We start from the raw sequence: 56,876 nt of genomic DNA on the forward strand, positions 1-56,876 counted from the left end.
TGGTATTGCGGTCATGGCGGACCTCAGGTTTGCCGTGTGCGTCGGTGCTCGGCCGTGCCATCGTGCGCGCCGTGAGGTCTTCGCTGGCTCGTCTCGGTACCGTGACCGAGTGGCTGCCGACGAATCGACTTCTGGCCCCGCGGCACCGGCGGCGGACGCGCTGCCCCCCAGCTGGTCGGTCCCCCGACCGCCGCGCTGGTTGCCGCGCGCACTGCTGTACGCGGTGCTCGCGGTGGCCGGGCTGATCGCGGCGTTCTGGATCCTGGGCAAACTGCAGGGGCTGCTGACCGTGCTCATGGTCTCGCTGTTCCTGGCCTTCGCGATCGAACCCGCGGTGAATTGGCTTGCCGCGCGCGGGGTCCGGCGCGGGGCCGGGACCGGCGCGGTCTTCGTGCTGTTGCTCGTGGTGATCGTGGCCTTCGTCTGGACGCTGGGCGCGCTGCTGGTCAACCAGGTGACCATGCTGGTGCAGAACGCGCCGGAGTACGTGCAGGACATCGTCGACTGGATCAATGCCACCTTCAACCAGGATCTCTCCGGCGACGATCTGACCAACTACGCCTCGGAGTGGAGTTCCACGATCGAGAAGTATCTGGTCGGGATCGCCGGAAACGTCTGGGGCATCGGCACGGTCGCGATCGGCGCGCTGTTCCAGCTGCTCGGCGTGCTGCTGTTCACCTTCTACTTCGCCGCCGACGGACCCCGCTTCCGCACCTGGGTGTGCTCGCTGCTGCCGCCCCGCCAGCAGAAGCACGTGCTGCGCGCCTGGGATATCGCGGTCGACAAGACCGGCGGCTACATCTACTCCCGCGCGCTGCTGGCCCTGTGCTCGGCGGTCGCCCACTACCTCGCGCTGCGGATCTTCGACGTGCCTTCGGCTTTCGCGCTGGCGCTGTGGGTGGGTGTGGTCTCCCAGTTCATCCCGACCGTCGGTACCTACCTGGCCGGTGCGCTGCCGGTGCTGGTCGCCTTGGTGCACAACCCGATCACCGCGGTGTGGATCCTGCTGTTCATCATCGCCTACCAGCAGTTCGAGAACTACGTCCTGCAACCGAGAATCACCGCGACCACCTTGGATATGCATCCGGCGGTCGCCTTCGGCGCGGTGATCGCCGGTGCCGCCCTACTCGGGCCCACCGGCGCGCTGCTGGCCATCCCGGTCACCGCCACCCTGCAGGGCTTCGCGGGCGCGTACGTGCGGCGCTACGAGGTCACCGAGGCACCCCCGGTCCGGAAGAAGAAGCGCAAGACACCGCCACCCACCGACACGGCGGACGAGTAACCCCATGGCCATCCTGCTCGGGCTGGTCTCGATGCTGTCGACCCTGTTCGGCGGTTTCGTCGCCATCCGCATCGGCGACCGCAAACACCTGGTGCTCGGCCTGGCCGCGGGCGTGATGCTCGGCCTGGTCGCCTTCGACCTGATCCCCGAGGCCCTCGAACAATCCACCGGCGAACTGGGCGGCGTACCGGTGGTACTCATCGCCGCCGTGGTCGGCTTCCTCAGCCTGCACATTCTCGAACGCGCCGTCGCCATCCATCGCGGCCACGAGGACGAATTCGGTGCGCACCACCACGGATTCGAGTCGGTCGGCCTGCTCGCCGCGGCGGGCCTGATCTTCCACAGCACCCTCGACGGTTTCGGTATCGGCATCGGCTACCAGGCCGGGGCCACCGTGGGCCTGTCGGTCGCCATCGCCGTCATCTGCCACGATTTCGCCGACGGCTTCAACACCTTCACCATCCCCACCCTCTACGGCAGCGCCCGCCGCCGCGCCCTCACCCTGCTCGGCCTGGACGCCATCGCCCCCGTCGTCGGCGCGATCCTGGGCACCCTCATCCCCGTCCCCGACCAGTTCATCGGCCTCTACCTCGGCTATTTCGCAGGCTTCCTGCTCTACCTGGCCACCTCCGATATCCTCCCCGAGGCCCACGCCCACCACCCCTCCCGCCTCACCCTCTTCCTCACCGTGCTCGGCGTCGTCGCCATGTTCGCCGTCGCCGCCTTCAGCCACACCCACTGACACGAAAGGGACGCACCGAACCCGGTGCGTCCCTTCGTGATCGGCGAATCTACTCCGCGGCGGCCTCGGCCTCGGCGGCCAGCGCCCGGCGACGCACCCGCCGCGCGGCCGCGACCATATTGCGCAGCGACGGCTCCAGCTGCCAGTAGTGCCTCGTCTTCAACCCACCGTCCGGGTTGGCCCAGAGACGTTGCGGCGTCACCGCTTTCGCGGCCTGGGTGAGCAGCTCGTCCAGCTCGTCGATATCCGGGATGCGCGCGGACCGGCTCTCGTAGACACCGGGACCCACACCGTGGCTGAGGCCGTGACCGGTGGCCAGGTCCTCGGTGAGGGCCTGCATGACCCACTCGATCGAGCGGGTCGCCACGATCGCGGTGACGTCGGCGTCGAGCTGTTCGATGGCGTCGACCACCTCGGTGCGCCCGGAATAGCCGATGTGGGTGTGGATCTGGGTGTCGGCGCGCACGCCGGAGGTGGCCAGCTTGAACGCGCCGACCGCCCAGCGCAGGTACTCCTCGCGGCCCTGCGGACGCGCGGGCAGCAGCTCGCGGATGGCGGGCTCGTCGACCTGGATGATGGCGATGCCCGCCCGCTCCAGATCCACCACCTCGTCGCGCACGGCCAGCGCCACCTGGTCGGCGGTCTCGTAGAGCGGCTGGTCCTGGCGCACGAACGAGCGCGCCAGCATGGTGACCGGCCCGGTGACCATGCCCTTGACCGGCTTGTCGGTCAGCGACTGCGCGTAGGTGGTCCAGTCCACCGACATCGGCGCGGGCCGCGCGACATCGCCGTAGATGATCGGCGGGCGCACACAGCGCGAGCCGTACACCTGCACCCAGCCGAAGCGGGTGGTGGCGAAGCCGTCGAGCTGCTCGGCGAAGTACTGGATCATGTCGTTGCGCTCGTGCTCACCGTGCACGAACACATCCAGGCCGATGTCCTCCTGCAGGCGGATGGTCGCCTCGATCTCGGCCTCGACCTGCTTGCGGTAGTCCTGCTCGGACAGCCGCCCCGAGGCCACCTCGTGCCGGGCCTGGCGCAGCTTGCCGCTCTGCGGGAACGAGCCCAGCGTGGTGGCCGGGACCACCGGCAGGTTCAGCCGCTCCTGCTGGGCGGCTCGGCGCACCGCGTAGGGCTCGCGTTCGCGCATCTGCGGCGTGATCGCGTACACCCGCTGGCGCACCGCGTGCTTCTGCTTGAAGTGCACCTCGGTGGGCCGCTTGCGCCACTTCTCCGATGGCCCCTCGGTGAGCGCCTTGGCCAGCGAGACCACCTCGCCCACCTTCTGCTTGGCGAAGGCGAGCCGGTCGGCCACATTGCCCTCGATGTCGTACTCGGCGAGCACGTCGTAGGGCACGTGCAGCAGCGTGGTGCCGGTGGACACCACCAGATCCGGGCAGACCTCGGCGATCGAGTTCAGGTAGTTCAGCGTCACGTAACGATCCGCGCGCCAGACATTGGTGCCACTGATGACACCCGCGTAGATCCGCTTGCGCTTGATCCCGGGGATCGCGGCCAGCTCCTCCGGCGTCATCCGGTAGGCGGCCAGATCCAGCCCGATCGCCTCGACATTGCTGGCGGCCAGAATGCGCAGCGCCTCCCCGAAGTCGCCGTACTGGCCGGTGACCAGGATGCGCGGGCGCAGCGGCGCCTTGGCCAGCCGCTGGTAGGCGCGCTCGAAGGCGGCCAGCTCGGCGGGCGAACGCTCACCGGTGAAGCACGGCTCGTCGAGCTGCACACAGGTCGACCCGCGCTTGGCGAGCAGCTCGAACAGCTCCTCGTAGAACGGCAGCAGCTTGTCCAGCAGGCTCAGCGTGTCGAACTCGGCCTCGCCGGGCACATGCCCCGCCTTCGACAGCAGCAGCAGCGACACCGGGCCCAGCACCACCGGGCGCAGCTCGATCCCGCGCGCGATCGCCCGGTCCCACTCGTCGAGCAGCGCCTCGGGGTGCAGCGAGAAGGTGGTGTCGGCGTCCAGCTCGGGCTGGCGGTAGTGGTAGTTGGTGCCGAAGAAACGCACCAGCTCCAGCGGCGGCAGATCCGGATTGCCGCGCGCCATCAGGAAGTAGAAGTCCAGGGGGTGCATACCCTCCCGGTGCTGCTCGAAGCGCGAGGGCACCGCGCCGAAGAGCAGCGCGTTGTCGAGGATGTGGTCGTAGAAGGAGAAGGTGTTGCCCGGCACCTGGGTCAGCCCGGTCGCGGCCAGCTCATCGAACTGCCGTTCCTGGATGTCGCGGCCGACCGCGAGCAGTTCCTCGCGCTCGAGCGATCCGCGCCAGTACTCCTCGAGGGCGCGCTTGAGCTCGCGGTGCGGACCGATCCTCGGGTATCCGAGAACGCTCGACCCGAATCCATCGGTGACGTTGACCATGAACGGGACATCCCTTCCATCACCTGCCAGCGACCCACCGATGCCAGGGGCCCACTGAGCAACACTGCGCTCGCGATATTTCGGCCGGTCACTTCACGGACCGGCAACATGCAGCTTATGCGCTGACGCCGAAGAACCGCCACGACCGCACCCCGGCAGCCACACCACACCCACTAGGTCCGCCATGACCGCACTACCAGCCCCGCACCCGCGACCCCGAGGAGCGGCGGCCGCGCAGCGGCCGGTCGCGGCCGGGTCGCCGGTCAGGCGCCGTTTCGTAGGCGACGAAGGAGCAAGAAACGGTGCCTGACCGGCGGCCCTTAGGGGCCGCGACTCGAGCGCGCCAGCGCTCCAATAAACACAGCGTGCACTACCTGGGCGGTAACCTACGGGCCCCCTCCGACCCAGACGGACAACCCGCTAGTACTGGTAGAAACCGGCACCCGTCTTCTTGCCCAGCAGACCCGCCTCCACCATTCGCATCAGCAACGGCGGCGCCGAGTACAGCGGCTCCTTGAACTCGGCGTACATCGAGTCCGCGATCGACTTCACGGTGTCCAGGCCGACGAGGTCGGTCAGCGCCAGCGGGCCCATCGGGTGGGCACAGCCGAGCACCATGGCCTTGTCGACGTCTTCCTTGGTGGCGAAGCCCGACTCGACCATCCGGATGGCCGAGAGCAGGTACGGCACCAGCAGCGCGTTGACCACGAAGCCGGAGCGGTCGGCCGAACGCACGACCTGCTTGCCCAGGATGTCGGCGGCGAACGCCTCGGCGCGCTTGGCGACCGGCTCGCTGGTCTTGAGCGTGGTGACCAGCTCGACCAGCGGCAGCACCGGCACCGGGTTGAAGAAGTGCAGGCCGACCACGCGCTCGGGGTTCGCCGTGGCGACCGCGATCTTCATGATCGGGATGGAGGAGGTGTTGGAGGCGAGCACGGCGTCGGGGTCGGTGACCACCTTGTCCAGCTCGGCGAAGATGGCCGTCTTGACCTCTTCGTTCTCGACAACGGCCTCGACCACCAGCTGCCGGTCGGCGAAATCGCCCAGGTCGGAGGTGAAGCGCAGCCGCCAGGCCGCCTGCTCCCGCTCGCGCTCGGTGATCTTGCCGCTGCTCACGCCACGGTCCAGCGAGCGCAGGATCCGCGCGCGGCCCGCCGCGGCGAGTTCACGACTGGTCTCGTAGACGAGGACGTCGACGTGCGCCCGTGCGCACACTTCCGCGATGCCCGCGCCCATTTGTCCGGCGCCGATGATTCCGACGCGCTGAATCTTCTCGCTCACGTCCCGCTCCTGTACTTTTGGCGGCTGGCGCCGCGGGTCTCGGCCCTGTAACCCCACCTCTTCCCTCCCTACGGGCACTCCTTCGTCGCACCCTTCGGTCAGTCCAGAGGTGGGGGCGGGCCGAGACCGTTGGGGGTCTGCGGCCCAGAGTATAGGGATGCCCTCCCACGCCGGGGCTGTTCGGCGTGGGAGGGCGTACACCCCTACCGGAGTAGAGGATTGGTGTTGCTACTCAAAGCAACCCCGAGGGGATCAGTGGAACTGGCCCTCTTCGGTGGAGCCCTTCAGGGCGGCCGTCGAGGTGTTGGGGTCGACGGTGGTGGCGATGGTGTCGAAGTAACCGGCACCGACCTCACGCTGGTGCTTGATGGCGGTGAAGCCACGCTCGGCGGCGGCCTTGAACTCGCGCTCCTGCAGGTCGACGAACGCGGTCATGCCCTCGCGAGCGTAGCCGTGCGCCAGGTCGAACATGCCGTAGTTCAGCGAGTGGAAGCCAGCCAGGGTGATGAACTGGAACTTGAAGCCCATGGCACCCAGCTCACGCTGGAACTTCGCGATGGTCGCGTCGTCCAGGTGCGCCTTCCAGTTGAACGAAGGCGAGCAGTTGTAGGCCAGCAGCTGGTCCGGGAACTCGCTGCGGACGGCCTCGGCGAACTTGCGCGCGACCTCGAGGTCCGGCACACCGGTCTCCATCCAGATGAGGTCGGAGTACGGGGCGTAGGCCTTGGCACGCGCGATGCAGGGCTCGATGCCGTTCTTCACACCGAAGAAGCCCTCGGCGGTACGGGTGCCGTCCAGGAACTCACGGTCGCGCTCGTCCACGTCGGTGGTGAGCAGGGTGGCGGCCTCGGCGTCGGTGCGGGCGATGATCACCGACGGCACACCGGCGACGTCAGCGGCCAGACGCGCGGAGGTCAGGGTGCGGATGTGCTGCTGGGTCGGGATCAGCACCTTGCCACCGAGGTGGCCGCACTTCTTCTCCGAGGCCAGCTGGTCCTCCCAGTGAACACCGGCGGCACCAGCGGCGATCATCGCCTTCTGCAGCTCGTAGGCGTTCAGCGCGCCACCGAAGCCGGCCTCGGCGTCGGCCACGATCGGGGCCAGCCAGTTCTTGACGGAGTCGTCGCCCTCGACCTTGGAGATCTCGTCGGCGCGCAGCAGCGCGTTGTTGATGCGACGGACCACCGACGGGACCGAGTTCGCCGGGTACAGCGACTGGTCGGGGTAGGTGTGGCCGGACAGGTTGGCGTCACCGGCGACCTGCCAGCCCGACAGGTAGATGGCCTTCAGACCGGCGCGGACCTGCTGCACGGCCTGGTTGCCGGTGAGGGCACCGAGGGAGTTGATGTAGTCCTCGTTGTTGACGAGGTCCCAGAGGATCTCGGCACCACGACGGGCGAGGGTGTGCTCCTCGACGACGTTGCCCTGCAGGGCGACGACCTGCTCGGCGGTGTAGTTGCGGGTGATGCCCTTCCAACGGGGGTTGGTGTCCCAGTCGTTCTGGATCTCCGCAGCGGTCTTCGGGGTGCCGACAGTCGACATCTCTGACTCCACTTCCTCGGTGTGGTCGGTGCTCCGGCAGCGCGTCCCGGTGAATCAACCGGCGGCGGAAGGCTTTCGGTTGCACGGGTCGTACTGCTGTCGCAATTTGCAGGCTTGCTAGGGCTACCTAGGGCCTGAGGGGTGTACTTCCACACGATGGCACACCGAGAAATAGCCGTCTACCTGTTGCTTATGTGAATCTCAGCTAGGTTTGCCGTCGCGTTTGCTAACTTTGCGAAATTTGCAGGCTGATTGCAAGCATCGAGGCTACCGACGGGTAGTGCTGACCTGGAGTTTTAGCATAACGCTCGTACTGTTAGCGATCTTCCGCCGGGCGGCCATCGACACGCCCAAGCCTCGCACCCTGTGAGCTGATTCACACACCACGCCGGGCATCAGGGCTGTGCGTGTCGTCACTGGATCGCCGGTTCGGGCAAGATCGTGCTGCCGGTACGAGGGAATGAGGATCATGCGCAAGTCGGGAATCGTGGCGTTGACAGCACTGGCGGCGCTGAGCGTGCTGCCCCAGACGACGGCGGGCGCGCAGCCAGGTCCCGGGGCGGGCGGCGTCGTCGGCACCGAGACGCTCACCGCCGCGGCGACGCTGCCCGGCTCGGTCGCGGGCGAGCGCCTGCTGTACCGCTCCACCACCGCGGGCGATGCCCCGGTCACCACCAGCGCGGCGGTCTACTTCCCGCCCGGTCCCGCGCCCGAGGGCGGCTGGCCGGTCATCGCGTGGGCGCACGGCACCGTCGGCCTCGGCGACGACTGCGCCTACAGCGTGGCAGGCCCGGCGGCGGTCGAGCGCGACTGGGCCTACCTGGGCACCTGGCTGGCGCAGGGCTACGCGATCGTGGCCGCCGACTACGCGGGCCTCGGCGGCCCCGGCGAGCACCCGTACCTCAACGGCGTGGTCGAGGCCCACAATGTCGTCGACGCCGTGCGCGCGGCCACCACCCACTACCCCACCCTGTCGAACCGCTGGGCCGTGGTCGGCCAGTCCCAGGGCGGCGGCGCGGCGGTGTTCACGGCCCGCTACGCCACCGAGTTCGGCGGCCCCGAGCTCGACTACCGCGGCGCGGTCGGCACCGGCGTGCCCGCCTACATCGAGGACATCGTCCAGCTCGTCGGCCCCGGTATGCCCCCGATCGCGCTGAGCTCGCACCTGAGCGCCTACGTCCTCTACATCCTCAACGGCCTGCGCACCACCTACCCCGACCTCGGCATCGACGCCCTGCTCACCGACGCGGGCCGCGGCTGGGTGGACCGCGCGCAGACCGCCTGCATCGGTCCTCTCGGCGACGAGCTCGCCGCCGCGAAGCCCGCTCTCGGTGACTTCTTCGCCCGCCCCCTCTCGAGCATCCCCGACATCCACGGCGTGCTGGCCCGCTACCTGGGCCTGCCCGAATCCGGCTTCGACCGTCCGCTGTTCCTCGGCCAGGGCCTGCGCGACACCGATGTGGTCACCCCGGAGACCCTGCGCTACGCCGCGGTCCTCCAGGCCAACCGCCAGCCGGTCACCGTGCGCGTCTACCCCACCGACCACAGCGAGACCGTCAACGCCTCACTGCCCGATTCGCTGCCCTTCGTCCGCGACCTGTTCAGCTGAGCGCGGCGGGTGCGTAAGGTCGAGACAGTGAGAATCGTTCGCTCCGTTGCCCTTGCCTCGTTCGCGCTGCTGCTGACCCCTGCCTTCGCGCAGGCTGATCCGCCCCCGATCTTCACCCAGGAAGAGCAGTGCGACACCACCCGCGCGCTGGTCGACAATGTCCGCGCCACCAACCCCGACGCGACGCCGGAGGAGATCGCCGACGCGTTCGTGAACTACATGGACTCGATGGGCGCCTACAACCGCGTCCCGCAGGCCAAGGAGAACGACCGCCAGATCACCCTGAGCAATATCGAACGCTGCGGCCTGGCCTAGTCACCGCGCCTCGGCCGGGTGTGTCACGAGCCAGTGTTCGGCGATGTCGATCCGGCGGGTGATCCACACCTGGTCGTGGGCCTGCACGTGGTCGAGGAAGCGTTCCAGCGCGGCGGTCCGTGCCGGGCGGCCCGCCAGTCGGCAGTGCAGGCCGACCGAGAGCATCTTGGGATGTCCTTCCGCGCCTTCGCGATACAGCACGTCGAAGGCATCACGCAGGTGGGTGAAGAACTGCTCGCCGCTGGGGAATCCGGCCGGGGAGGCGTAGCGCATGTCGTTGGTGTCGAGGGTGTACGGCACCACCAGGTGCGACCGGCCCGCGACCTCGGTCCAGTACGGCAGGTCGTCGGCGTAGGAATCGGCGTCGTAGACGAATCCGCCGTGCTCGACGACGAGTTCGCGGGTGTTCGGCGAATCCCGGCCGGTGTACCAGCCTTTCGGCGCGGCGCCGGTGAGTTCGGTGAGAATCCGGACCGCCTCGGCCAGCTCGGCCCGCTCGGTCTCCCGATCGACCAGCTGATACGAGGTCCAGCGCAGTCCGTGGCAGGCGATCTCGTGCCCGAGTTCCCGAAACGCCGCCACCGCTTCGGGATTGCGCCGCATCGCCCGGGCGACCGCGAACACGGTGAGCGGCAGCCCGCGCCGTTCGAAGACCCGCAGCACCCGCCACAGCCCGGCCCGCGACCCGTATTCGTAGAGCGATTCCATGCTCATGTGCCGGTTGGGGAACGCCTCGGCGGGGGTGATCTCGGACAGGAACGTCTCCGAGTGCGGTGACCCGTCGAGAACGTTGTTCTCCCCGCCCTCTTCGTAATTCAGCACGAACTGCACCGCGAGGCGCGCGTCGCCGGGCCAGTGCGGGTCGGGCGGGGTCGGGCCGTAGCCGACGAAATCGCGCACCGCGCTCATCCGCCCAGCTCCCCGTAGAGCCGCAGCCGGGCCAGCCCGCCGTCGGGGTAGATGTCGAGGCGGACCTCCTCGACGGAGGCGGCGGCGGGGGCCAGCGGGAACCGGTGCCGGGTGTCGGGCAGCAATTCGGTGCGCGGTAGCAGCTCGACTTCGGTTCCGTCGGTGGTGAATCCGGTGAGCGAAGCGGCAGCGGGGCTGTTACCGAGGAAGCACGAAGTGTCGATCTCGGCCAGCCGGATCGCGCCCGGTCCCGCCAATCGGATGCGCACCCAGTCGTTGCCATCGTCACGTCGGCGCGCTGTTTCCCAGCCCTCGCCCATCACCCGCGCGAGACCGGGGTAGAGCAGCTGGTTGGGTGAGCTGTAGAAGCGGTTCGAGCAGTCCAGTACCAGGGCGCCGTTCTCGAGCGCGGCCAGGTCGAACGGGCCGAGCCCGAGCAGCTCGGGGTCCGGCCTGCCCTCGCCGTGCACCCGCAGGCGCGCGACGCCACCGTCGGGGTGCAGGGTGAGCTGCACGTGGGTCCAGCGGTTCTCGTTCCGGACGGGGAATGTATTGCGGCTGTCCCCACCGACTTTCACCCGCTCCAGCAGCGGTACCCAGTCCGTCCGGGCGGCGATCCCGGCGGCGGGCGGGTACCCGTCGACCACGAGCCCCGAGACCGAGACCTCGGGCGGATAGTTGCCCGTGAACCACGCGGTGTCCACCACGACACCCCGGATCACCCCGGGAATCCCGAGCCGGACGACGGCGGAGTCGTCGCCGGGCCTGCCCCGGTGCCGCTGGGTCTCCCACCCGTCGTAGACCTGCCCCCGGTGCCCGAAGGTCGAGGGCCGGTACTCGGCCGGGCCGGGGTTGATCAGGTTCTCCTTCTCCGCGAAGAACTCGTCGTTCGCCCAGATCACCGAGCCGCCGATGGCCCGCTCCGCGAGATCCGGCAGCAGGGTGAAATCCTCGTCATGGGTTGTGCGCACCGTGTCTCCTCCGCGTCGAGTGCCTACCACCTGGTCGAGCGCCGCCACCGCGGTACTGCCCTGTCCGGGGCGGGTCCGCCGGTCGCCAGTGCGTCATGACCTCACCGGCCCCGCGATGTGGCCGTCCGATGCACCAACCCGTCGAGCACGGCGAGTGTGAGTTCCGGTGCCCGGGCGGGTAATTCCTCCTCGGTGACCGCACCGCACCGCACCGCGCGCAGCACGGTGGCCGCCAGCGCCTCGGCCGTGGCCGGTTCGTCGACGATGCCCTCGCCGCGACGGTCCAGATATGCCCGCAGCCGGGGCACGGCCACGTCGGTGGCCGCGCGGAAGAAGTCGTAGGTGGCCAGCCAGCGGGTGATCAGGTGCCCGGGATGCATGTCCCAGCCCTGGTAGTAGCCCCGGCGCAGGGCGCGCGCCACCAGGCGGTGGTGCGTGCGCAGGGCAGCCTCGGTGTCCGCGCCGGGGACGATCTGGGTGGAGCCGTCGCAGATCCACACGCCGGTCTGCGCGGCAGCGACCTGCATGACGGTCTTGGCGTGGTCGGCGGCCGGATGGTCCAGGGCCTGGTCGGTGGCGGCGATCCCGCAGGCGGCGGTGTAGTCGTAGGTACCGAAATGCAGGGCGCTGCACCGTTTGTCGGCGAGTCTGATCATCCGGGCGATCGGCGCGGTGCCGTCCGGGGCGATGATCGCCTGCGGGCTCTCGATCTGGAGTTCGAAGCGCAGGGTGTGGTCGGGCAGGGCGTAGCCGCGCTCGAGTCCGGCGCACAGGTCGACCAGCGCCGAGACCTGTTCGGCCGCGCGGATCTTGGGCACTGTGAACACGAAGCCGGGCAGGACCCCGCCCGCGCCCTCGAGCACGAGCTCCAGCGTTCGCAGGGACCGGCGGCGCTCACCGCCCGCGAGTCCCTTGATCCGCACGCCGAAAGACGTGGGCGCGCTGGTCTTTCCGGCCCAGCTCGCGAGCGCCTCACCCGCGGCCGTGGCGGCGGCGTCCTCCACGTCGTCGGCGCGGAAGCCGTAGCCGTCCTCGAAGTCGATGCGCAGGTCCTGGATCGGCTGCTCGGCCAGCCTGCGCCGCACGGCGGGTAGCGCGCCGGTGGTATCGAGGTCGGTGAGGGTCGCGGTGTGCGCGTCGAGCAGGGTCAGCGCCTCGACGCCCCATTCGGCCGGGGTGGCGGTGCTCGCCCGGTCGGCGGCGACGTAGGCGGTGTGCACGGGCTGTACCTGCTCGCCCGCGCCCGGATAGCGGGCCCGCAGGTCGGCGTCGACGCTGTCGAGCACGGCGTCGACGCGGGCGCGGATGTGCTCGGGAAGATGGGTGCTCACCCGGCGGTTCCTTCCTGGATGCGGCGCCACACCCGGTCGGCGGTCATCGGCAGTCGGTACGGTCGCACGCCGGTGGCGTCGCGGACGGCGTTCGCCAGGGCGGGCGCGACCGGGTTGTAGGGGGACTCACTCATCGATTTGGCACCCAGCGGGCCGTGCTCGTCACTGGTTTCGGCGAAATACACCTCGGTGCGGGGCAGATCCGCGAACTGCGGAATGTGATAGTGCCGCAGCGTCCGGGTGGTGACGACGCCCCGCTCGACGCGCAGGTCCTCGTACAGCGCGGTGCCCAGCGCCTGCGCGATGCCGCCCTCCACCTGGCCGCGCAGCTGCACCGGGTTGACCACCGTGCCCGCGTCGGCCACCTGGATCGAGTGCAGAATCCGCACCAGCCCGGTGCCCGGCTGCACGGCCACACGGAAGGCGTGCACATTGAAGCTCACCGAGCGCGGGGTGCCCGCGTGGGTGCCGTGCGCGATCAGTTCGCCGTCGGCGAGCAGGTCGGCGGTGGTGACCAGCTCGGTACCGCAGCGCACGCCGTCGGCGCCGAGCACGCAGTCCCGCTCCGGATGCCCGGTCACCTTGGCGGCCCTGGCCAGCAGCATGGCGTGCAGTTCCAGCGCCGCCGCGTAGCTGGCCTTGCCCGCGACGACGGTGCCGGTGGAGCCGAAGGCGCCGGTGTCGTGGCCGACCAGGTCGGTGTCGGAGCGGCGGACGACGATACGTTCGGCGCTGGTGCTCAGGGCGGTGGCGGCCAGTTGGGCGTGCACGGTGGTGGTGCCGTTGCCGAATTCGGCGGTGCCGACGGCGATCTCGTAGTGGTCGTCGGCGCACAGGCGGGCGGTGGCGTCGGCGTGATGGCCGCGCGGGGGCACCGTCGCGATCATGGCCACGGCCATACCCTCGCCCACTTGCCATTCGGGTCCGGGAGCCCGCACGCCGTTGCCGCGGCGCAAGGCGCGCTGGGCGAGATCGAGGCACTGGTCGAGTCCGTAGCTGCCGAAAGTCAGGTCGCCCTCGTCGTTTTCGGCGCCGGTGAACCGGTCGCCCGGCACCACGACATTGCGACGGCGGAACTCGAACGGGTCGATGCCCAGTTCCCGGGCCAGCTCGTCGACGGCCGATTCGACACCGAAGATCACCTGGCCCAGGCCGTAGCCACGGAAGGCCCCCGACGGAATGTTGTTGGTGTACACCGCCTGTGCGTCGACCCGCTTGTTCGCGCAGCGATACACGGCGACGGATTCGCCGACCGAGTGGAACAGCACCCCGGCGCTGTGATTGCCGTAGGCGCCCGCGTCGGCGAGCACATCCACCGCGAGCGCGGTGAGCAGACCGTCCGCGTCGGCCGCGGCGGTCACCTCGACCCGCATCGGATGACGGCAGATCGCGGCGGTGAATTCCTCGGTGCGGGTGTACTCGTATTGCACCGGGTGCCCCGTCCGCAGCACGGCCAGCGCGATCAGATCCTCGACCAGCATCTCCTGCTTGGCCCCGAATCCCCCACCGACCCGGGTGGCGAACACCCGCACCCGATCCCGCGTCAGCCCGAACACATGGCACAGCTCGTCACGCACCAGGAACGGCACCTGCGTACTCGACCGCACCACCAGCCTGCCCGCGTCATCGAGCCACCCGATCCCGCCGTGCGTCTCCAGATGCACATGCTGCACCCGCGGCGAATGCCACACGCCCCGCACCACTTTCGCGGCCCGCGCCAGCCCGTCCCCGACATCGCCCACCCCACCGTGGATCTCGGCCACCAGATTCCGCCCCGGATCAGCGATCCGCGCAGCCTCGGACTTATCCCCATGCAACACCGGTGCCCCCACCGCCAGCGCCTCCTCCGGCGAGAACACAGCGGGCAGCTCCTCGTACTCCACCCGCAAGGCCCGCACCCCCGCCCGCGCCGCCTCCAGGGTCTCCCCCACCACCGCCGCCACCCGCTGCCCGACGAACCGCACCACCCGATCGAGCACAAAAGTGTCGTCCGGATCGTCCTCCCGCAATTCGTGCCGAGCCGTGGAAAACGCCACCCCCGGCGCATCGTCGGCGGTCAACACCACCCGCACCCCCGGCACCGCCCGAGCCCCCTCCACATCGATCCCCACCACCCGCGCATGCGCATACGGACTCCCCAACACCGCCACATGCCACGGCGCCACCCCGGGCGCGTCCTCCCCCACCCCCACATCCAGCGTGAACGCCTCCCCGCCCCGCACAATCCGCCCACCCCCAGGCGCCCCCACCCCATCCCCAACCCGACCATCGACGGCGGCCGCCGTGTCGTGGACAGGGGTGGGGTCGTCGGTTGTGCACAGTGCTGCACAGGGTGGGGACAGGGCGTCGGCGATGGCGCGGTAGCCGGTGCAGCGGCAGAGGTTGCCCTTGAGCAACTCGGCTTGCTCGGAGTCGATGACCGCGTGGGCGGTGGCGGGCGTGGGGAGTTCCGTCTGCCGGGCGGTGGCGAGACCGGTGGCGGTGACGACCATACCGGCTGTGCAGTACCCGCATTGGAAGCCCGCGTGCTCGACCATGCTGTGCTGCACCGGATTCAGGCTCTCGGCACTCAGCCCAGCGGCCGTGGTGACGTCGCGGTCGGCGGCACGATAGGCGGGTATCACGCAGGAGTGCACCGGTTCCCCGTCCAGCAGTACCGAGCACGCACCGCAATCGCCGGAGTCACAACCCTTCTTGACCGCGAACGTCCCCTGCTCCCGCAGCAGCGTCCGCAGACATTGCCCGGGCCGCGCGAACACCTCGACGGAACGGCCGTCGATCGTCAGCCGGAGGCGACCGGGGCTCACGACGACCTCCTGAGCTCCGCGGCCACCTCCCCGGCCAGCAGTCCGGTGACATGCCTGCGCCAGTCCGGCGCGCCGTGCGGATCGTCGAACCACAGCTCCGGCTCGATCTCCATCAGCGCCGCCTCGACATCGAATGCGGTGGGCACCGAGGCGAAGTCGAACACCATCGGCCGCACGGTGGCGGCGGTGACGGTGATCGCGCACCGCCCGCTCATCTCGCGCCTGCCCATCACCAGCGAACCCGAACGGCCCAGCGGTGCCAGCGCGATCTTGCGGAAGCTGGTGCGCGCCAACAGGCTCGACGTGGGAATCAGGAACGAGCGCACCACGGCACCGGTGGCGAGGATGTTCTCACCGGGCCCGGTGACGAAGTCCCGCAGGGTGATCCGGCGTTCCCCGCCGCCGCGTGGCCAGATCACGGCAGTCGCGTCCAGCGCCACCAGCGCGCCGAGCACCGCACCGGCGGGCAGCGACAGGCAGACATTCCCGCCGACGGTGGCCGTGCGCCAGATCTTGTGCGAGGCCAGCAGCGCCCGGCACGCCTGCGCGAACAGCGCGGTTCCGGGCCACTCCGGTCGCAGGGTGGGCGCGCCGAGTTCCCGGCCGGGCCTGGCACCGGCGAATTCGGCGAGGGTGCAGGTGGCGGCGATCTCGAGCCCGTCGGAACGTTCGAGCAGCGGCGGCCAGCCGAGGGTGGTGATGTCGACGAGCCGGTGCAGGTGCTCGTGCGGTTCGGAGAACAGGAAAGTGCCGCCCGCCAGCACGGCGCTGTCCGCGCCGACCTGGGCCAGGTCGGCGCGGTCGCGGGCGAGAACCACCTCCCGGACGGTATCCAGATCCACGTTCCACCTCGCTTACCTCACCGGCCACCGTAGGGGGCGGGAGTTGCCACGATGTTGCGTGAGGACCGCGTCGCGGTTAACCGGCGGACCTCGCCTCCAGTGTGCTCCGGATTTGCCGAAAGAGCAGTTCAGCGCGCCCGGGCAAGATCAACTTCCGAGCAGCGCGGCCTGCGCGGTGGCGACCTCGATGCCGACGCCCACCTCGTCCACCGTGGTGACCACGCCGTCACGCACCACCTCGCGCCCGTCGACCAGCGACACCGCCAGCGGCGGCGCCGCACCGAGCACCAGCGCCACCACCGGGTCCTCGATCCCGGCGTGCGCGGGCGTATCGAGCCGCCACAGCGCCAGATCGGCCAGCTTGCCCGGCTCGATCGAGCCGATCTCGGCCGTCCGGCCCAGCACCCGCGCCCCGCCCATGGTCGCCAGCTCCAGCGCCGCGCGCACCGACATCGCGTGCGGACCGCCGACGGCCCGCGCGTAGAGCAGGGCATTGCGCGGTTCCTCGATCATCGAACTCGACTCGTTGCTGGCCGCGCCGTCCACGCCCAGCCCCACCGGCACCCCGGCCGCCACCAGCTCGGCCGTGCGCGCGATGCCCGCGCCGAGCCTGCCGTTGGAGGTCGGGCAGTGCGCCACCCCGGTGCCGGTGCGCGCCATCTCGGCGATGGCCGCGTCGTCGAGGTGCACGCCGTGCGCGAACCAGACGTCGTCGCCGAGCCAGCCCAGCCGGGCCATGTACTCGGCCGGGGTGCAGCCGAAGTTCTCCCGGCAGAAGTCCAGCTCGTCGTCGGTTTCGGCGAGATGGGTGTGCAGGCGCACGCCGTGCGCGCGGGCCAGCGCGGCCGACTCGCGCATCAGCTCGGCGGTCACCGAGAACGGCGAGCAGGGCGCCAGCGCGATCCGCGTCATGGCGTCGAAAGCGGGGTCGTGCCACTGCTCGATGGCCGCGGCCGAGGCGGCGAGGATGTCGTCGAGCGATTCCACCACCTCGTCGGGCGGCAGCCCGCCCTGACCGCGCCCCAGATCCATCGAGCCGCGCGCCGGATGGAACCGCAACCCCACCTCGCGCGCCGCGGCGATCTCGGCCGCGAGCAGGTCACCGCCGCCCCGGGGGAACACGTAGTGGTGATCCGAGGTGGTGGTGCAGCCACTGCGCGCCAGCGACACCAGCGCCCCGCTGGCCGCCACCCGCACCGACTTCTCGTCGATGCGCGCCCACACCGGATACAGCGTGGTGAGCCATTCGAACAGGGTGTTGTCGGCGGCCACGCCCCGGGTGATCCACTGGTAGAGGTGGTGGTGGGTATTGACCAGCCCCGGCGTGAGCAGACACCCGCGCCCGTCGATGCGCCGGGTCTCCGGCCCGAAGGCGGGTGCCCGGCCCGGGCCCATCGCCTCGATCACGTTGCCGCGCACCGATACCCAGCCGTCGCGGTATTCGGTGCCCGCCGCGTCGACGGTCACCACCGCGCAGCCCTCGATGACCAGATCCGGCCCGCTCACCGCTCCCACGCCCGTCCGGCCTCGGGGGCGTCGGCCCGCGTCAGGGTGGCGTGGATCGCGCCGTAGGGCCGGTCGGCGGCCCAGAACACCTCGTCGGCGTTGAGCAGGCCGAACTGGGCCAGGTCGTAGCCGAAGTGGTGGTTGTTGGGTGCGGTCAGCCGGATCTCGGCCAGCACCGGGAAGCGTTCCAGCACAGCGTGTCCCATCGCGTGGAGGGTCTGTTGCACGGCTTTGGAATAGGTGGTGGCGAACAGTTCGAGCAGGGTGGCGCGGATGCCCTCGTAGGTGGCCTCCCAGTCGATGCCCTCGGTGGCGGCGAAGCGCCATCGCGCCACCAGCGAGGTGGCCAGCACCCGGTCGCGGGTGGGCGCCAGGGTGGTGTACTCGTCGACCAGGAACCCGGCGAACTCCGACCCGGTCGACTTGAGCAGCACCAGATCCTTGATCCCGCCGATCACCCACGCCCGCTCCCCGGTGACGGTCACCGCCGCCGTGCGCACCTCGGGCCCCTGCCGCACCCAGGTGTGGTCGTGCTCGACACCGTGCGCCGAAACCCGCTGCCACCCATAGGAATCAACATCGATCCGCGCACTGCGCACCGGCCCGATCGTCTCGACGAAATGCCGCCCGAGCGCGAGCGCGTAATCCTCGATGGTGTCCAACCCCGGTTTCTTCGCGAAGACGAACGCCGTGTTCTTCTGCGAATCGGTGGGCAGCACGTGCCGCTGATCGCCGTCGGTGTAGGCCGCCGCGAAATCCCCACGCAGCGTGGTGGACACGTTCACATCCCGGATCTCGTGACGTGTGGTCTCCTTGTGGAATCGCACGATCCGGTTCTCGGATTTTCCGTATCGGTTGTCGCTCAACACGATCGGTCCGCTCAATTCCATCGCTCAACTCCCTCGATAGGTGGAAAAGGCGTACGGCGACAACAGCAGCGGTACATGCAGATGCGCCTGCCCCGCCACCGTGAACGCGATACACACCTCCGGATAGAAGGTTTCGGTGCCCTGGGCGGCGAAATAGGCGCCGGTGTCGAAGAACAGGCGATAGTCGCCCGGATTCAGCCCGGCCGCCAGTTCCGCCACCCGCCCGTCGGTATCGGTGAGTGCCTCGGTGATCCGCAGCCCCGCGCGCTCGAGCCACACCGCGACCCCCACCGCGGGCACACCCCGCACGGCGTCGAGCACATGCGTGCTCAGCCCGGTCACGACCGCGCCACCAGCCGCGCCAGGCGCAGACGGTTGATCTTCGCCAATTCGGTGCGCATGACCTGCCTTTCGGTTGCCGGATCGTGGTCCAGGCGGGCGGTGAGCACCGCCAGCAGCTCGGCCCCGCCGCGGCCCGCGGCGCAGACCAGATAGCGGTGCCCGAACTTCCGCTCGTAGGCGCGATTGCCCGCCGCCAGCGCCGCGCGTTCGGCCTCGCCGACGCCCGCCTGCTCGCGGGCCGAGGCGGGGGAATCGGTGGGCCCGCCGATGCGCGGGTGCGCGGCCAGCGCCGCGTCGAGGTCGTCCGCGCCGAGCCCGGCCAGCGCGGCGTCGGCGGTGGCCAGCAGCGCGGCGACGGTGGGATAGGGCCTGGTCCCGGCCACCACGCGGGCCCAGGTCGGGGCGGCGCAACAGGCAAGCAATGCCTCTTCGGCGGCCGCCGGGGACAGCTCGTTGAAACCGGCGAGGCCGATACCTTCGCTCGTCATCGGTCCAGCATCACCCCATCGCGGGCCGCCCGCCACCGCTGCGGGGTCCGCATGTCGGCGTGTCGTCGCCGCTCCGCCGCGCGGCCGTAATCACCGGGCAACATTGCCTGGCTACCTTGGCCGCCATGCCCCCGATCGCGCCGCTGACCTGCACGGGCATCGTCCTCGCGGCCGGTGCCGGGCGCCGCTACGGCCAGCCCAAGGTGCTGGCCGAGAACGGCGCCTGGTTGCGCGGCGCGGTCGCCGCGCTGCGCGGGGGCGGATGCGATCCGGTCGTCGTCCTGCTCGGTGCCACCGGCCCCGATCCGGCGGCGGTCGAGCTCCCGCCGGGCACCGCCTGGCGCTGGGTCGAGGACTGGGCGAGCGGGCTCGGCGCGACGGTCCGCGCGGGCCTGCGCGCGGCCGCCGGGGCGGGGACCGAGTATGTGGCGTTCCTGCCCGTCGACATCCCCGATATCGACGCCCGCGTCGTCGCCCGGGTGCTCGGCGCGGCCCGCGCGAGCGAGAGCGGACTGGCACGTGCTGTGTTCCACAACACACCCGGCCATCCCGCTGTGATAAAGAACAAGCACTGGGAGGCCATTTCCGCTGTCGCCGTTGGCGATCGCGGGGGCGGTTCCTATTTGGGCACCCGACAGGATATGGTGTGCGTCACGTGCGACGACTTGGCGACAGGGACCGATCGCGATTTCCCGGAAGTCGGCGCACAGTGATCGGAGTTTGAGATATGCGCGATATCGTCGATGACCTTCTGCGAGTGTGGCATTCGGGCCGTACCGGTGGCCTGGCCACGGTGGTCCGCACCATCGGCACCAGCGCGCTGCCGATCGGTTCGGCGATGCTGGTCACTCCCAACGGCGGCGTCTTCGGATCCATCGCGTCCGGACGGCTCGAGGAGACCGTTTACGAGGCCGCCATGGAAGCCGCGCGCACCGGCATCCGGCAACTCCGCCGCTACAGCATGATCACCGGGATGGAATCGAGCTCCGACGACGGCACCCTGGTCGATATCTTCATCGAGCCGTTCTCCTGCCGCGATTTCCCGGAGTTCCCCACCATCGCCGCCGACATCCAGGCCCATCGCCGGGTCACCGTGTTCACCGTGGTGTGGAATCAGGACCCCGATGTCATCGGTCAGCATCTGGTCACCGACCGCAAGCACGCCACCGAACTGGTCGCGCTGCCCGAGTCGGATCTGTTCGTCGCCTCCTACTGCCCGCCGCCGCGGCTGCTGATCTTCGGCGCCAACGCCTACGCCGCCACCCTGGCCGCGCAGGCGCGGATGATCGGCTACCGGGTCAGCATCTGCGATTCGCGCCCCGAGTTCGCCGACCCGGCCTCCTTCCCCGGCGCCGAGGTGGTCGTCGACTGGCCGCACCGCTACCTCAACACCCTCGCCGCCGCCGGGGAGATCGACGCCAGCACCGGCATCGTGGTGCTGGCCAACGAGCCGCGCTTCGAGATCCCGCTGCTCACGGTGGCCCTGCGGCTGCCCGAGCTGGGCTATCTGGCCGCGCTGGGCTCCCCGGCCGACCAGGCCCGCCGCCTCGACGACCTGCGCGCGGGCGGCTTCGACGAGCCCACCCTGTCGCGCCTGCACGTGCCCGCGGGCCTGGAATCCGGCGCCCGCACGCCCGCCGAGACCGCGGTCTTCGTCACCGCCGATTTCCTGGCCTCGCGCGCCGGGCTGCGCCTGGCCGCCCAGCGTGATTACGGCTCCTCCGCCGTCGGCCTCGCGATCTGAGCCACTGACGGTGGCCCAGATCACCGTCGAATGTGAACCGGTAACGATTCGGTCCTGCCATAGGACATAGAGTGTCGAGAAGGACTGACAGCCCCGTGGCGGCGAGCGCATCGCCGTGCCCAGGGGGGAACCACTGCGACGACGGCGCCCACACGGCCCGTGGACTGGAACCGACTGTTCGATGAAGCTCTCCGCACTACGAAACGTGGCCGCCCTGCGTACCACCGCCGTGGCCCTGACCGCCGCGCTGTCGGTGGGCGTGCTCGCCGGTGGTGGCGCCGCCTCCGCCGAACCCGACAAGGCCTCGGCCGTGACCTCGGTGGTCAAGGACGGGCGCACCTGGCACCTGAAGGTGTACTCGGCGGCGATGAAGAAGGACATCACGGTCGACGTGCAGCGTCCGGCCGACGAGTCGACCCCGGCGCCGAACTTCTACATGTTCAGCGGTCTGGACGCCGGTGAGGGCTCGGCGAGCTGGCAGGCCCAGACCGACGCGCTCGGCTTCCTCGCCGACAAGCACGTCAACGTGGTGCTCCCGATCGGCGGTCGCGGCAGCTACTACACCGACTGGAAGCAGGAAGACCCGCGACTGGGCCTGAACAAGTGGAAGACCTTCTTCACCGAGGAGCTTCCCCCGCTGCTGGACTCCACCCTGAACTCGACCGGTAACAACGCGCTGGCTGGCCTGTCCACCTCCGGTACCTCGGTGCTGCAGCTGGCCGAGGCCAAGCCCGGCCTGTTCAAGTCGGTGGCCGCCTACTCCGGCTGCGCGCAGATCGCCGACCCGATGGGCAAGCAGGCCGTGAAGTTCTCGGTCGAGACCTGGGCGGGCGGCAAGGTCGCCAATATGTACGGCGCCGACGACGACCCGGCCTGGGTGGAGAACGACCCGGTCATCAATGCCGAGAAGCTGCGCGGCACCCTGCTCTACGTCTCCAGCGGTAGCGGCATGCCGACCAACGCCGACGTCGAGTACTACCTGCAGGGCGCGCCCGGCCCGATGGGCGTGATCAACCTGGGTCTGGGTGTGGGGATCGAGGCGGCGACCAACGCCTGCACCCACAACCTCAAGAACAAGCTGGATTCGCTGAACATCCCGGCGACCTACCAGTTCACCCCGATGGGCACCCACTACTGGCCCTACTGGGAGCAGGCGCTGCACGATTCGTGGCCGCTGCTCGCCGAGGGTATGGCCATCCCGGCGTAATCCGCGCCGAGAAAAGGGAGGCATCCGATTCGGATGCCTCCCTTTTTCGTGCGTGCTCAGCTCGCGGGCAGCACCGCCGAACGCACCGTCAATCCGGAGCGGATGAAGTAGGCGATCTCGTCGCAGATCTCGTCGACGGAAATGGCGTCACCGGGGACGGTGGCGTGCACCATCTCCTGGGCCAGGGAATTCACCGCGCCGATCACCGCGAGGCCGAACAGGTGCAGGCTGCGGGATTCGGCTTCGCCGCGTTCGGCGGCCCGTTCGGCCTCCCGGGTGAGCAGGCCGGAAATGGTGCGGCGCTGGGCACGGCGCCATTCCTCCACCGCCGGGCTCACCCCGACCACCTCGACATAGAACACCCGCGCCGCCCGCCGATCCCGGCAGGTCACCGCCAGGAACGCGCGGAAACTCTCCACCACCCGCACCACCAGCGGTTCCTCACTGGTGCGCTCTAGCGCCTCGTCGAGGCGGCGCAGCGCGGTGGTGTTGAGCCGGTCGACCAGGGCGATCAGCAGGGCTTCGCGGCTACCGATGTCTTCGTAGAAACTGCGGGTCGACACATTCGCCGTCGCGCACAGGCGCTCGATCGAGGTGGCCGAATATCCCTGGGTACCGAATAGTTCCAGGGCCGCGTCGGTCAACCGGCTGCGACGCAACGCGACTCGTTGCTGGCGCGACAATCCACCGTAACTACGACCACTATCGGTTTCATTCACACGCCGAACCACGCCTGAATGCTAGCGTGCGCCCGTCGCGCTGCCAGTCGATTCGCGAACAGTGGTATGCCATGAATTCCGCTGGCCCCGTGGAATTGTCACTCCGGGTCGGCGGCGGGTTCGCTGTCGTCGAGCGGTTCGGCCAGCGGCCAGCCACCGGCGGCCAGGTGCGAGGCGACCCGCGAGACGTCGTCGGGCGCGGGCTGCTGCTTGGCGAAATCGGCGATCGCGGCCTCGATCTCGGCCTCGCTGATGGATTCCCGATTCGGATTCGCCTCGACCAGTTTCTCGCCGATCACCACCACCTCGTAATCGGTGAGGTGCCGGTGCAGCACCGCGAACAGCGCGACATAGTCCGACTGCGGAATACCCTGCGGATACCCGGCGCGCAGCCAGCCCAGCACACGGGAGAGCAGATTGCCGCGAACCGCGGGGGACTCTGGTGTCTCGGTCATCGAATCTCTCCCTCACTCACGCTTCGCCGAAAAGATGGATGCCGAACTGATGGGCGATGAAGGCCTTCGCCGTGAACAGGATCCCGGCGATCACCACCACCACGATGAGGACCAGGCAGATCAGCGCCCCGGCCAGCGCGGGGTAATTGCGCCGCACTCGGCCCTCGGCGTCGACCGTCTCGGCCTGGGCCCACCAGCGCACGGCGAAGGCGAACACGGTCGGCACACCGGCCCCGAACACCACCGCGGCCAGTACCACTTCCCAGAGGGAACCCAGATTGGTGATCACAGTCTGCACAATCGTTTCCTTCTACCCGGCGTGGTTCTGCTCGATGGACGACTGCGGCGCGGCCTGTTCCTCCGGCCATTCGTTCACATTGTGGGTGCCGACCGGGTCGCGCCGCGACCGCAGATAGATCCCCAGCGACCCGGCGATCAGCACCCCGAACACCACCAGCACGCCCGGCAGCCCGCCGATCACCGTGGCCAGCGCCCAGCAGATCGCGCCGACGATGCCCGCCATCGGCAGGGTCAGCAGCCAGGCCACCGCCATCCGGCCCATCACCCGCCAGCGCACCTCGGCGCCCTTGCCGATGCCGGTGCCCAGGATGGCGCCGGTCGCGGTCTGGGTGGTCGACAGCGGCAGGCCGAAGTGCGCGGAGGTGAGGATGATCGCCGCCGAGGTCGACTCGGCGGCCAGGCCCTGCGGCGACTCGATCTCCACCAGGCCCTTGCCCAGCGTCCGGATGATCCGCCAGCCGCCCAGGTAGGTGCCCAGCGCGATGGCGATCGCGCAGGAGGCCATCACCCACAGCGGCAGGTGGTCGTCCTTGTCGACCGAGCCGTAGGCGACCAGCGCCAGGAAGATCACGCCCATCGTCTTCTGCGCGTCGTTGGTGCCGTGCGCCAGCGAGACCAGCGAGGCCGAGCCGACCTGGCCCCAGCGGAAGCCCTCGGCCGCCTTGTCCTGGTCGACGCCGTGGGTGATCCGGTAGACCAGGAAGGTGCCGATCGCACCGACCAGCGCCGCGATCACCGGCGCGAGCAGGGCGGGCAGCACGATCTTGATCAGCACGCCCTCCGAGCCCGAGGCCCAGATGACGCCGTTCCAGCCCAGCGCGGCGATGGTCGAGCCGATCAGGCCGCCGAACAGCGCGTGCGAGGAACTCGACGGCAGGCCGAGCAGCCAGGTCAGCAGATTCCACAGAATGCCGCCGACCAGACCGGCGAACACGATGACCAGCAGGTCCTGCCCGCTCACTTCGTTCAATTGGACAATGCCCTTGGCCACCGTCGCCGCCACCGAGACCGACAGGAACGCGCCGATCAGATTCAGCAAGCCCGACAGCGCGACCGCCACGCGCGGCTTGAGCGCGCCGGTGGCGATGGAGGTCGCCATGGCGTTGGCCGTGTCATGGAATCCATTGGTGAAGTCGAAGGCGAGAGCTGTGACGATGACGATCAACAGGACCAATAGTTCGGCGCTCACCCGAACAGTGTGTCGTATGCTGCCGCCGGATTGCCAAACCGTTGCGGGAAAATCTCATGAGCTGGGGCGTAAGGCCCGGACGGTCTCGATCGTGTCGGCCTCGCGCGGTTGTTTGTCCGGTCGGTAACGCACCACCCTGGCGAAACGCAGCGCGACCCCGCCGGGATAGCGCGTGCTGGTCTGCACGCCGTCGAGCGCGATCTCCACCACCAGCGCCGGGCGCAGATAGACGGCCTGATCGTCGCGGTGGGTTTCGTGATCCGGGAACTCCGCGGTCTGCCAACGCAGTAATTCGTCGGTCAGCCCTTTGAAGGTCTTGCCGACCATCACCGGCTCGCCGGTGTCCGGGTCCAGCGCGGCCAGGTGCAGATTCGACAGGAATCCGGTGCGTCGGCCGTATCCCCATTCCGCGCCGATCACCAGCAGGTCGAGGGTGTGCGCGGGTTTGATCTTCTGCCACGACTTGCCGCGCCTGCCCGCCGCGTAGGGCGCGTCGAGGGATTTCACCATCAGGCCCTCGTTGCCCGCGGCCAGCGCGTTGTCGTAGTACTCGGCGGCCGCCTCGGCACCGGGCGCGGTGAGCGCCGGGATGACGTGCGGTCCCGCGACCGCTTCCAGTGCCGCGCGGCGCACCCGCAGCGGTTCGTCGAGCAGGTCGCGGCCGTCCAGGTGCAGGCAGTCGAAGAAATACGGGTGCAGCAGCAGCTCGCCCGGGTCGCTGACGGTGGCGAAGCGGCTCATCGTCTCCTGGAACGGGCGGGGGCGGCCCGCGTCGGTGAGCGCGAGGGTCTCGCCGTCGAGGACCACGCTGGCGCAGGCCAGCCCGCGGACCAGCCCGGCCAGTTCGGGCACGCTCGCGGTGATATCGCGCAGGGTCCGGGTGAACACCCACACCCGCTCGCCCTCGCGATGCACCTGGATGCGCGCGCCATCGAGTTTGTGCTCGACGCTGACCTGCTCCCCCAGCTCGGTCAGCGCCTCGTCGAGCGAACCGCCCGGCGAGGCCAGCATCGGCGCCACCGGACGCCCTACCTCGAGCCGGAAGGCGGCCAACGCGGTGGCACCCCCGGTGACCGCCGCGACCGCCGTCTCGGGCAGCCGTCCCGACAGCATGTGCGCCCGGCGCACCACCGCCACCGGAATCCCGGTCGACGCCGCCAGCGCCTCGACGACGATCGCGGTGAGCGCCCCCTGGCGCAGTTCACCGGTGAGCAGCCGTAGCAGGAAGGACTGTTCCTCGGCGGTGGCGGCGGTGAACAGTTCGGTGAGCAGCGCCCGGCGGCGCAGCGTTGACCCGGTGCCGCTGAGGCCGGTGAGCTGCTCGAAGACCGCGTCGACCTGCTCGACGGTGAGCGCGGGCTCGGCGGCGGGCGGGGTGTCCAGCCCGGTCACCGTGCGCCAGCCCGCCCCGATCCGGCCCTGCACGAGTTCGCCGGACAGCCACGCCACCACGGTCGGGATCTCCGCGGTGCTCGCGGCACCGAACAGCGCGGCCAGCGCGGCGATCTTCGCCTTGCGCGACCGGGTCGCCCGTACGGCCGCCGACGCGGCGACCACCTCGCTGAACAGCACCCCCCGACAGTAACGAGGGGGTGTGACACATCGCTCAGGCCACGCTGTTAAGAATCCGTTGGCAAGCCTGCGAAAGCGCCCCTAAACTGGACATATGGCCAAGACCTATGTCGGTGCGCGGCTGCGCCAGCTGCGTACCGAACGCGGCCTGAGCCAGGTCTCGCTGGCCCAGAAGCTGGAGATCTCGGCGAGCTATCTGAATCAGATCGAGCACGATGTGCGGCCGCTGACGGTGCCGGTGCTCACCCGGATCAACGAGGTCTTCGGCGTCGACCCCGCCTTCTTCTCCGCCCACGACGACACCCGGCTCATCGCCGAACTCTCCGAGGTGGTGATGGACGCCGAGCTCGGCATCGAGGCCGACACCAAGGAGATCGCCGACATGGTCTCGGCGCATCCGTCCATGGCCCGGGCCCTGGTCGCCATGCACAACCGGTACCGCAACACCAGCGCGCAGCTGGCCGCCGCCACCGAGGACCGATTCTCCGACGGCTCGGGCAGCGCCGCGATCTCCAAACCACACGAGGAAGTGCGCGACTACTTCTATCAGCGGCAGAACTACATCCACGAACTCGACACCGCCGCCGAGGATCTCACCACCCGCATCCGATTCCACGGCGGCGAGGTGAGCACCGAGATCGTGCGGCTGCTGCGCGCGCACGGCGTGCGCATCCTCGAACGCATCGACCTCGGCGAGGGCGTACTGCACCGCTACGACCCCGCCACCAAACAGCTCGAGATCTCCCCGCACCTGTCCGGCGGCCAGCGCACCTTCAAACTCGCCGCCGAACTGGCCTATCTGGAATGCGGACCGCTGCTGGACAAATTGGTGGAGGAGGGCAATTTCGGTTCCGAGGCGTCCCGCAAACTCGCCGTGCTCGGCCTGGCGAATTACTTCGCGGCCGCGACCGTCCTGCCCTACAACCACTTCCACGAAGTCGCCGAGGATTTCCGCTACGACATCGAACGCCTCTCGGCCTTCTTCTCACAGAGTTACGAGACCATCTGCCACCGGCTCTCCACCCTGCAACGCCCGTCCCTGCGCGGCGTGCCGTTCTCCTTCGTCCGGGTCGACCGCGCGGGCAATATGTCGAAACGCCAGTCCGCCACCGGTTTCCATTTCTCCGCCAGCGGCGGCACCTGCCCCCTCTGGAACGTCTACGAGACCTTCGCCTACCCCGGCAAGATCATGACCCAGATCGCCCAGATGCCCGACGGCCGCAAATACCTCTGGGTCGCCCGCACCGTCGAACGCCGCGCCACCCGCTACGGCCAGCCCAGCAAGACCTTCGCCATCGGCCTCGGCTGCGAACTCCGCCACGCGAGCCGCGTCGTCTACGCCGACGGCATCGACCTGGGCGAAGCCACCGCCACCCCCATCGGCGCGGGCTGCCGAGTCTGCGTCCGCGCCAACTGCCCCCAACGCGCCTTCCCCCCGCTCGGCAAAACCCTCGACATCAGCGAACACCGCAGCTCCGTCTCGCCTTACCTGATCAAATGAGGTCGCTCCCCCGACCGCTCCTCCGATATCATCGGACCATGGAAACCGTCCGCGACCTGCTTCTTGCCGCTGGTCTCACCCAGGCCGAGCTGGCGCACCGAGCCGGTGTCGCTCGATCTGTGATCGCCGCCTACGAATCGGGAGCACGACGGCCTTCCCCCATGATGCTGGCCCGACTTCAGGCCGTCGCCAGGCCGCGCCCCTCCCGGGTCATCGCCGAACACCGTGATCAGATCATCGCCCTTGCCTCCCGCCACAAGGCACATCGAGTTCGCGTCTTCGGATCCGCGTCGAGAGGCGATGACGTCTCCGGAAGCGACATCGACCTCCTGGTTCGCTTCGACCCCGACGCCGACCTATTCGATATGGCCGACCTAGTCTTCGAACTGGAAGAACTAACAGGCCTGCACGTCGACGTTGTCTCCGAACGTGGACTACCAGACGGCCCACACCCCATCAGAGACGAGGCCAAGCCGCTGTGAGTCGCTGCCCTGTTAGCGAACGAACGATCAAGAGCTTGCGAGACTTCCTCACCTTCAGCGACATGGCCGCGCACATCATCAACGGTGGCAAGGAAGCCTACGACGCCGACCAGAACCTCAGACTGGCCTCCGAGGCAGTTCTGCATCGACTCGGCGAGTCGGTTGCACGCATACCAGATGACTTCATCGCCGCCTATCCAGAGGTGTCATGGCGACAAATCAAGGCAACCCGGAACTTGGTGGCCCACAACTACGACGGTGTCGATCACGAAATCCTCTGGAATGCTCTCGCCAACAGAATGCCGGAGGAAGCCAACCGCGTCCGCGCGATCCTCACAGACCTCACCGCCGACAATCACTAGACCCGCGCCGCACAACCCGCCGACGCCACTTGGCGGTGTCCTCATGGTGGGTTCGACCTAACCGATGTCGAGGGCTGAAACGATGCCGGTGACGACTGTGCTTTAATACCCGATCGTGAATCAGTCTCGATGACGATTACGATCCGCCCTCTCGCCCCACCATCAACTCAGGCCCCACCTCGATCGGACCGACAACCGCATAGTCACCGTTCTCGAATTCGGCCGCAATCGCATCGTACTCTTCAGCACTTCGCTTCGCCATCAACGACTCTCCGTTCCACTGGATGGATCACCCGGCGACGCTGCCTGGTCGTGCAGCTCACGCACGACCCGCTATGGACAATTCCGCGATAAGCTCTTCGCAGCGAGTTCTATTCTTGAAAACATTTCCCGGATAGGCATTATCCGGGAATTTCGAAACCAACCCGGAAAGTAGGCTTAGCGAAGCAGCCGGAATCTCATCAAGTTCAGATTTGAAATTCAAATACGGATCACGCAATTTCTTGTGACCGATGCTCTTGAGCACGAGGTACGCAATGATACGCCTCCCGTGAATGGCAACGCCAGCACGTAGACCATCGGACGACTCCAATTCCTTATCGAGAGTGTAGTCAACCCAACTTACAGCCTCGACAACGCGACTCAGGTAGAGACCATCCACCTGAGGATTGAACAAAGTCTTGTAAGGTCCGGAATCACGATCGAATAGCTTCGAGACCTCGCGCTTCGCCGTGACCGCGTGGCCGATATCACCCGACGCGCAAGCCAATGAAACTGCAGCCAGACGAACATCGATCACAGAGGATGAATCTACATCGCCCGATGATTCACCCGAGCGCAGTAGGTACGTGTAGCCAAGCGACCGCAACTCCTGAGCCAATCGATGCTGCTCAGGATCCAAGAAGACAAAGTCCTGCCCAAGGACCGCGTTCTGAGTGTTGGCATAACGCGTTATTCTTCGAGCAAGATCCGGCGCCTCATCTCCGCCGATCTCGATGCATCGAACCAGGACATACGCCTGTTTCAATTCATGCTCTCGACCAGCCCGCATTGCCCTACCAAGAGATGACACAGTCTGAGCACCGTTCACAATCGATGCGTCGATCAGCCTCAGATTCACCGCATCTCGGGTGACACTACCGGCAATGCTCTGATCGATTTCCTCAGCAAGAATAGTCAGACCATTGTTGAAATACCAGAATAACTCCGGATCGGATACTGCGGTTCTGAAAATTCCGTCGTTGATCTCAGAGTTGTCCAGCGCCAGCCTGATATTATCCGAGAAGAGAGACTCGCCATGCGATTCGAACCATCTGGCGATTTCCAGTGCGTTCACCCTGCCATAGTAGGCCGACTTGGGATCCCGCAGCCTACCCCATTCAAGGATCGACAAGTCAAGATCGATCTTCTCTCGAGGGATCTGCGCTATCGAAGAAAACAGATCCGACTGCTTTACATACTTGAACGCAGCGATAGGGTCAGAGTCCGGATCGTCATTGAAGATGCCCAGGAGCTTATTCATTGGAGCGTGGACAACATCACTAAGTGGCTCAGAGGCGGTCGTTACCACAACCAGCAAGAGACGACCCCCAGGTTTACTCAATGCCACGCTTACAGCTTTTTTCATCTCGGCCGAACAACTTACAATTCCAGCCGAATCAATCTCGGACAGATTTCTGACGCCGTCCACAAACCGGTTCATAGAATTTAGATCAAACGACCCTTTGCCGTCTTTACGCCACTTACTCTGAACCAGCGTAACGAGATTCGTTCGAGGATCCACCGCCACCGCGTCTATTCCACCATCATCGCCATGATCGGTGACCTCCACCTGCAAGGCATCCGAGTTGGCCTGTACAGGCTGCGCCAAGTCCAGAGCGTATCGCGCGAGAAGCCTTGACAGATTGGCATCCTCGCTCAGATTCGCGACCCAACCATCTGAATATGTCTCGCGCACATGGGTTTCGATCTGCCGAACATGCATGAGACTCATCGAACCACCTTCGGTTGACCCAGATAGACGAAAATCACACTACCAGTGGTACACCCGGCACCACAGTCATCCAGCCGATCATCACCCGACACCCTGGGTCAGCCCGTGCCAGCCCAACGATCCACTGTGACCGTGCTTTTGAGCATCCTTTCGGCCAGGACTAGACTTCGCCGTTCCCGCCGTGATCACGAACCAATCGCCCAGATACCCCTCGGTTGAGGCTCCGCCTCCCCGACCTGATCATGTAGTCAGCGATTGACCGGCTTTGGCCGACGTTCCCAAGTCAACGCCGCAACGCCCTTCATCAAGGTCTTCGAGGTGGTAGCGCTGCACTCGGCCCAGCATCGCGCGAATTCCCGCAGTCAGGCGCGCCGCATCGATCGGTTCGACGATGATCGGATCGCCGGTTTTGGCAAAGTATCGACCGTCGGCGAAGTCCATCCACCAAAACGTTCGGCCCCTCGTCCCCGGCCGGGAGTCAACCGATGGCCCGGGGAACGCCGACACCTCTCCGAACGCCAGGCGCTTGCGCCGCACGACTCGGCTCAATCGCTCTGCCGCGCTGTGGACTCCCGCACGAAACTCGAAGTGATTGTCCTCTTCCGCGAGACGCTCGCGAGTGACCTCAACTGGCGGGCGAGAACCGGGGCCGGATCGAGGTAAGGCCGCGACCGCCTGCTCGGCGACATCGTCAAGCGTGCCGAACCTGAGGATCACGTCACCGCCGGTGTCCGACGCCGATCCAGGAAGCTGGTACAGAGTGGCACCTGAGGAGCCGCGGACCGCGCCATAGAACCTGATCACTTCGGCACTGCCCAGGCCGCGAAATCCTTTGGATTCCAGTCGCGCTTCAGGGGTCAGCAGCACTCCGAGCGCGGATTCGACTACCGGATCGTACTTCTCCAACAGCGATTCAACGCAGGAAGCGCGATCTCGCGCGAGCTGATCGAAATCACTGATCGCAGTGCGGAATTGCAGCGGATACGGGAGTCGATCACGGTCGTGCGACGTCCACAGGATCTCGAACTCCTGGGCGGTGAACCTAACGGTCCGCACTCTCGTAATCCCCACCGATGACGGGCGGAACGACACCACCCTGCGTGTCGATTCCGGTGACCTGGTCGCCATGCTCCTGCGTGATCAGGTACTCGGGTGTGCCCTTGTGCTCGGCTTCCTCACTGCGACCGCGCCCAGCACCCGGCGCACCCATTCCCGGGATACCGGCCATACCGGCGCGCCCCGAGCCTGGCGAGGCGACACGGTTTCCGGAAGACGCAGCTGCGGGCTTCTCCGCGACCGGAGTACCTGGCACACCACGCCCTGATGTCGATGCGCCATGACCGACGGCACCGATTCCGCCTGCCACTCCCCCGCCTGCCGGGCCACCACCCGGTGCCCCTGAGCCTGGCGCTGCTGGGCTTGTCGTATTGGGAGCCACGCTTGGCGGCGCTGAACTCGGAGCGGCTGCCGATTGTGCCGTAGTGCCGTCATCGCCCGTCAATCCCTCTGTTGTGTCGCCAGAAGATTCGTCCGCCACATCAGGACTGCTCGCGCCGGGATCTGTCAGGGCCGGGTCCTCGCTGGCTCCGGGATCTTCGGCCGGAGTCTGCGGGTCACCGCTGTCACCTCGCTGCTCAGGCTTCGACGACGTGCCCGGTCCGGCGGAGGCGGGACCACCGCCATTGCCAGGGTCCTCGCCAGCGGTTATCGATGACGCACCAGGGACGAAGGGAACCCCCGCATCGGCTTGCACGGCGACCTGACCGTACACCGTTCGCAGGATCCGACGAGCTTCCTGGGTCGCTTCTTCTTCGGTGTAATCCCCAGCCTTCATCACGCCATCGCCGGGAAGTTCCTTGCCCGCGATGTCAGGACGCTGAGTGAGTCCCGGCATCAGCGCTTGAGTCTGTTCGATCCCGGTCTGCAACTCCGCCAGCTTCAGACTGATCGCGGTCGCGGCCAAAGGCAACGCTTTCGACTGTTGCGCATACCGGCTCACCGCCGCGACAGCAGCCTCAGCCGCTACACCCGTCCAACCACTCGTAACAGCTTGCGAGAACGCTTGATTGAAAGTATCGAGAGACTTCGATAGGTTGTCGCCGATCGATTTCCAGGCTGCAGAGGCATTTCCAGCGGCGCTGGGCTTCATCTCCGAAACCGCTTGAACCATCTCGGCCAGGGTCATGTGATCGTAGCTGTCGGGCATGTTGATGTGCTGCGGCTGCATGGCACCGTCGAAGACGCTGGCGAACTGCCCCATCGACTGCACGAGGTATATCGAGTTCCGATCACTGTTCCATTGCTCCTGAGCAGCGATGATCCGGTCTCGGTACTCCTCGTAGGTCACAGTTGCCCCTCCGCGCCCGCGATCCTGTCGTGGGTGGCGGTATCTTGCGCCCGGTAGTTCGCCATGCCTTTGACGATCGCCTCTTTCGCCGCCAGAACGGTGTCGATGTGCTGCTTCAGCGCCGCGTCGAGCGAACGGTCACCGCCGGAACCGGTGAGCGAGAACTTCTTCTCCAATGCCTTGCTCGAGTTGAACGGGCCGAAACCTGAGATGTGGCTGACGCTGTCGGAAGACAGCAAGGCTTCACGTAGCACATCAAGGTGGTCGTCGCATACCCGCTCGAGATTCTTGCCGACCTCGGGATCGAGTGCGAGTTCCCCTGCGGCCGCGCGGCTGGCGACCTGGGCCCACTCAGCGGCGTTGATCTCAAAAGTCATTGCGCACCCCCATCAAGATTGCGGCAGTTCGTCCGCGAACATTCCGCTGAGCCGCCTGGCATCAACGCACGGATCAGCGTCGGCACCAGGAACCCCATAACGGTTCTGTACCTTGAAATCCACCATTCCGCTGGGAACTGCCACCGACACATAGCAAACGAGCGCGTTGGTCGCCGCCGCCGCGGGGCGGTATTGGAGCGCGGGGTGTCCACCGACAGTGCTCTCGGTGAAGTCCACGTAGTCGTCGCGCTGACGCACCTCATCGAGCGTGTGAGCCGAGGACATCACCACGAAATCGAAGACATTCCCGGAATCCCGCCAACCACAGACGCGCCAGCCTTCGAAGCCCACACCAGCGACATCCGTCTTCTTACTAGCCACATCTAGCCCCGCGTCGGCGATATCCGCATCGGACAAATCGCACGGATCCCAGCGGGCAACATCCGAATCGGTCGACGGAGCCGACGGTGTGACCGACACCGACTCCGCCTCTGAACCAGTGGTTCGGGGTTGTGAACCGTCACACCCGCCAACCAGAACACAGGCGGCGAGGGAAGCGATGACTCCAGCCGTCCGAGACATCATCGTTGACCACCCCCTCCTGTCGGGCCGCCCCTCGCAGCCGATCGAGTCCGCAGACACGGTACCACCGCCTTTGACGAGATAGCGTACGCGTGGCCCGATGCTACGGTGTCAACACGATCTTGCAGACGGGTATCAGCAGCACGCCGATACCGAAAGGTGGGGGTATGGACGTCGATCCAGCGATTCTCCGGACATTCGCCAATGAAGCCGACGAAGCGGCCGGGAGCATCCGAGCGGCCGACCTTCCAGGCAAGCTCGCGGCGTCTTTCGATGCCGTGGAAGGTTCTGCGGTGCAATGGATGGTCAAGCAAATGGCCCCTTTGCTCGCAACGCCGTTGAACAATTTCACTGATGGCATAGCCGCGATGAAGATATCTGTCGCGACTGTCGCCAACACCTTCCAGGTCAGCGATGAGGAACTCGCCGCGCAGTTCAACAATATCCATGTCGGAAATGCGAGCGGAAAGAACTAGACCTCATGATTCCCACCCGGTCTCGACTCGCGTCATGGAACCTTGGAAACCTTCTCGAAACCAAGAAGAACGTGTGGCAATCCGGCCAGGATATCGAAATGGCAGTACACATGTTGCGAGCCGACTGCAACAACTTGCCAGATCTCCGCGCATGGAGCGGCGAGTCACATGATGCCGCTACCGCGATGCTGAGCAGGACCGCACAGCAAGCAGCCTTCTTCGGCGACGTCGCCGATGGCACAATGGCCGCCATCGATTCGTACTACTATGCGATGTCATCAGCACGGGATCGCATCAATACGCTGGTCGCGACGATCGACAGTGGACCGTTACACGTAGACGACAAATGGATCGTACTGCTGGATCCTGAGCCGATGGACGAGGAGCGCCTGAAGGTACTGCAGGTCGCGCAGGACGCCTTTCAGGAACAGCTGAACCCGCTGATCACCGAACTCGGTCAGATCGATGATGCTACCGTAGCTAAGCTAAAACTCATCAACTATCGATACTCAGACGTAATGCTCGAACCGAACGATCCGAACGCCTTTCCGCGACCTGACGATGGCGTCCCTGATCCGCAGTACGAACAGGGGCGTCAGATGCAGAAAGATCTGCAGGACCAGGACGCTGCGGTGACCGTTGCGGGAATCAGCGAGGAAACCAAAGATGGGACCACGGTCAAAACGGTCACCATGCAGGACGGCAGCAAACAAATAATTACCTCATCCGACAACTACCAGGTCCCGCCGGGCACGCTGTACCCATTGTCTTTCGGTCCGCCCGATGGATATCAGGGCGACAATATGCAGCGAGTAGACAAATACGATGCTGCGGGAAATCTTATCTCCAGCGTCCAGACGGTCCGCTCGAACTATATCGATGGCGCGACCTGGACTTCTATTGATGTTCCCGGTCAGGCGAAGATCGACATGAAGACAGATTCGTTCGGCAATACTGTTGGCACTGCATGGGCGCCGGATGGAAAGATGGCGACGATCCCGGCCGACAGTCCATTCTTCACCCACCCGGCCATCACATCAGTCGGTGCCGCCGTCACAGGTCTCGAGACAGCGGCGGGCAAGGGCGCTCTGAATATGGCCCTGGATGCCGAGGCGATCAATGGAGTCAAGGTCGGAAGCAAGTTCGCAGGACCAGGAATCGGCGTCGCTACCACCATCTGGGACATGGCTTCAGCCCAGACACCCCGAGAAGCCTGCGTCGCGGGCGTGTCCGGCACTCTCGGAACGATCGGTAGCACGGCACTGGGGTCAGTCATGGGCATCCCAGGTGGCCCGGTCGTCGGCACGGCGTCCGGAATGGTGGGAGCGGCGGCAGGAAGCTGGATCTTCGGCTACCTCGGATCCAAACTCGGAGAAGAGGTCTGCTGATGACCCGGCGGCACACATTCTACCCCCTTCCTCGTGAATTACATTCCGAGCTAGGGATTCGCGAGTATCTCGGATTGTCGATGATGGCCGCCTTCGGCATCTACCTATTGTTCCTGAGTGGTTCCTCATCAGTCGATAGAGAATGGCTACGAGCCGCGTTTTTCACAACAAGCGGAATGACGTGCATCGGCTTCCTGGCCCTGATCTGGTCCGGTTATTCTGGGCGGCGGCGAATAACAGTCGAGGGCACGTCGGTACTCCCCGGCAAGAATGGCCTGGTGATTCCCTGGTCTCGACCGCACCTCTACGCGACTCTCCTGGCCTTCGGGTCATTGGTTCCGGCAGGCTTGCTGTTGAGCATCGGACTGTGGTCCGGCCTGCTGGATATACCCCTGACCGCCGGACAGGCGGGCATCTTCTCGATAATCGGGTTGCCGTTATCCTTGCTCGCCATCGGCGTTATTGCAGTCCACGTCAGTATGCAACGCACTCGTTCGCTCATCATCTCGCCGACCGAATTGACCTTTCCCGGCGTGCTCTCGATGCAGCGGACCGTCCGCTGGGCAGATGTGAGAAGTATCGAGATGGGTCCGTCCACGCTCGGCAACGCGGTTGTTCGACTCGAAGTGCGGAGGTCGGGCGGGCAGAACAACTCGAAGCGCGCGATCTATGCTGAGCGTTTTTCGATCGGCGCTGCCGCGACGTTTCAGCTAATCCGGTTCTACCATGACCATCCGCGATCGCGCGACGAGTTGGGTGACAACCGCTCCGCCGATCGCATACTCACCTATGGCCTCATGGATGAGGATGCGGCGGACCGAACCGGGGGTGTGGGATGAGCGATCCCTTCGCAGGCTTGCCGCCAGCGTATCTGGATGCCTTGCGTCAGAAGGGCGTTGATGCCCCGGTCGCGAAACCGGAGTCCTCGCCCAGAACAGAGGCCAGCAATGGCAGTGCTGAAGCTCCGATGCTCGCGCCGCGACAGCCCGCAGGCCAGGAGGGAAGGCAAAGCGTAGCGCCTCCCCCGCCGAGACTCAGTCCAACCAGCCCCCTGGAATCCAATAGACCTCGGTATCGACTCACCGCCGAAGATCCCTTGGATGCCGATGACGATTACGATCCGTACTATCACCGCACGTCTTGGCTTGTGTGAGCATCGCCGTCCAGCGAGGCGGCCACGCACCTGGACGACGCGTCACCGACAGGCCGACCCATCGGCAGTTCTGGCCCCGCTTCGATCGGGCCGATAGCCGCGTAGTCGCCGTCCTCGAATTCCGCCGCCATCGCTTCGTACTCTTCAGCACTTCGCTTCGCCATCATCGACTCTCCGTTCCGCTGAACGGGCCACGCGGCGGCCGCTGCCTGGTCGTGCCCACCAACCATCCCCGGCAGGTGGGCACTAGGCACGCTTTCCGGGGCTGACGGTTCAGAAGGCGTCTTCCGGGACTGCCATGAGGTCGGTGTCGAGGGTGGCGAGGATGTTCTTGGTCGCGGTGAGTTCGGGGAGGACGTTCTTGGCGAAGAAGCTCGCCACCGCTACCTTGCCCTGGTAGAACGGGCGGTCCTTGGGGGTGGACTCGCCTGCCAGGGCCGCGGCGGCGATCTCGGCTTGGACGAGCAGGCGCCAGGCGATGAGGAGGTCGCCTACCGACATCAGGAAGCGGACCGAGCCGAGGCCCACTTTGTAGAGTTCGGCCGGTTCGTTCTGGCCCGCCATGGCGTAGTTGGTGAGGGTGGTGGCCATGGCGCCGATGTCGGCCTGGGCGGTGCGCAGCAAGTCGCGTTCGGCGCCGAAGCGGCCGGTGTCGTTGTCCAGGAAGGCGGTGATCCGCGCGTTGATGTGGCCGAGGGCCGCGCCGCGATCGCGAATGATCTTGCGGAAGAAGAAGTCCTGGGCCTGGATGGCGGTGGTGCCCTCGTAGAGGGAGTCGATCTTGGCGTCGCGGATGTACTGCTCGATCGGATAGTCCTGGAGGTAGCCCGAGCCGCCGAAGGTCTGCAGGGATTCGGTGAGCAGCTGGTAGGCGCGTTCGGAGCCGACACCCTTGACGATGGGCAGCAGCAGATCGTCGACGCGGTGCGCCAGCTCGGCATCGGCACCCGAGACCAGCTGGGCCACATCGGCATTCTGATGCGCCGCGGTGTAGAGGTACACCGCGCGCAGCCCTTCGGCGTACGCCTTCTGCAGCATCAGCGAGCGGCGCACATCGGGGTGGTGGGTGATGGTGACGCGCGGTGCGGCCTTGTCGGCCATCTGGGTGAGATCGGCGCCCTGCACACGCGTCTTCGCGTACTCCAGCGCGTTGAGATAGCCGGTGGACAGCGTGCCCGAGGACTTCACGCCCACCGTCATGCGCGCGTTCTCGATGACCTTGAACATCTGCGCGATGCCGTTGTGCACATCGCCCACCAGCCAGCCCTTGGCGGGCACGTCGGTGCCGCCGAAGGTCAGCTCGCAGGTGGGTGAGGACTTGATCCCCATCTTGTGCTCGACACCGGTCACATAGACACCGTTGCGGTCACCGAGCTCGAACGTCTCGGGATCGAACAGGAACTTGGGCACATAGAACAGCGACAGCCCCTTCGTGCCGGGCCCAGCGCCCTCGGGCCGGGCCAGCACCAGGTGGAAGACGTTCTCGGCGATCTCACCGACATCGCCGCCGGAGATGAACCGCTTGACGCCCTCGATGTGCCAGGAACCATCCGGTTGCGGGATCGCCTTGGTGCGTCCCGCGCCCACATCGGACCCGGCGTCCGGCTCGGTCAGCACCATGGTGCCCTGCCAGCCGCGTTCGAAGCCCCCGCGCGCCCAGCGCTGCTGCTCCTCGGTGCCGACCTCGTAGAGCACCGAGCCCATCAGCGGGCCCATATTGAAGAAGCTGGCCGCCGGGTTGGCACAGATGACCAGCTCGTTGAGCGCCCACATGACCACATTCGGGGCTGCCGTGCCGTCCATCCCCTCGGGCATGCCGAGCCGGTACCAGCCCGCCTCCTGCACCGCCGCGACGGTCTTGCGGAGCGGTTCGGGCACGGAGATATCGAAGGTCTCGGGCCGGTAGACCACCGGTTCCCGGTCGGCGGCGGCGAAGGAGTCCGCGATCGGGCCCTCGGCCAGGCGCCGTACCTCGTCGAGGATCTGGCGCACCGTCTCGGAGTCCAGGTCGCCGTAGGCGCCGGTATCGAGGAGCTTGTCGAGGGCGAGTACCTCGAAGAGATTGAACTCGATGTCGCGCACATTTGCCTTGTAGTGCCCCACTGGGGTCCTCCTCGAAAGACCTCGCGCGACCCGGCGCCGCGCGGTTCCGGCTGTTCGACGTCGTACGAATCGTCAGATTGCCGCACCGGCACCTGCCTACGCAACCGTAGGGAAGAACCCCGATAACCCGGCTGAGAGGAATTGTTCACACGGAGGAAACAGACGAAACGGGCACGTGACCGAGAGATATTCCGGTGCAACAAGTTCCCTCTACTGTTCCGACTCACGAATACAGCCGCTGTATACACCTCGGTGTACAGGCAGCGGCGGTGTTCGTTGTGGCGCGTCTGGCGTCGCCGTTACACCTGATGAGGAGAACCGCCCATGTCTCAATCCCGTTTGGTCAAGGCACTCACCGTGCCTGCCGCGGTGGCCGTAGCAGGCCTGTTGCTCACCGGTTGCGGTGCGCGTGACGACGCGTCCACCGGCTCGAGCGCGGTCTCGTGCGTCGACACCAGCAAGGACACCATCAAGGTCGGTTCGCTGCACTCGCTGTCCGGCACGATGGCCATTTCCGAAGTCACCGTGGCCAATTCGACCAAGCTGGCGATCGACCAGATCAACGCGGCGGGCGGCGTGCTCGGCAAGAAGATCGAGATCGTGCTCGAAGACGGCGCCTCCGACCCGAAGACCTTCGCCGAGAAGGCCGAGAAGCTGATCAGCTCCGACTGTGTCGCCGCGGTCTTCGGTGGCTGGACCTCGTCGAGCCGCAAGGCCATGAAGCCCAAGTTCGAGAACCTGAACTCGCTGCTCTACTACCCCGTGCAGTACGAGGGCCTGGAAGACAGCAAGAACATCTTCTACACCGGCGCCACCACCAACCAGCAGATCGTGCCCGCGCTGGACTACCTCAAGCAGAAGGGCGTGAAGTCACTCTACCTGGTGGGGTCGGACTACGTCTTCCCGCAAACCGCCAATCGCGAGATCCGCGCCTACGCCGAGGCCAACGGCATCGAGATCAAGGGTGAGGACTACACCCCGCTCGGCTCCACCGATTTCTCCACCATCGTCAACAAGGTCCGTAATGCCAAGGCGGGCGCGGTGTTCAACACCCTCAACGGCGACTCGAACGTGGCGTTCTTCCGCGAGTACACCAACGCAGGCCTGAAGGCCGCCGACATGCCGGTGGTCTCGGTGTCGATCGCCGAGGAAGAGGTCGCCGGTATCGGCGCGCAGAACATCGCCGGTCAGCTGACCGCCTGGAACTACTACCAGACCGTCGACTCCCCGGCGAACAAGAAGTTCGTCGCCGATTACAAGGCCGCATTCGGCGCCGACAAGCCCACCTCGGACCCGATGGAAGCCGCCTACACCTCGGTCTACCTGTGGAAGAACACCGTGGAGAAGGCCAACTCCTTCGCCGTGGCCGACGTGCAGGCCGCCGCGGACGGCGTCAGCTTCGACGCCCCCGAGGGCACCGTCACCATCGACGGCTCCAACCACCACATCACCAAGACCGCCCGCATCGGTGAGATCCGCCCGGACGGCCTGATCTACACCGTGTGGGACTCCGGCAAGGCGATCACCCCGGACCCGTACCTGAAGTCCTACGACTGGGCCAAGGGCCTCAAGTAACAGCCCGACCGGTGTGGGACGCGTCCCCGGACGCGTCCCACACCGCCCGTCTGCAAGGAGTCCACTGCAATGGACGTAGTGATCGGCCAGCTCTTCACGGGGCTGAGCCTGGGATCCATTCTTCTGCTCGCCGCGCTGGGCCTGGCGCTGACCTTCGGTCAGATGGGCGTCATCAATATGGCGCACGGCGAATTCATCATGGCCGGGTGCTACACGACCTACGTTGTGCAACAGGTCTTCTCGTCGGCGGGGGTCTCACTGATCGTGTCCCTGCTGCTGGGCTTCCTGGTCGGTGGCCTGCTCGGCGCCGCCCTGGAGATGGGCCTGATCCGGTACATGTACGACCGGCCGCTGGACACGCTGCTGGTCACCTTCGGTGTCGGCCTCGTTCTCCAGCAGGCCGCGCGGGACATCTTCGGCGCGCCAGCCAAGAACGTGCTGGTGCCCGAATGGCTCAGTGGCGGAATCACCATCGCGGGCGCGGTGGTGCCCAAGACCCGCATCTTCATCCTGGTACTGGCGATCGTCGCGGTGACCGCGCTGGCCGCCGTCCTCAAGACCACCCCGATGGGCCGCCGCATCCGCGCCGTCGTACAGAACCGCGGCCTGGCCGAGACCTCGGGCATCTCTTCGCGTTTCACCGATATCAGCACGTTCTTCATCGGGTCCGGCCTGGCCGGTGTGGCCGGTGTGGCGCTGACGCTGATCGGCTCGACCAGCCCGACCATCGGGCAGAGCTATCTGATCGACGCGTTCCTGGTGGTCGTGATCGGTGGCCTCGGCCAGATCAAGGGCACGGTGATCGCGGCCTTCGCGCTCGGCCTGCTCAATTCCTTCATCGAATACTCGACCACGGCCTCCATCGCCAAGGTGATCGTGTTCGTGCTGATCGTCATCTTCCTGCAGGTGCGCCCGCAGGGTCTGTTCACCGTGCGGACGAGGAGCCTGGCATGAGTGCACTCACCGAACGCCTGCGCGCGTATCCCCGGCTGACCCCGCTCGCCGGATTCGGCATCGCCGCTATCCTGCTGTTCGCCGTCGCCCCGGCGGTGCTCAGCGACTTCCGGCTCAACCTGCTGGCCAAGTTCCTGTGCTTCGCCATCGTGGCCGCCGGGATCGGATTGGCCTGGGGCCGAGGCGGAATGCTCACCCTCGGTCAGGGCGTGTTCTTCGGTATCGGCGCCTACATCATGGCCATGCACATGCAGATGGCCGACGCCGCGCGCCTGGGTAACGACGTGCCGGAGTTCATGGAGATCTCCGGGATCAGCGAGCTGCCGGGCTTCTGGCAGCCGTTCGCCTCGGGACCCGTGGCGATCATCGCCATTCTGGTGCTGCCCGGCCTGGTGGCCGCGGTGCTCGGCTACGGCGTGTTCAAGCGCCGGGTGCGCGGCGCCTACTTCGCCATCCTGAGCCAGGCGCTGGCCGCGGCGTTGGCCATTCTGCTCACCGGGCAGCAGGCCATCGGTGGCTTCACCGGCCTGTCGGACTTCCGCGCGTTCTTCGGCTTCAAGCTCTCCGACCCGGTCAACCGGCAGATGCTGTTCTTCATCGCGGCGGGCACGCTGCTGGTGGTGGTGGCGCTGATCCGTCAGCTCAACCGCAGCCGCTACGGCGAACTGCTGGTGGCGGTGCGCGACGCGGAGGAGCGGGTGCGCTTCCTCGGCTACGACCCGGCCAATATCAAGATCGTCGCCTATGTGGTGGCGGCGTTCCTGGCCGGTATCGCCGGTGCGCTGTTCACCCCGATCGTCGGAATCATCTCCCCGGCCGATATCGGTGTCATCCCGTCGATCGCGTTCCTGATCGGCGTGGCCATCGGTGGCCGCACCACGCTGCTCGGCCCGATTCTGGGCGCGATCGGGGTGGCCTGGGCACAGACCTCGCTGTCGGAGTCGTTCCCGTCGGGCTGGACGTACCTGCAGGGCATCCTGTTCATCGTGGTGGTCGGCTTCATCCCCGCCGGTCTCGCCGGGCTGTGGCCGCTGCTGCGCGACCGGATCCGCGCCCGGCGCGCGAGCACCCCGCCGCCCACCGCGCCCGCCGAACCCGTCGTCGATACCGAGGAGAAGGTGGCCGCGCGATGACCGCACCCACGCACGAACCCAAGGCCGGTGGCAATGCCGGAATGGACAGCGAATACCTCGAAATCCGCGGTCTGTCAGTGAGTTTCGATGGCTTCAAGGCCGTCACCGAGGTCGACCTGACGGTCTTGCAGGGCGACCTGCGGTTCCTGATCGGCCCCAACGGCGCGGGCAAGACCACCCTCATCGACGCCATCACCGGCCTGGTCCCGGCCACCGGCTCGGCACAGAAGTCCGGCACCGAGCTGCTCGGCAAGAAGGTGCACCAGATCGCCCGCCTCGGCGTGGGCCGCACCTTCCAGACCGCGAGTGTGTTCGAGCAGCTCAGCGTGTTGCAGAACCTCGATATCGCCGCGGGCGCGGGCCGGTCGGCGCTGTCGCTGCTGCGCACGCGCAAGTCGGTGCTGCCCAGCATCGAAGAGGCACTGGAGACCACCGGACTGTCCGCCCTGCGCGACAAGCCCGCTGGTGTGCTCGCGCACGGGCAGAAGCAGTGGCTCGAGATCGGCATGCTGCTGGTGCAGAACGCCTCGGTGCTGCTGCTGGACGAACCGGTCGCGGGCATGAGCGCCGAGGAGCGCGAGGAGACCGGAAACCTGTTGCGCCGCATCGGCGGTGACCGGGTGGTGGTCGTGGTCGAGCACGACATGGACTTCATGCGATCGTTCGCCACCTCGGTCACCGTGCTGGCCGGGGGCAAGGTGCTCAGCGAGGGCAGCGTCGAACAGGTGCAGGCCGACCCGAAAGTGCAGGAGGTCTACCTCGGCACCGCGAATCTGGCCGCGACAGAAAAGGAATCGTCCGATGCTTGAACTCGTCGACGTCCACTCCGGCTACGGGCGCACCGAAGTCGTGCACGGGGTCAGCCTCACGGTGCCCGACGACAGCGTGGTGGCGATCATGGGCCACAACGGCGCGGGCAAGACCACCCTGCTGCGCACCGCTGTGGGACTGCTGCCCACCAAGTCGGGCACCATCACCTTCGACGGCGAGAAGATCACCAAACTCTCGCCCTCGCAACGGGTCAAGCGCGGCATCGCCTATGTGCCGCAGGGTCAGCAGAGCTTCGGCCAGCTCACCACCGCCGAGAACCTGCAGGTGGTGGCCGACGGCCGCAAGCGCGGCAAGGCGCTGATCGAGGAGTCGCTGACGCTGTTCCCGGCGCTGCGGGAGCTGCTCGGGCGCAAGGCCGGACTGCTCTCGGGCGGGCAGCGGCAGCAGCTGGCCATCGCGCGGGCGCTGATCACCGAGCCCAAGCTGCTCATCCTCGACGAGCCCACCGAGGGCATCCAGCCCTCGGTGGTGGCCGAGATCGAGCGCACCATCATCGAGCTCACCCAGCGCGGCGGGCTCAGCGTGCTGCTGGTCGAGCAGCACATCGGTTTCGCGTTGCAGGCCGCCCAGCAGTACTACGTGCTGCACTCCGGGCATGTCGGGTCCACCGGCGAGGGTGGCGCGAGCGCGGAGTCCGCGGTGCGCGCGGCCATGGCCATCTGAGGCTCAGCAGCCGTTCTGGAACGGGAAGCACTCCACCGGGCGCTGCGTGGTCGGCGCCCGGGTGGTGGTGCTCTGCGAGGTCTCCGATACCGGCCGCGGATGCGGCGGGTCGCGCAGCACCGCGAGCACGACCAGCACCAGCACCACGAACGCCCCGAGCACGGCGACCGCGAACACGGCCATTCCGGCCAGTTTCCCGCGGTCGCCGTGTTCGTCCGGCGGCGGTGCCATCACCGGCGCGGCGAACCGGCTCGGCGGCGGAATGGGGTTCGACGGCGTGTGGCTCTCCGCGAAACCGGCCTCGGCCAGCTCGGCCGCGGTCGGCGCGAACGACGCCAGCCCGAGGGCCGAGCAGGTGTTGAGCACCCGGTCGATGGTCCACGCGCGCGGGCCCGCGGAGAATCCCTCCAGGTAGATGCGCAATTCGTGGGCGTCGACGGTATTGGCGACCAGCACGTCGAGCCCCGGGCGCAGCGCGGTGCGCGCCGGGCGCACCACCACCCCGCGATAGGGCACCAGGACCACCGCCCCGCACACGTGCTTGCTGTCCTGCAGCGACTGTTCCAGCGCCACCCGCACTGCGTGCACCCCGTGCTCGAGGCGGTCGGTGAGCCCGGACGACGGCTCCGCGTCGAGGTCCAGCGGACTGTCGCTGATCGTCCACGAACCCTCGGCCGAGACCGCGAGCAGCCCGCTCTGCCTGCGCCGGAACCCCTTGACCTCGAGCACGGTGATGCCGTGCGGTGTCACGATCACCGCGCCGAGCCTGCGATCACCCACCCGGCAGTCGACCAGCGCGAGCCCCGTGCTCGGAAAGGCGTGCAGGCATTCCACGAACTCCCGCTCGGCGCCGGAGAGCTCCGCCTCCGGCCTGATCCGAACCAGCATCCCGATGTTTCCCCTACCAGTGCCGCGAACTGACACCGCCGCTGCGCGCCGCGGTACACCGATCATGACGCGCAACTGTTCCGAAAACCACTGGAACCCAAAGAAAACCAGGTCCGTGCCCGCACTCGGCGCCGCGATCGGCTACCGGCGAGTACGCTGCGGCCATGGCTGCAGCGCCCCTACCACGCGTTTCCCCGGGCCGGTTCGGTGAACTGGGCCCGATCAACTGGGTTGTCTGGCAAGTTCTTTCGCGTGCCTCAGGCACCGAGGACGCGCATCTGTTCAGCACCCTCGGCCGCACCGGCGGGTTGTTCCGCGGCTGGCTGCACTTCTCCGGCAAGCTCATGCCCGGGGGGAGGCTGCGCCGGGCCGAGGCCGAACTGGTCATCCTGCGGGTGGCCCACCTGCGCGAATGCGACTACGAGACCGATCACCACCGTCGGCTGGGCCGCAAGGCCGGGCTCACCGCCGCCGAGCTCGAGCGGGTCGCCGAGGGGCCCGCGGCGCCGGGCTGGTCGGACCGGCAGCGGGCGCTGCTCACCGTGGTGGATCAGCTGGTGACCAGCCGCGATGTCGACGATGCCGGGTGGGCCGGGCTGGCCGCGCACTTCGACGAGCGGCTGCTGATCGAGATCGTGCTGCTGATCAACCAGTACGAGGGACTGGCCGCCACCATCACGACCTTGCGGATCGCGCGCGACACCTTCTGATGTGACCCACGTCATACAGCGGGTCGCCGGAAAAGCTCCCACAGTTTAGGCGTACAACGTACGGAGTTCATCGCCATCGAGGAGAGCCCATGCAAATCACCGCTTCCGCCATCTCGCTCAATGTCGCCGATCCGCAGGCCTCGGCGCGGTTCCTGATCGACCATCTCGGGTTCACCGAGCAGCTGGCCGCCGACGGCTTCGTCTCGCTGGCCAGGGCCGACGCCGGGATGAATGTCATCTACCTGCGCACCGGCCTGGCCACCTTCAAGCCCGCGCGGATCGCGGGGAGCGCGGGCGAGGGTGTGCTGGTGGTGTTCACCGTCGCCGATATCGACGCCGAGTACGCGCGGCTGCGCGGCGAGGGCGTGCCGATCGAGACGGCGATCGAGACCGAGGAGTGGGGCGAGCGCTACTTCCAGATGACCGACCCCAACGGGGTCGTCATCCAGCTCGTCCAGTGGGTCTGACGCTCAGCGCCGCGCGACCCGCAGCGCCGCGAGGATCATCGGGATCTGCAGCGGCAGGCGGGCCAACACCCCGGCCTTGAACACCGGCGAGGCCTTCGGGTTGCCGACCACGTCGACGGCCATCTGGATATTGGCCGGGAACACCCCGACGAACAGGGCCGCGGCCAGCCAGCCACCGAAGCGGCGGGTGCGCGGCACCGCGAGCGCGGTGGCCACACCGAGCTCGGCGACCCCGGAGGCGTAGGTGTAGGTCCGCGGGTTACCGGGGAGCTTCGGGGGCACGATGCCGTCGAACGGCTTCGGCGCGACGAAGTGCAGGACACCCATCACGAACAGCAGCCCGCTCAGGTAGGAGTGCGCGCGTCGACGGGGAGTTTCGTTAGCAGCCACATCCGAAACTCTGCCATACCGCTCCCCATCGACCCACCCGTCGCCCGCCGCTCCCCGAGGCCCCGGCCCTGGCCGCTCATCGCGCCGCCGGACACCGAGGCCACCCGGCGGCCGAGCCAGCATGGTCACGGCCCGGGCGGGCTCGTTATCGGCGCCCCCAGGACCTCGGCGGCCGGAGTGGCCGGGCGACCGAACGCCACGCCATCGCGGCCGCGGTGTCCAGCCGGGCGGGCTCGTTATCAGCGCCTCAGGACCTCGGCCGCCGGGGTGGCCGGGCGACCGAGCAGGGTGGTCAGGTCGCCGGTCGTGACCTCGAGCAGGCCGTTGGCGATGCCCGCATCGGCGTCGGCGAGGACGGCGGCGTGCTGGTCGTCGAGGCCCGCGGCGCGCAGGGCGGCGGCGTAGTCGACTTCGGTGAGGTTCTCGTAGCGGACGCCGGGGCCGATCGCCACGGCGAGTTCGGGGCCGGTCAGGGCCTGGTCGCCGCCCAGTTCGTAGACCCGGCCCGCGTGGCCTTCGCCGGTGAGGACGCGGGCGGCGGCCTCGGCGTAGTCGGCGCGGGCGGCGCCGGAGACACGGCCCGCGCCCTGCGCGCCGTGCAGGACGCCGGTGGCCGCGGCGGCCGCGGCGGCGCCCGCGTAGTTCTCCCACTACCAGCTGTTGCGCAGCAGGACCGTGGGCACGGCGGCCGAGGCCAGGACCTCTTCGGTGCCGCGGTGTTCGCCCGCCAGGATCATCGGGTTCACGTCGGCGCGCGGGATGCTGGTGTAGGCGAGCAGCTCGACGCCCGCGCGCTCGGCGGCGCGCACGACATTGGTGTGCTGGGCGACGCGCGCGCCGAATTCGTTGCCCGAGACCAGCAGCAGCCGGTCGACGCCGGTCAGCGCGGCGTCGAGCGCGGCCGGGTCGTCATAGGACGCCTGCCGGACCTCGACCCCGCGCGCGGCCAGATCGGCGATCTTCGACGGGTCACGCACGATCGCCACCGGTCGCTCACCCGCGTCCACCAGCGCTTCGACGACGAGCCTGCCCAGCTGTCCACTCGCTCCGGTCACCGCGACGGTCATAGCTACCTCCACTGCTCTACTTTTCTCATGCACTAACTATTAGTAAGCACTATGCCTTCAGTATGCACTTCGGTCAAGTGAGTACGATGAGGGCATGAGCGAGCACGTCGAGGAGTCCGATCCCGGACTGGAGGCCGATGTCTTCGCCAGGAACTGCTCCTCCCGGCCCGTCCTGCACAACGTGACCGGGCGCTGGGGCGTGCTCGCGCTGGTCGCCCTGCGCGAGGGGCCCTACCGGTTCAGTGCGCTGCGCCGCCGGGTCGACGGTGTGAGCGAACGCATGCTCTCGCAGACCCTGCAAGCCTTGGAACGCGACGGCATGGTGCACCGGGAGGTGCTCGAGGCGATTCCGCCGCGCGTGGAGTACACGCTCACTGAGCTCGGCGCTCAGGTCGCCGAGAAGCTGGCGGCACTGATCGTGGTGCTCGAGTCGAATATCGACGCCATCGGGGCGGCCCAAGCGGCCTACCAGCCGCGCCACGCCAGCGAGTAGGCGTCAGCGGCCGCCGATGGCGAGCGGGCCAGCCAGCGGCTAACCGGCGGCGAGCAGACCGGAGACGGTGGTGAAGCGGTAACCCTGGGCGCGCAGGCCGGTGACGATCTCGGCGATGGCGTCGACGCCGGTGGTGCCGTGCATGACGTGCAGCAGGACGATCGAGCCGGGACGGGTGTTCGCGATGGTGTCGGCCACGATGGCCTCCCGGCTCGCGCCACCCGCCGAATCGGGCTCGACATCCCAGGTCACCGCGGTGCGATCGTGGTCGGACAGGTAGTGCGGCAGCGTCCACAGCTTCTTGCCGTAGGGCGGGCGGAAGGTGATCGGGCCGGGAAAGCCGGTGCGGCGGATCTCGGCGTCGGTGTTCTCGATCTCGGCGCGCACGGTGTCCTCGGCGACGAAGATCATCCGGCGGTGCGAATAGGAGTGGTTACCGAGTTCGTGGCCCGCGGCCGCGATGGCCGCGCCGTATTCGGGATGCGCGGCCAGATCCCGGCCGACCAGATAGAAGGTGGCCGGAACCTGGAGTTCGGCCAGGGTGCGCAGGATTTCGGGGGTGCGCGCGGTGGGCCCGTCATCGAAGGTCAGGGCGACCAGTTTCTCGTTCGTCTCGACCCGATCCACCAGCCGCCCCGCGACCTGATACGTCCGCGAATTCATCAGCGTGTACAGCCCGGCGCACACCGCCACCACCACGACTACACCGACAACCGCACCGATCAACCACTTACGCACACTGCTGTATACCGCAGATCGGGTTAGGGGATGACCTGGGTGATGTCTCCGGGGTTCAAGTAGTCGAAGAAGCGGTGCGCGCCGTCCTCGGTCATCCGGACGCAACCGTGCGATTTCGAGTCGACCGGGCCCACATGGAAGGCCATGTCACCGTTGAAGAAGGTGGCCCAGCGCATCGGGGCATTGTGCATGGTGCTCCAGTGGAATTCCCGCTTGAAGGAAATCCGGGTCACCGCGGGCGGGGTCTCGAATCCCGGCATTCCGTGCGAGATCGGCGTCGGGCCGAAGATCACCCGGCCGTTGTCCACCAGCCAGGCCTCGTTCGTCGAGAGCCGCAGGCACGCCTTGGCCTCCACCACCGGGCACGGCGACGCCGTCGGAACGACCGAGGGAACGCCCGGAATGTCGGGGCCACCGGGGAAAAGGGGTTCGGCCATCGCGGGGGCCATGGTGCCGAATCCGGCCACCGCGACCAGCGCCGCCACACGTGCCATCACACCGAGAATGCGCATCGGGTTCGTTGCCTCTCTGTACTCACGAGATCAGGTCTAGCGACTATCAAGCGAACGAAAGAGCTCCCAGAATCATGGGCTATGGAACGTGATTCACCAAATCAACGCCCGTAATTTGGCCGAAAAGAAATACACGACAAAGGGGCGGCCGCGAATGCGACCGCCCCTTTCGGTGTCTTCGTCCACTCAGAAGTTGATCATGTGGCCCGCGAGGCCGTGGATCGCTTCCTGGAGAGCTTCGCTGAGCGTCGGGTGGGTGTGCACGTTGCGCGCGAGCTCGTTGACGGTCAGGTCCCACTTCTGGGCCAGGGTCAGCTCGGGCAGCAGCTCGGAGACATCGGGGCCGATCAGGTGGCCGCCGATGAGTTCGCCGTGGGTCTTGTCGGCGATGAGCTTGACGAAACCGGTCGGGTCGGCCAGGCCGTGCGCCTTGCCGTTGGCGGTGAACGGGAAGGTCGCGACCTTCACGTCGTAGCCCTCGTCGCGGGCCTGCTCCTCGGTGAGACCGAAGCTGGCGACCTGCGGCTGACAGAAGGTGGCGCGCGGCATCATCCGGTAGTCGCCCAGGGTCAGCGTCTCGGCGCCGCCGATGGTCTCGGCGGCGACCACGCCCTGCGCCTCGGCCACGTGGGCCAGCTGCAGCTTGGCGGTGACGTCACCGATCGCGTAGATGTGCGGCACGTTGGTGCGCATGTACTCGTCGATCTCGATGGCGCCGCGGTTGGTGAGCTCGACGCCGGTGGTCTCCAGGCCGTAGCCCTCGACGCGGGGCGCGAAGCCGACGGCCTGCAGCACCTTGTCGACGGTGACGGTCTCGACCGCGCCGGACTTGTTGTCCTTGATCTGGACGGTGACCTTGGAGCCGTCGTCGTCGATCGTCTGCACGGCCGCACCGGTGGTGATGGTGATGCCGAGCTTCTTGTACTGCTTGGTGATCTCCTTGGAGACGTCCTCGTCCTCGTTGGGCAGGGCCCGGTCGAGGAACTCGACGATCCGCACGTCGACGCCGTAGTTCTTGAGAACGTAGGCGAACTCCATGCCGATCGCGCCCGCGCCCACGATGAGGATCGACCCGGGCAGGTCGCGGGTGAGGATCTGCTCCTCGTAGGTCACGACATTGTCGGAGAGCTGGGTGCCCGGCAGCAGCTTGGTGGTGGTGCCGGTGGCGATGATGACGTTGTCGAACGTGATCGTCTCGGCGCCGCCCTTGGTCAGGGCCACATCGAGGGAGTTCGGGCCGGTGAAGGTGCCGAGACCGTCGAACTCGTCGATCTTGTTCTTCTTCATCAGGAAGTGCACGCCCTTGACGCGCCCCTCGGCCACCTTGCGGCTGCGATCGAACGCCGCGCCGAAATCGAAGCTGACCTCACCGGAGATGCCGAAGGTCTTGGCTTCCTTGTGGAAAATGTGGGCCAGTTCGGCGTTGCGCAGCAGTGCCTTGGACGGGATGCAGCCCACGTTCAGGCACACGCCACCCCAGTATTTCTGCTCGACAATCGCTGTTCGCAGGCCGAGTTGAGCGGCACGGATCGCGGCGACATATCCGCCGGGACCAGCGCCGAGAACGACGACATCGTAGTGGGAAGTCACGCCACCGAGCCTAACTCTGTTTCGGGGAGTTCACCCACCCGTCCCCCACTTCGGTGAGATGCGCGCACGCCCACCTCCCACCCCGTCGCGCCGGTACGCTCGAGACCGTGAGCGGCCCGCCGATCAACACCCCAACCACCGCCCACCCCACCCGGGCCCGCAACGCGGCTACCGGCCCGATCGACAGCGCGGCCACTGGCACGGTTGGCCACGCACCGACCAGACCGACCGGCAGCACGGCTACCGGCGCGGCCGAAGTCGTCGATGTGGTCGGTGTGCCGCCGGGGATCGGCAGCAGGCTCGATGGCACTGTGTCGACACAGCTGGTCCGGCTGTTGCTGCGGGCGGCGCGGCGGGCGGGGGTCGCCGAGGCGGAGCTGGCGCGCGTGCCCGGCACCGACGAGGTGGTGTTGCGGGGTGAGCTGAACCGGATTCCGATGCGGTCGCTGATCCGGCTGTGGGAGCTCATCGCGTACGCCCGGCCGGACGCGGGCTCGGGCGCCGCGATCGCCGCCGACGCGCCCCTCGGCACGCTCGACACCTGGGATTACCTGGTGACGACCGGCCCCACGCTGGCCGATTCGCTGCGGGCCGCGCAGCCCTATCACCGCCTGGTCACCGCGGCCGCCGAGGGCTTCGATCTGTCCGGCGACGGCGATCTCACCATCGGCTACCGCACCTCGGCCGACGACCCGGCCGTCACCTCGGTGGTCAACGAGTACGTCCTGGCCTACTACCTGCGCCGCGCCCGCGAAGCCACCGGCCGCCCGCTCATCCCCACCCGGGTGCGTTTCGGGCACCGCGCCCCCACCGACCGTTCCGCCCTGATCGACGTATTCGGCACAGACAACATCGAATTCGACGCGGGCTCCGACGAGATCACCTTCCACCCCGACGACGCCACCGCCCCACTCCCCCGCGCCGACCCAGCACTCGCCGACCTGCTGCGCAGCCACGCCGACCTCGTCCTCACCTCGGCCCGCCCCATCGCCGACCCGCTCGACCCGTTCCGCATCGCCCTGGCCGCCGCCCTCGACGCGGGCGACCCCGCCCTCTCCCGCGTCGCACGACACCTCGCCATGAGCGACCGCACCCTCCAACGCCACCTCGCCACCCACGACACCTCTTGGCGCACCGAACTCGACCGCCTCCGCCACGAACGCGCCACCGCCCTCCTCGCCGAGGGCCACAGCACCACCACCATCGCCCACCGCCTCGCCTTCACCGACGACCGCGCCCTCCGCAAGGCCTTCCACCGCTGGACCGGCTCCCCACCCACCACGGCGCCACGAACCCGACACCGACCCTGACCTGGGCGCCACCGGCGATCCCCGCGCGGACATCGGGGTGGCGGTCAGCCCCATCGTGCTGCCGACCGGTCACCGCCGTCCCGGCCGAGCCAGGTGCGGCGTCCCGGACACCCACACGAGACCTCCTGTCGCACAACAACACTGGCCAGCTCGCCAGCCGAGCACGGTGGCGACCCCATGAGCACCCGAACGACACCACCGCGCGGGACCCACAGTCGGCGGCGCCACAGGCCGCCGCTCGCGGCGCAGTGGCTGGTCGGTCCGTGTCGCGAACGGACCGGGAAGTGGCGTGTGCGGACCTGGGACCGGCACCGGTCCCGCCATAGCGTCGAGGCCACCGGAGTAACACTGACCGACCTCGAAAGAAGGCTCCCTCATGGCGAATACTGCCGCAGCCGAACCACCCACGCATACCCGCGAGATCCACCTGGCCGCCCGGCCGGACGGCGCCCCGGTCGCGACGGATTTCGCCCTCGTCGAGCGCGCACTGCCCGAGCTCGCCGACGGACAGATCCTGGTGCGCAACACCTGGATGTCGGTCGACCCGTACATGCGTGGCCGGATGGATGACAAGGCGTCCTACATCGCGCCCTTCGAACTCGGTGCGGCGCTGGATGGTTCGGCGATCGGCGAGGTCATCGCCTCGCGCTCGGCGGAGATTACGGTCGGCGCCACGGTGTCGCACTTCGCGGGCTGGCGTGAGCACGCCGTCGTCGACGCGGCCACCGCCACCCCGATCGACCCGGAACTGGCCGCGCCCCAGCATTTCCTGGGCGCCCTCGGCACGACCGGGCTCACCGCCTACGCCGCCCTCACCGAGATCGCCCCGGTGCGCCCCGGCGACACGGTGTTCGTCTCGGCCGCGGCGGGCGCGGTGGGCAGCGTGGCGGGGCAGCTCGCGAAGGCCCTCGGCGCGAAACGGGTGATCGGCTCGGCGGGCGGACCGGTGAAGACGCGGAAGTTGCTGGACGAGTTCGGTTTCGACGCCGCGCTCGACTACCGTGCCGGTGATCTCGCCGGACAACTGGCGCAGGCCGCGCCGGAGGGCGTCGACGTCTACCTGGACAGTGTCGGCGGCGAGCACCTGAAGGTCGCCATCGAGGCGCTCAACCAGCACGGCCGGATCGCGCTGGTCGGCGCCATCAGCGGCTACAACGGGGACACCGCCCGGCAGCAGCCCGACCTCTACCTCGCCGCCACCAAGGAGGCGAGCCTGCGCGGCATGCTCGTCACCAGCTACTTCCCGCTCTTCGCCGAGTACATCGGCAAGGCCGCCGCCTGGCTGGCCGACGGCACCCTGCGCACCACGGAGACCGTCTACGAGGGCCTCGACCAGGCCCCCGCCGCCCTGCTCGGCGTCCTCACCGGCGCCAACACCGGCAAGATGCTGGTCCGCCTCGGGTAGGAGTCAGGCGCGCCAGACCTGGGCGGCGACGCGGGCGAAATTACCGCCGAAGAGGGCGGCGCGTTCGGCGACGGTGAAACCTCGGTCGGCGAGCTGGGCGTCGAGGCCGGGGACGTCGGACTCGCCGAGGAGGTCCTCGGGTGGGGTCCACTGCAAGGGACCCCACTTGGTGTACACCTCGGAGAACGCGTGCGGCGTATCGCGGATCTCGTCGTTGAACTGCTGGCCGTCGAAGGAGTAGTCCGAGCCGATGCCGATGTGGTCGATGCCGACCAGGTCCACGCCGTAGCGGATGTGGTCGGCCATCGCGGCGACGCGGGCCGCGCGCGCACCGGGCTCGTTGTGCCCCAGGAAGATTCCGACTCCGTTGATGCCGATCACGCCGCCGGTCGCCGCGCAGGCCCTGGCCTGGTCGTCGGTGATATTGCGCGGATGTTCCCACAGCGCGGCGAAATTGGAGTGGCTGTAGATCATCGGGACGGCGGTGTGGGTGGACAGGTCAAGGCCGGTGCGCCGCGAGCAGTGCGACCCGTCGGCGAACATGCCGACCTCGTTGAGCTTGCGCACCAGGTCTTTTCCGTAGCCGGTGAGGCCGGTGTCCTCGGCGTCGAGGCAGCCGCAGCCCGCCGGATTGGCGTGGTTGTAGGTGGGTGCCAGCGAGCGCACGCCCAGCGCGTAGAACAGTTCGACATTGTCGAGATCGCCGTCGAGGGGCGCGGAATCCTCCAGGTCGAAGGCCAGCGTGCGCACCTCGGGGTCGCCGATCCGGTCGGCGGTCTCGACCAGGCGGAATCGCGGGTCGGCGGCGGCCTCGGCCCGGAACTGCTCCACCAGCGCCAGCGAATCCGCCAGGCGCTGCGGCGAGTAGCCCACATTCACCGACAGGTAGGACCCGAGCGGGTACCTGGCCAGTTCGGTGATCCTGGCCGTGTGCCGTAGCGGCAGACAGCAGTGCTGCTCCCAGAGGAACACCCGCGCACCTCCGTTTCGTCGTCCGTAACCCGCGATCCTACGTTCCGCAATGGATCCGGAACCGGATCGACGCTAACGCGATGTCGGATCTGTCCGATTAATCGATGACTTCATCTCCTGCCCGAAGGCGGTGCGACATGCGTCGCTTGCTGATCCTGCTCGCCTCTCTCGCGGTCGGGGCGAGCCTGTGGACCGCCCCGGCCGCGGCCACCCCGTCCTACTGCGGACTCACCTGGGGCTCGCTGGACAAATCCGCGCCCAGCTATGCCCGCGCCACCGTGAGCGCGGTCCGCGCGGGCCGCCACGACTGCTTCGACCGGATGGTCGTCGACCTGAACGGCCCGGTCGCGGGCTATCACGTGGGCTATGTCGACGCGGTCACCATGGACGGCTCCGGTCACCCGGTGCCGCTGCGCGGCGGTGCCTTCCTGCACGTCACGGTCCAGGCCCCGGCCTACGACGACGCGGGCCAGGCCACCTTCCGTCCCGCGCAGCCGGGCGAGGTGGTGAATGTGGCGGGCTACCAGACCTTCCGCCAGGTCGCCTGGGCCGGATCGTTCGAGGGCCGCACCGGCTTCGGGCTCGGCGTCCGGGCCCGGCTGCCGTTCCGGGTGCTCGTGCTGGAGAACCCGGCCCGCCTGGTGGTCGACGTCGCGCACTACTGGTGACTCACCAGCCCGGCCGCCGCGGCCGCGAGCCGACCAGCTCGTCCGGCTTGGCGCTGGAGCGCGACCGGTAGACGATGTAGGGCCGGTAGAAGTAACTCAGTGGCGCGCTGAAGGCGTGCACCAGCCGGGTGAACGGCCACAGCGCGAAGAGCGTGAGCGCGATCATCACGTGGATGTGGAACGAGAGCGGGGCCTGGGCCATCAGGTCACCGCGCGGCTGGAGAATCCAGATCGAGCGGAACCACGGCGACACCGTCTCGCGGTAGTTGTGTTCCGGGCCGATCGCGCCGGAGCCGATCAGAGTGGTGGCCAGGCCGGTGACCAGCGCGCACACCAGTACCAGATACATGATCTTGTCGTTGCGCGTGGTGGCGGTGAATACCGGGCCGTTGCGGCGGCGCCGGTAGATCAGCAGGGCGATGCCGGTGAGTGTCGCGATGCCCGCGATACTGCCGAGCGCGATGGCCTGGATGTGATAGACGTGCTGGCTCATGCCGATGGCGTCGGTCCAGGATTCGGGGATGACCAGGCCGATGATGTGCCCGACGATCACCACCAGCATGCCGTAGTGGAACAGCGGGCTGGCGATGCGCAATACCTTGCTCTCGTAGAGCTGGGAGGAGCGGGTGGTCCAGCCGAATTTGTCGTAGCGGTAGCGCCACCAGGTGCCGACGATCAGGATCGCCAGGCTCACGTACGGGATGATGTCCCAGAAGATCTCGCCCGCCGAGACACTGTCTGCGTCCATGTCACCGAAGTCCTTTCGCTACAGCGGGTTCCCGGTCGTGCGCGGTGCGGCGCGGCGGCACGGTGAGGGTGAAGGGGGCCAGGCCGACCGCCTCGGCGGGTGGACCCGCGTCGACGAGTCTGCGTGCCCAGCCGAGGTCCTCATCGGTGGCCGGTGGCAGCGTGGCGACCACGGCCGCGAGCACCGGCGCGTAGCGCGAGCCCTCGTCGGCCAGGGCCAGGCCGATGGCGTGGACGGCGCGCCGGTAGGCGGCGAGCAAGGCGGCACCGGCGACGGGATCGACGGTGGCCGCGAATTCGAGCACGACCGGAAGGTGGTCGGGCACTTCGTTGTCCGGTGGGGTGACGCCCGCGGCGCGGTAGGCCTCGGTGAAGGCGAGCATGGCCATGCCGCGATTGCGGGTGTCGCCGTCGGTCCAGTAGGTGAGCAGCAGGGTCGCGCGGCGGCGCAGGTCGAAGGTGTCGACGTAGTCGCGGGCCGCGGTCACCACCGGGGTTCCGCGCAGGTCCTCGGCCACCGCGAGCAGCGGCCGGGCCCGGTCGGCGGGCAGGTGCGCGCACAGCTGGGCGACGAGGTCGAGGCGCGCGTCCTGTTCCTCGTCCGGG

Annotated in this window: 56 protein-coding genes and 1 pseudogene (1 of these 57 running past the window's edge); 24 read left to right on the forward strand and 33 right to left on the reverse strand. The window is 67.6% G+C overall.

Features of this window, described 5'->3' with window-relative positions; genetic code table 11:
• The first annotated feature begins 109 nt into the window (after positions 1-109).
• Positions 110-1,282, forward strand: a complete 1,173-nt coding sequence (locus WA675_RS24860; protein WP_336087617.1) for an AI-2E family transporter — start codon at positions 110-112, stop codon at positions 1,280-1,282.
• Positions 1,283-1,286: 4 nt separating this feature from the next.
• Positions 1,287-2,024 (forward strand): ZIP family metal transporter, encoded by a 738-nt coding sequence (locus WA675_RS24865; protein ID WP_336087618.1) that lies wholly within the window; start codon positions 1,287-1,289, stop codon positions 2,022-2,024.
• 49 nt (positions 2,025-2,073) lie between these two features.
• On the opposite strand, the gene metE is transcribed toward WA675_RS24865, so the two are convergent.
• From metE to aceA, 3 genes are all read right to left on the reverse strand, one after another.
• Entirely contained in the window at positions 2,074-4,395 is a 2,322-nt protein-coding gene (metE, locus tag WA675_RS24870; protein WP_336087619.1) for a 5-methyltetrahydropteroyltriglutamate--homocysteine S-methyltransferase, read from the reverse strand.
• A gap of 420 nt (positions 4,396-4,815) precedes the next feature.
• A complete protein-coding gene (locus WA675_RS24875; RefSeq protein WP_336087620.1) occupies positions 4,816-5,676 on the reverse strand; it encodes a 3-hydroxybutyryl-CoA dehydrogenase in 861 nt (286 codons plus the stop codon).
• Between the two features lie 252 nt (positions 5,677-5,928).
• Positions 5,929-7,218 (reverse strand): isocitrate lyase, encoded by a 1,290-nt coding sequence (gene aceA, locus WA675_RS24880; protein WP_336087621.1) that lies wholly within the window; start codon positions 7,216-7,218, stop codon positions 5,929-5,931.
• Positions 7,219-7,687: 469 nt separating this feature from the next.
• Between aceA and WA675_RS24885 the strand changes: the two genes are divergently transcribed.
• Both WA675_RS24885 and WA675_RS24890 read left to right on the forward strand, forming a co-directional pair.
• The gene (locus WA675_RS24885) at positions 7,688-8,827 is read left to right on the forward strand and encodes an alpha/beta hydrolase (RefSeq protein ID WP_336087622.1); all 1,140 of its coding nucleotides are present in this window, start codon (positions 7,688-7,690) and stop codon (positions 8,825-8,827) included.
• 27 nt (positions 8,828-8,854) lie between these two features.
• Positions 8,855-9,142 (forward strand): hypothetical protein, encoded by a 288-nt coding sequence (locus WA675_RS24890; RefSeq protein WP_336087623.1) that lies wholly within the window; start codon positions 8,855-8,857, stop codon positions 9,140-9,142.
• Here the strand turns inward: WA675_RS24890 and puuE are convergent, their stop codons facing one another.
• From puuE to uraD, 9 genes are all read right to left on the reverse strand, one after another.
• Positions 9,143-10,051: an allantoinase PuuE gene (gene puuE / locus WA675_RS24895; protein WP_336087624.1), complete on the reverse strand. Its 909-nt coding sequence runs from the start codon at positions 10,049-10,051 to the stop codon at positions 9,143-9,145.
• The gene (gene alc, locus WA675_RS24900; RefSeq protein WP_336087625.1) at positions 10,048-11,022 is read right to left on the reverse strand and encodes an allantoicase; all 975 of its coding nucleotides are present in this window, start codon (positions 11,020-11,022) and stop codon (positions 10,048-10,050) included. Before alc ends, puuE begins: the two co-directional genes overlap by 4 nt.
• Positions 11,023-11,123: 101 nt before the next feature.
• The gene (locus tag WA675_RS24905; protein ID WP_336087626.1) at positions 11,124-12,353 is read right to left on the reverse strand and encodes a DUF6986 family protein; all 1,230 of its coding nucleotides are present in this window, start codon (positions 12,351-12,353) and stop codon (positions 11,124-11,126) included.
• Complete coding sequence (locus WA675_RS24910; RefSeq protein WP_336087627.1) at positions 12,350-15,160, reverse strand: molybdopterin-dependent oxidoreductase; 2,811 nt, start codon at positions 15,158-15,160, stop codon at positions 12,350-12,352. The genes WA675_RS24905 and WA675_RS24910 overlap by 4 nt, the downstream gene beginning before the upstream one ends.
• Positions 15,157-16,002 (reverse strand): FAD binding domain-containing protein, encoded by an 846-nt coding sequence (locus tag WA675_RS24915; protein ID WP_336087629.1) that lies wholly within the window; start codon positions 16,000-16,002, stop codon positions 15,157-15,159. The genes WA675_RS24910 and WA675_RS24915 overlap by 4 nt, the downstream gene beginning before the upstream one ends.
• Positions 16,003-16,149: 147 nt before the next feature.
• On the reverse strand, positions 16,150-17,508 hold the full coding sequence (locus WA675_RS24920) for an 8-oxoguanine deaminase (protein ID WP_336087630.1): 1,359 nt from the start codon (positions 17,506-17,508) through the stop codon (positions 16,150-16,152).
• Positions 17,505-18,398: a factor-independent urate hydroxylase gene (gene pucL / locus WA675_RS24925; RefSeq protein WP_336087632.1), complete on the reverse strand. Its 894-nt coding sequence runs from the start codon at positions 18,396-18,398 to the stop codon at positions 17,505-17,507. The genes WA675_RS24920 and pucL overlap by 4 nt, the downstream gene beginning before the upstream one ends.
• Before the next feature lie 3 nt (positions 18,399-18,401).
• Positions 18,402-18,719, reverse strand: coding sequence for a hydroxyisourate hydrolase (gene uraH / locus WA675_RS24930; RefSeq protein WP_336087634.1), 318 nt, complete (start codon positions 18,717-18,719; stop codon positions 18,402-18,404).
• Positions 18,716-19,207: a 2-oxo-4-hydroxy-4-carboxy-5-ureidoimidazoline decarboxylase gene (uraD, locus tag WA675_RS24935; RefSeq protein ID WP_336087635.1), complete on the reverse strand. Its 492-nt coding sequence runs from the start codon at positions 19,205-19,207 to the stop codon at positions 18,716-18,718. Before uraD ends, uraH begins: the two co-directional genes overlap by 4 nt.
• A 125-nt stretch (positions 19,208-19,332) precedes the next feature.
• Here uraD and WA675_RS24940 point away from each other — a divergent pair, with 125 nt between their 5' ends.
• The 3 genes from WA675_RS24940 (at position 19,333) to WA675_RS24950 (ending at position 22,158) form a co-directional block, all read left to right on the forward strand.
• Positions 19,333-19,920, forward strand: coding sequence for a nucleotidyltransferase family protein (locus WA675_RS24940; RefSeq protein ID WP_336087637.1), 588 nt, complete (start codon positions 19,333-19,335; stop codon positions 19,918-19,920).
• 14 nt (positions 19,921-19,934) lie between these two features.
• Positions 19,935-20,951, forward strand: a complete 1,017-nt coding sequence (locus WA675_RS24945) for an XdhC family protein (protein ID WP_336087638.1) — start codon at positions 19,935-19,937, stop codon at positions 20,949-20,951.
• 181 nt (positions 20,952-21,132) lie between these two features.
• The gene (locus WA675_RS24950; protein ID WP_336087639.1) at positions 21,133-22,158 is read left to right on the forward strand and encodes an alpha/beta hydrolase; all 1,026 of its coding nucleotides are present in this window, start codon (positions 21,133-21,135) and stop codon (positions 22,156-22,158) included.
• A 56-nt stretch (positions 22,159-22,214) separates the two neighbouring features.
• Here the strand turns inward: WA675_RS24950 and WA675_RS24955 are convergent, their stop codons facing one another.
• From WA675_RS24955 to WA675_RS24975, 5 genes are all read right to left on the reverse strand, one after another.
• The gene (locus WA675_RS24955; protein WP_336087640.1) at positions 22,215-22,817 is read right to left on the reverse strand and encodes a TetR/AcrR family transcriptional regulator; all 603 of its coding nucleotides are present in this window, start codon (positions 22,815-22,817) and stop codon (positions 22,215-22,217) included.
• Between the two features lie 158 nt (positions 22,818-22,975).
• Positions 22,976-23,332: a DUF3349 domain-containing protein gene (locus tag WA675_RS24960; protein ID WP_336087641.1), complete on the reverse strand. Its 357-nt coding sequence runs from the start codon at positions 23,330-23,332 to the stop codon at positions 22,976-22,978.
• Between the two features lie 16 nt (positions 23,333-23,348).
• Positions 23,349-23,630 carry a hypothetical protein gene (locus WA675_RS24965; RefSeq protein WP_336087642.1) on the reverse strand — a complete coding sequence of 94 codons (282 nt, stop codon included), beginning with the start codon at positions 23,628-23,630 and terminating at the stop codon, positions 23,349-23,351.
• A gap of 12 nt (positions 23,631-23,642) precedes the next feature.
• Positions 23,643-24,821 (reverse strand): inorganic phosphate transporter, encoded by a 1,179-nt coding sequence (locus WA675_RS24970; RefSeq protein ID WP_336087643.1) that lies wholly within the window; start codon positions 24,819-24,821, stop codon positions 23,643-23,645.
• A 54-nt stretch (positions 24,822-24,875) separates the two neighbouring features.
• Positions 24,876-26,393: an ATP-dependent DNA ligase gene (locus WA675_RS24975; protein ID WP_336087644.1), complete on the reverse strand. Its 1,518-nt coding sequence runs from the start codon at positions 26,391-26,393 to the stop codon at positions 24,876-24,878.
• A gap of 94 nt (positions 26,394-26,487) precedes the next feature.
• Between WA675_RS24975 and ramB the strand changes: the two genes are divergently transcribed.
• The 3 genes from ramB (at position 26,488) to WA675_RS24990 (ending at position 28,738) form a co-directional block, all read left to right on the forward strand.
• Entirely contained in the window at positions 26,488-27,894 is a 1,407-nt protein-coding gene (gene ramB, locus WA675_RS24980; protein WP_336087645.1) for an acetate metabolism transcriptional regulator RamB, read from the forward strand.
• Between the two features lie 38 nt (positions 27,895-27,932).
• Entirely contained in the window at positions 27,933-28,376 is a 444-nt protein-coding gene (locus WA675_RS24985) for a helix-turn-helix domain-containing protein (RefSeq protein ID WP_336087647.1), read from the forward strand.
• 62 nt (positions 28,377-28,438) lie between these two features.
• Positions 28,439-28,738, forward strand: a complete 300-nt coding sequence (locus WA675_RS24990; RefSeq protein WP_336087648.1) for a HepT-like ribonuclease domain-containing protein — start codon at positions 28,439-28,441, stop codon at positions 28,736-28,738.
• 319 nt (positions 28,739-29,057) lie between these two features.
• Here the strand turns inward: WA675_RS24990 and WA675_RS24995 are convergent, their stop codons facing one another.
• From WA675_RS24995 to WA675_RS25015, 5 genes are all read right to left on the reverse strand, one after another.
• The gene (locus WA675_RS24995; RefSeq protein WP_336087649.1) at positions 29,058-30,731 is read right to left on the reverse strand and encodes an AIPR family protein; all 1,674 of its coding nucleotides are present in this window, start codon (positions 30,729-30,731) and stop codon (positions 29,058-29,060) included.
• 240 nt (positions 30,732-30,971) lie between these two features.
• Positions 30,972-31,787 (reverse strand): ESX secretion-associated protein EspG, encoded by an 816-nt coding sequence (locus WA675_RS25000; protein ID WP_336087651.1) that lies wholly within the window; start codon positions 31,785-31,787, stop codon positions 30,972-30,974.
• Entirely contained in the window at positions 31,774-33,078 is a 1,305-nt protein-coding gene (locus tag WA675_RS25005) for a hypothetical protein (RefSeq protein ID WP_336087652.1), read from the reverse strand. Before WA675_RS25005 ends, WA675_RS25000 begins: the two co-directional genes overlap by 14 nt.
• The gene (locus tag WA675_RS25010) at positions 33,075-33,455 is read right to left on the reverse strand and encodes a hypothetical protein (protein WP_336087654.1); all 381 of its coding nucleotides are present in this window, start codon (positions 33,453-33,455) and stop codon (positions 33,075-33,077) included. Before WA675_RS25010 ends, WA675_RS25005 begins: the two co-directional genes overlap by 4 nt.
• 12 nt (positions 33,456-33,467) lie before the next feature.
• Positions 33,468-34,040 (reverse strand): DUF3558 domain-containing protein, encoded by a 573-nt coding sequence (locus WA675_RS25015; RefSeq protein ID WP_336087655.1) that lies wholly within the window; start codon positions 34,038-34,040, stop codon positions 33,468-33,470.
• A 164-nt stretch (positions 34,041-34,204) separates the two neighbouring features.
• On the opposite strand from WA675_RS25015, the gene WA675_RS25020 reads away from it, so the two are divergent.
• From WA675_RS25020 to WA675_RS25030, 3 genes are read left to right on the forward strand one after another with little or no spacing between them, the layout of a single operon-like run.
• Positions 34,205-34,513 (forward strand): hypothetical protein, encoded by a 309-nt coding sequence (locus WA675_RS25020; protein WP_336087657.1) that lies wholly within the window; start codon positions 34,205-34,207, stop codon positions 34,511-34,513.
• A gap of 5 nt (positions 34,514-34,518) precedes the next feature.
• Positions 34,519-35,901 (forward strand): hypothetical protein, encoded by a 1,383-nt coding sequence (locus WA675_RS25025; RefSeq protein ID WP_336087658.1) that lies wholly within the window; start codon positions 34,519-34,521, stop codon positions 35,899-35,901.
• The gene (locus WA675_RS25030; RefSeq protein WP_336087659.1) at positions 35,901-36,740 is read left to right on the forward strand and encodes a hypothetical protein; all 840 of its coding nucleotides are present in this window, start codon (positions 35,901-35,903) and stop codon (positions 36,738-36,740) included. The genes WA675_RS25025 and WA675_RS25030 overlap by 1 nt, the downstream gene beginning before the upstream one ends.
• Positions 36,741-37,029: 289 nt before the next feature.
• Here WA675_RS25030 and WA675_RS25035 read toward each other — a convergent pair whose 3' ends face one another.
• Positions 37,030-37,221, reverse strand: coding sequence for a hypothetical protein (locus WA675_RS25035; RefSeq protein WP_336087661.1), 192 nt, complete (start codon positions 37,219-37,221; stop codon positions 37,030-37,032).
• Between the two features lie 106 nt (positions 37,222-37,327).
• Positions 37,328-39,157, reverse strand: a complete 1,830-nt coding sequence (locus tag WA675_RS25040; protein WP_336087662.1) for an acyl-CoA dehydrogenase — start codon at positions 39,155-39,157, stop codon at positions 37,328-37,330.
• Positions 39,158-39,481: 324 nt separating this feature from the next.
• On the opposite strand from WA675_RS25040, the gene urtA reads away from it, so the two are divergent.
• The 5 genes from urtA (at position 39,482) to urtE (ending at position 44,313) form a co-directional block, all read left to right on the forward strand.
• Entirely contained in the window at positions 39,482-40,732 is a 1,251-nt protein-coding gene (gene urtA / locus WA675_RS25045) for an urea ABC transporter substrate-binding protein (RefSeq protein ID WP_336087663.1), read from the forward strand.
• A gap of 69 nt (positions 40,733-40,801) precedes the next feature.
• Positions 40,802-41,686, forward strand: coding sequence for an urea ABC transporter permease subunit UrtB (gene urtB / locus WA675_RS25050; RefSeq protein WP_336087664.1), 885 nt, complete (start codon positions 40,802-40,804; stop codon positions 41,684-41,686).
• Positions 41,683-42,819, forward strand: coding sequence for an urea ABC transporter permease subunit UrtC (urtC, locus tag WA675_RS25055; protein WP_336087665.1), 1,137 nt, complete (start codon positions 41,683-41,685; stop codon positions 42,817-42,819). Before urtB ends, urtC begins: the two co-directional genes overlap by 4 nt.
• Positions 42,816-43,628, forward strand: a complete 813-nt coding sequence (gene urtD, locus WA675_RS25060) for an urea ABC transporter ATP-binding protein UrtD (RefSeq protein ID WP_336087666.1) — start codon at positions 42,816-42,818, stop codon at positions 43,626-43,628. Before urtC ends, urtD begins: the two co-directional genes overlap by 4 nt.
• Entirely contained in the window at positions 43,621-44,313 is a 693-nt protein-coding gene (gene urtE, locus WA675_RS25065; RefSeq protein ID WP_336087667.1) for an urea ABC transporter ATP-binding subunit UrtE, read from the forward strand. The genes urtD and urtE overlap by 8 nt, the downstream gene beginning before the upstream one ends.
• 3 nt (positions 44,314-44,316) lie before the next feature.
• Here urtE and WA675_RS25070 read toward each other — a convergent pair whose 3' ends face one another.
• Positions 44,317-45,201 (reverse strand): NERD domain-containing protein, encoded by an 885-nt coding sequence (locus WA675_RS25070; protein WP_336087668.1) that lies wholly within the window; start codon positions 45,199-45,201, stop codon positions 44,317-44,319.
• A 164-nt stretch (positions 45,202-45,365) separates the two neighbouring features.
• Here WA675_RS25070 and WA675_RS25075 point away from each other — a divergent pair, with 164 nt between their 5' ends.
• The gene (locus tag WA675_RS25075; RefSeq protein ID WP_336087669.1) at positions 45,366-45,911 is read left to right on the forward strand and encodes a carboxymuconolactone decarboxylase family protein; all 546 of its coding nucleotides are present in this window, start codon (positions 45,366-45,368) and stop codon (positions 45,909-45,911) included.
• An 89-nt stretch (positions 45,912-46,000) separates the two neighbouring features.
• The gene (locus tag WA675_RS25080) at positions 46,001-46,378 is read left to right on the forward strand and encodes a VOC family protein (RefSeq protein WP_336087670.1); all 378 of its coding nucleotides are present in this window, start codon (positions 46,001-46,003) and stop codon (positions 46,376-46,378) included.
• Between the two features lie 3 nt (positions 46,379-46,381).
• On the opposite strand, the gene WA675_RS25085 is transcribed toward WA675_RS25080, so the two are convergent.
• Positions 46,382-46,705, reverse strand: a complete 324-nt coding sequence (locus WA675_RS25085; protein ID WP_336087721.1) for a DoxX family protein — start codon at positions 46,703-46,705, stop codon at positions 46,382-46,384.
• A 302-nt stretch (positions 46,706-47,007) separates the two neighbouring features.
• Positions 47,008-47,835: pseudogene (locus WA675_RS25090) on the reverse strand (NmrA family NAD(P)-binding protein).
• Between the two features lie 94 nt (positions 47,836-47,929).
• Here WA675_RS25090 and WA675_RS25095 point away from each other — a divergent pair.
• On the forward strand, positions 47,930-48,328 hold the full coding sequence (locus tag WA675_RS25095) for a winged helix-turn-helix transcriptional regulator (RefSeq protein ID WP_336087671.1): 399 nt from the start codon (positions 47,930-47,932) through the stop codon (positions 48,326-48,328).
• Positions 48,329-48,367: 39 nt separating this feature from the next.
• Here the strand turns inward: WA675_RS25095 and WA675_RS25100 are convergent, their stop codons facing one another.
• The 3 genes from WA675_RS25100 to lpdA all read right to left on the reverse strand — a co-directional run bounded on the left by WA675_RS25100 (position 48,368) and on the right by lpdA (position 51,168).
• Complete coding sequence (locus tag WA675_RS25100) at positions 48,368-49,066, reverse strand: polysaccharide deacetylase family protein (protein ID WP_336087672.1); 699 nt, start codon at positions 49,064-49,066, stop codon at positions 48,368-48,370.
• A 23-nt stretch (positions 49,067-49,089) separates the two neighbouring features.
• Positions 49,090-49,560: a L,D-transpeptidase gene (locus WA675_RS25105; RefSeq protein WP_336087673.1), complete on the reverse strand. Its 471-nt coding sequence runs from the start codon at positions 49,558-49,560 to the stop codon at positions 49,090-49,092.
• Between the two features lie 204 nt (positions 49,561-49,764).
• Positions 49,765-51,168, reverse strand: a complete 1,404-nt coding sequence (gene lpdA, locus WA675_RS25110; RefSeq protein ID WP_336087675.1) for a dihydrolipoyl dehydrogenase — start codon at positions 51,166-51,168, stop codon at positions 49,765-49,767.
• Between the two features lie 107 nt (positions 51,169-51,275).
• Between lpdA and WA675_RS25115 the strand changes: the two genes are divergently transcribed.
• Complete coding sequence (locus tag WA675_RS25115; RefSeq protein ID WP_336087676.1) at positions 51,276-52,478, forward strand: AraC family transcriptional regulator; 1,203 nt, start codon at positions 51,276-51,278, stop codon at positions 52,476-52,478.
• Positions 52,479-52,854: 376 nt separating this feature from the next.
• Complete coding sequence (locus tag WA675_RS25120) at positions 52,855-53,883, forward strand: NADP-dependent oxidoreductase (protein WP_336087677.1); 1,029 nt, start codon at positions 52,855-52,857, stop codon at positions 53,881-53,883.
• 3 nt (positions 53,884-53,886) lie between these two features.
• On the opposite strand, the gene WA675_RS25125 is transcribed toward WA675_RS25120, so the two are convergent.
• Positions 53,887-54,855 (reverse strand): dipeptidase, encoded by a 969-nt coding sequence (locus tag WA675_RS25125; protein ID WP_336087678.1) that lies wholly within the window; start codon positions 54,853-54,855, stop codon positions 53,887-53,889.
• A 137-nt stretch (positions 54,856-54,992) separates the two neighbouring features.
• Between WA675_RS25125 and WA675_RS25130 the strand changes: the two genes are divergently transcribed.
• The gene (locus WA675_RS25130) at positions 54,993-55,523 is read left to right on the forward strand and encodes an AMIN-like domain-containing (lipo)protein (protein WP_336087679.1); all 531 of its coding nucleotides are present in this window, start codon (positions 54,993-54,995) and stop codon (positions 55,521-55,523) included.
• Position 55,524: 1 nt separating this feature from the next.
• On the opposite strand, the gene narI is transcribed toward WA675_RS25130, so the two are convergent.
• Together narI and narJ are read right to left on the reverse strand one after the other, a co-directional pair.
• A complete protein-coding gene (gene narI, locus WA675_RS25135) occupies positions 55,525-56,271 on the reverse strand; it encodes a respiratory nitrate reductase subunit gamma (RefSeq protein ID WP_336087680.1) in 747 nt (248 codons plus the stop codon).
• Position 56,272: 1 nt separating this feature from the next.
• Positions 56,273-56,876, reverse strand: partial view of a nitrate reductase molybdenum cofactor assembly chaperone gene (gene narJ / locus WA675_RS25140; RefSeq protein ID WP_336087681.1) — the 3' portion only. It continues 77 nt past the right edge of the window; 604 of the gene's 681 nt are visible here — the last part of the coding sequence; its start codon lies off the right edge, out of view — the gene reads right to left on this strand; its stop codon occupies positions 56,273-56,275.

The organism is Nocardia sp. SSK8 (assembly GCF_037034205.1).
Taxonomy (GTDB): domain Bacteria; phylum Actinomycetota; class Actinomycetes; order Mycobacteriales; family Mycobacteriaceae; genus Nocardia.

Excerpts from the sequence above, each read along its gene's own strand:
- WA675_RS24865 (WP_336087618.1), top strand. The coding sequence starts at position 1,287 with ATGGCCATCCTGCTCGGGCTGGTCTCGATGCTGTCGACCCTGTTCGGC.
- metE (WP_336087619.1), bottom strand. The coding sequence starts at position 4,395 with ATGGTCAACGTCACCGATGGATTCGGGTCGAGCGTTCTCGGATACCCG.
- aceA (WP_336087621.1), bottom strand. The coding sequence starts at position 7,218 with ATGTCGACTGTCGGCACCCCGAAGACCGCTGCGGAGATCCAGAACGAC.
- WA675_RS24885 (WP_336087622.1), top strand. The coding sequence starts at position 7,688 with ATGCGCAAGTCGGGAATCGTGGCGTTGACAGCACTGGCGGCGCTGAGC.
- puuE (WP_336087624.1), bottom strand. The coding sequence starts at position 10,051 with ATGAGCGCGGTGCGCGATTTCGTCGGCTACGGCCCGACCCCGCCCGAC.
- pucL (WP_336087632.1), bottom strand. The coding sequence starts at position 18,398 with ATGGAATTGAGCGGACCGATCGTGTTGAGCGACAACCGATACGGAAAA.
- uraD (WP_336087635.1), bottom strand. The coding sequence starts at position 19,207 with ATGACGAGCGAAGGTATCGGCCTCGCCGGTTTCAACGAGCTGTCCCCG.
- WA675_RS24940 (WP_336087637.1), top strand. The coding sequence starts at position 19,333 with ATGCCCCCGATCGCGCCGCTGACCTGCACGGGCATCGTCCTCGCGGCC.
- WA675_RS24945 (WP_336087638.1), top strand. The coding sequence starts at position 19,935 with ATGCGCGATATCGTCGATGACCTTCTGCGAGTGTGGCATTCGGGCCGT.
- WA675_RS24950 (WP_336087639.1), top strand. The coding sequence starts at position 21,133 with ATGAAGCTCTCCGCACTACGAAACGTGGCCGCCCTGCGTACCACCGCC.
- WA675_RS24960 (WP_336087641.1), bottom strand. The coding sequence starts at position 23,332 with ATGACCGAGACACCAGAGTCCCCCGCGGTTCGCGGCAATCTGCTCTCC.
- ramB (WP_336087645.1), top strand. The coding sequence starts at position 26,488 with ATGGCCAAGACCTATGTCGGTGCGCGGCTGCGCCAGCTGCGTACCGAA.
- WA675_RS24985 (WP_336087647.1), top strand. The coding sequence starts at position 27,933 with ATGGAAACCGTCCGCGACCTGCTTCTTGCCGCTGGTCTCACCCAGGCC.
- WA675_RS24990 (WP_336087648.1), top strand. The coding sequence starts at position 28,439 with ATGGCCGCGCACATCATCAACGGTGGCAAGGAAGCCTACGACGCCGAC.
- WA675_RS24995 (WP_336087649.1), bottom strand. The coding sequence starts at position 30,731 with ATGAGTCTCATGCATGTTCGGCAGATCGAAACCCATGTGCGCGAGACA.
- WA675_RS25010 (WP_336087654.1), bottom strand. The coding sequence starts at position 33,455 with ATGACTTTTGAGATCAACGCCGCTGAGTGGGCCCAGGTCGCCAGCCGC.
- WA675_RS25015 (WP_336087655.1), bottom strand. The coding sequence starts at position 34,040 with ATGATGTCTCGGACGGCTGGAGTCATCGCTTCCCTCGCCGCCTGTGTT.
- WA675_RS25020 (WP_336087657.1), top strand. The coding sequence starts at position 34,205 with ATGGACGTCGATCCAGCGATTCTCCGGACATTCGCCAATGAAGCCGAC.
- WA675_RS25025 (WP_336087658.1), top strand. The coding sequence starts at position 34,519 with ATGATTCCCACCCGGTCTCGACTCGCGTCATGGAACCTTGGAAACCTT.
- WA675_RS25030 (WP_336087659.1), top strand. The coding sequence starts at position 35,901 with ATGACCCGGCGGCACACATTCTACCCCCTTCCTCGTGAATTACATTCC.
- WA675_RS25035 (WP_336087661.1), bottom strand. The coding sequence starts at position 37,221 with ATGATGGCGAAGCGAAGTGCTGAAGAGTACGAAGCGATGGCGGCGGAA.
- urtA (WP_336087663.1), top strand. The coding sequence starts at position 39,482 with ATGTCTCAATCCCGTTTGGTCAAGGCACTCACCGTGCCTGCCGCGGTG.
- urtB (WP_336087664.1), top strand. The coding sequence starts at position 40,802 with ATGGACGTAGTGATCGGCCAGCTCTTCACGGGGCTGAGCCTGGGATCC.
- urtC (WP_336087665.1), top strand. The coding sequence starts at position 41,683 with ATGAGTGCACTCACCGAACGCCTGCGCGCGTATCCCCGGCTGACCCCG.
- urtD (WP_336087666.1), top strand. The coding sequence starts at position 42,816 with ATGACCGCACCCACGCACGAACCCAAGGCCGGTGGCAATGCCGGAATG.
- urtE (WP_336087667.1), top strand. The coding sequence starts at position 43,621 with ATGCTTGAACTCGTCGACGTCCACTCCGGCTACGGGCGCACCGAAGTC.
- WA675_RS25070 (WP_336087668.1), bottom strand. The coding sequence starts at position 45,201 with ATGCTGGTTCGGATCAGGCCGGAGGCGGAGCTCTCCGGCGCCGAGCGG.
- WA675_RS25075 (WP_336087669.1), top strand. The coding sequence starts at position 45,366 with ATGGCTGCAGCGCCCCTACCACGCGTTTCCCCGGGCCGGTTCGGTGAA.
- WA675_RS25080 (WP_336087670.1), top strand. The coding sequence starts at position 46,001 with ATGCAAATCACCGCTTCCGCCATCTCGCTCAATGTCGCCGATCCGCAG.
- WA675_RS25085 (WP_336087721.1), bottom strand. The coding sequence starts at position 46,705 with ATGGGTGTCCTGCACTTCGTCGCGCCGAAGCCGTTCGACGGCATCGTG.
- WA675_RS25095 (WP_336087671.1), top strand. The coding sequence starts at position 47,930 with ATGAGCGAGCACGTCGAGGAGTCCGATCCCGGACTGGAGGCCGATGTC.
- WA675_RS25105 (WP_336087673.1), bottom strand. The coding sequence starts at position 49,560 with ATGGCACGTGTGGCGGCGCTGGTCGCGGTGGCCGGATTCGGCACCATG.
- WA675_RS25120 (WP_336087677.1), top strand. The coding sequence starts at position 52,855 with ATGGCGAATACTGCCGCAGCCGAACCACCCACGCATACCCGCGAGATC.
- WA675_RS25130 (WP_336087679.1), top strand. The coding sequence starts at position 54,993 with ATGCGTCGCTTGCTGATCCTGCTCGCCTCTCTCGCGGTCGGGGCGAGC.
- narI (WP_336087680.1), bottom strand. The coding sequence starts at position 56,271 with ATGGACGCAGACAGTGTCTCGGCGGGCGAGATCTTCTGGGACATCATC.